Here is a 55,849-nt window from a genome sequence, read left to right as displayed (position 1 = left end):
TGGGCGCCGAGCTCGTCATCGTGTTCGGGGCGTCCGCGATCGCCGACCGTCGTGATGTCATTCCGGCTGCAATCACCGAGATTGGTGGCGCGGTCGAGCATTTTGGCATGCCGGTCGATCCGGGCAATCTGCTGCTGATCGGCAGTGCCGGCGGCGTGCCGGTGCTGGGCGCGCCGGGCTGCGCGCGTTCGCCGGTCGAGAACGGCTTCGATTGGGTGCTGATGCGGCTGCTCGCCGGCATCAAGGTGAAGCGGTCGGATCTCACCGGCATGGGCGTCGGTGGTCTCCTGATGGAGATCGTGACGCGGCCGCAGCCGCGCACCGTGCCGGACACCGAAGGCAACCGCAACGTCGCGGCGATCGTGCTTGCCGCCGGCCGCTCGACCCGGATGGGCGGCCCGAACAAGCTGCTCGCCGAGCTCGACGGCAAGAAGCTCGCGCGCATCGTCGCCGAGCAGGCGCTGGCGTCGAAGGCTTCCGAGGTGATCGTCGTCACCGGGCATCAGGCCGAGCTGGTCGAGCAGGCGCTCGATGGCCTCAAGGTCAAGTTCGTCCGCAACCCGGATTTCGCCGGCGGCCTCGCCAGCTCGGTCAAGGCGGGCATTGCGGCGGTCTCGGACAGCGTCGATGGCGCGATCGTCTGCCTCGGCGACATGCCGCTGATCGATGCGAAGCTGATCGATCGCCTGATCGAGACCTTCGCACCGGACCGCGGCCATCTGATCGCGGTCCCGGTCAGTGAGGGTCGCCGCGGCAATCCGGTGCTGTGGTCAAGGCGCTTCTTCAAGGAGCTGATGACGCTCGACGGCGACATCGGCGCGCGTCATTTGATCACCAAGCATGCCGAGGTGGTCGCCGAGGTCCCGGTCGAAGGCAACAGCGCCTTCCTCGACATCGACACGCCGCAGGCGCTCGAAGCCGCGCGGGGCGGCTAGCTCCATCCGCTGTCGTCCCGGCCAAGCGAAGCGCGAGCCGGGACCCATAACCACAGGATGCAGTTGTTGTGCGACGCTGGGGCTCCAGCGAACTCCATCGCACAAGGCGGTGGTTATGGGTCCCGGCTTTCGCCGGGACGACGGTGGTTAGAGTTGCGCGCCTCAACCCGTCATTCACCATCTGGAAACGACCCCTGCGTACAGTCCGCGCCGGGCTTTGGGGGATTTCCGCTTGATCATTTCGACCGCCGCCGCGCAGCGTCGCGCGCTGACGATTCTCGTCCTGACATTGCTGCTCGGCGCCACGCGTTTCTCCGTGGAAACCTTCGTGCCCAAGGCGCGCGCGGCCGGCGCGTTCGCGGTCGGCAAGTGCGGGGCCTATGGCCAGGCCTACGACTATCCGGCGGAAGGCGCGGCGCGCGCCGCCGCGCTGAAGCAGTGCAAGGGCGATTGCACCACCGTGACCATGAAGCGGGCCTGCGCCGCGCTCTCGATCGACATGAAGAATCCCTGCGGCGCCCATGGCTATGCCGTGGCGCCGAAGATATCGAGCTCGCTCAATGCCGCGACCAAGAAGTGCTACGACTATGGCGGCAAGGAATGCGTGATCCGTGCCTGGGCTTGCGACGCCGAAGGGGTAGGGTAGTCGCCGCAATCCGCCTGGTGGGCAAAGCGCGCTGCCGCGTTCAGACGGCGCCATAGAAGTGTCGGTATTGCCAGGCGGCGTCGCGCTCCAATTGGTCTTCAGACCACGATTGGTCTTTGAACCGCATGACCGACATCGGCGATAGATCGACGGGCGGCTTGCCGTCCACGATCCAGGCCGCGAGCGCCTCGCCGACGGTCGGCGAGATCGACAGACCGGCGACGTTGCACCCGCTTGCAAAATAGAAGCCGGCCACGCCAATGGCTGGGCCGAGAATATGATGGCCGTCGGCAGTCATCGTCGGAATGCCGCCGCGAAACTCCCGCACCTTGGCGGTTTGCAGGAACGGGAGCTGGTCCTTGACCTCATCGGCGGCTGCATGAAGCACGCCGATGTCGAGCGGCATGTCCTTGACGTCGAAGCCGGCCCCAAGCGACTGCATATCGAAGAAGCGCGGCGTTTCCTCGTAGACACCCCACAGGAAACCGCCCTGACACGGACGGGCATACACCGCGGCATCCATGATGCGGATCATCGGCAGGTCGGCCCGCGCGCCATCCAAAGGCTCGGTCACGATCAACTGCTGCCGGGTCGGCACCAGCGGCACGCGGATCCCGCTCGCCTCCGCGACCTGCCGTGTCCACGCGCCGGCCGCATCGACGACAACCGGACTTTCAATGACGCCGTTCGCGGTGGTCAGGCCGATCACGGTGCCGCCGACGATGTTGACGGCGCGCACGTCGGTCTTCGGCAGCAAGATTGCACCGTTGGCCGCCGCGGCTGTGGCGAAACCGACGGCAACCTGCGCCGGGTCGAAATACCGGTCGTCGCCGATCCGCATCGCCGCAACGACGCCCGTCGGCTGCAAGAACGGATTGAGACTGCTCGCCTCTTGCGGAGAGATCAGTTCGACGTCGAGGCCGGTGCGGCGTCCGCGCGCGAAATCGTCCTCGATCACTTCGGCGTCCTGTGGCCGGCGCGCAATCTTGAGGCTGCCCGAATGCACCCAGTCGAGCGGCTGGCCGGTTTCTTCCGTGAACGCCTCGATCTTGCGGCATGCGTCCTTGATGAGGCCAATCATCAAGTCGCTCTTGCGCGCACAACTCACCATGCCTGCCGCGCGGGGCGAGGTTTGCGATCCGATCTCATGCTTGTCGACAAGGGCGACGCTGAGACCTCCACGCTTGCTCAGGTAATAGGCTGTGGCCGCGCCCAATCCGCCCGAACCAATAACAACAACATCGGCCTTGCTGATCATGATGCAATGCCCTGAAATATGCTGATGGTCATCGAACGCCCGAAGCCTACTACGCGGCGCAGGAACTGACTATCGCTTTCCGTCGCTTTCCGTCCCGGCAGGGATCGGGCCCTTGCGACGTGGCACGAACAGCGGTCGACGTGTGGGTTGAGCTTCTTCGCCGCAGCGATATCAGCTTCGCCAGCCGCGACGTCGTCCTTCAGGCGGGCAGGGTCCGCCCGTGGGTTGCTCAAGAAACTAACGTCAGCGCCTGGCGGGCAGATGAGGGATGCGCGGTCAGAACTGGCGTTTGTCGTCAACCTGCGGATAGATTTATCGCCATGCAGTTCGACACCAAGATCGCGGTCGTGATCCGCACCGACCTGGAAGTCTGGCAGAAGCTCAACGTGGCGTCGTTTCTTGCCGGCGGCATCGCGGCTTCCTTCCCCGAATGTATCGGCGAGAATTACCAGGACGGCTCGGGGACCAGATATCTCTCCCTGATAGGCCAGCCGATTCTGATCTACGGCGCCGACGGGCCTGCGCTGTCGCGAGCGCTGGAGCGCGCGCTGGCGCGCAACGTGCAGCCGGCGCTTTACACCGAGGACATGTTCAAGACCACGCATGACGCCGCCAACCGCGAGGTGGTGAAGGCGGTCGTGCGCAGCGAGCTCAACCTGGTCGGCCTCGCCATTCGCGCCGAGCGCAAGGTGGTCGACAAGATCCTCGATGGGCTGAAGTTTCACACGTAGCGGACAGCGCGCGTAGTGCGGTCCGGCGCTTATCGGCTCGCCTCCTTGTCCGGCATGATCTGCAGCAACGGCGTCGGCGCAATCGATATCTGGCCGGTGAATGGTCGATCATGCGCGGCAATCAGCAGAACCGATGTGGCCACGCCGGTCGCGAACAGGCCCATCGCGATGGCGGATCCCAACCGGTTGTCGCAGTGAACAAGGGCAATGACCAATAGCTCGCAGATGGCCTGAAGGTAGAGGCACCACCATTTGATCGAGTTGACTTCGGTCTGGCTGACGATGATCCGTTGTCGTCGCGCATCGAGTGCCGAATTCAGATTGGTGATGATCTCGTGCTGCGTCGTCTGCTGGCCCGGGTTTTGCGCGGGCGTTGATACGACAAGCCGCAACGCCGCGGTCAGCGCGGGAGGAGCTGCCTTGAGCGATGCAGCCTGGCGCGCCATCATCGGCCATTCCACGGCGACCGTTTCCTCGACGTAGTCGCGAACGAGGCCGCGCAGGCGCGCCTCCTGCTCCGGCGGCAGACCGCCGGCGAGCAAGATGACCGCCCGCAACGAGCTGGCTTCGCGGCTCACCGCCGCGGTGGCGCGATCGCTGTCACTCCAGACCTGTGCCGCGGTGAACGCGACAAACAGGCCGAAAAGAATGCCGAGCACAGGCAACATGCCGGGCGAGATCGATTTGAAAGACGGTGCGCGCTCCTTGGTCGACAGGATCCCAACGCCTGCGAAAATGAGAACGGCAACAAGATAGGTGAAGCCGAAGACGATGAAGGCCATCCACGGCACAGAAAGGTTGTGTAGCCAATCGCTCATTGGTGTTTCCCCAGCGGACCGCTTGTATCAAATTCCCCCCAATCTCGCCGGGGAGAGCATGAGGTGAGCCGTAGCCCATCGCGCAGGGAAAGCTGGATTGCTCCGGTTACACCTGTGGTGCCACCCCTGCGCCTTCTTGTTGCACAGGGCCCGCGGGTACGATCGGCAATCGACTTTCCCTGCGCCCACTGTTCCCCGGAGGGGCGGAAATAAGCAGCAAATTCGGGCATTTGCACCGCGAGATCGCGAACCTATGCGCCCCCTGAGGAGCCGGGAAGGCCGACAGGAACGCTTCCGGCCGGCAGGCGTTTTCTCTGAACACGTTGACAATGACTGACTGGTCAGTCATAATATGGCCATGACAAAGCGCATCCAAGAAGCGAACCGCTCCGGCCTGCCAGGCGCCGGACCACCACGATCCGGGCTGCCGCGGCGAGGATCCCGAAGGTGGCCTCGGCAAAGCTGCCCGAGGCCAAGCCTGCCGCGAATCGCGCCGAGAAATCCGCGGAGCGGCGCGCTGCGATCGTCGAGGCGGCGATGGACGAGTTCATCGCGCGCGGCTTTGCCGCGACGCGGCTCGACGATGTCGCCAAGCGGGCGGGCGTCGCCAAGGGCACGCTCTATCTGTACTTCAAGGACAAGGAGTTGATGTTCGAGGAACTGATCCGCACCGCCGTCGTGCCCTTGGTCAATCGCATGGCCGCGCCGCCCACCATCACCGGCCCGGTGCGCGATGCGGTGGAGAGATTTGCCGAGACCTTCATCCGCGAGGTCGTGTCGACCCGGCGCGGCGACATCATCCGCCTGATCGTCTCCGAAGGGCCACGCTTCCCGGCGATCGCCGACTTCTATTTCCGCGAGGTGGTGTCGAAGGGGATGGCCGCGATGCAGGCGCTGATCCAGCTTGCGATCACGCGCGGCGAGATCAGGCAGCGCCAACTCGCGCAGTTTCCGCAACTCGTCGTGGCGCCCGCGATCGTCGCGGTGATCTGGCAGAGCCTGTTTGCCCGGCACGCGCCGCTCGATGCCCTCGCGATGTTCAAGGTTCATCTCGATCTGATCTTCGGCGAACGGAGCAAGCCATGACCGGCTCGCGCATGATGAAGCTCGTGACCGCAGTCGTGCTGGCGGCGGCGCTGGCCGGTTGCCAGGAGAAGCGTGATCCCGGCTTCCAGGGCTGGGTCGAGGCCGACATGATCTTCGTCAGCCCCGATGAATCCGGCCGCGTCATCAAGCTCAATGTGCGCGAAGGCGACGAGGTCAAGCCCGGCGATCTGCTCTATTCGGTCGACGACGATTTGCAGCGCGCCGATCTCAACCAGAACAATGCGACCCTCGCCAATGCGCGGCAGAGCTATGACCGCGCGGCCTCGCTGCGCGGCACCGGCGCCGGCACCCAGGCCAATCTGGATTCCGCGGTCTCGGCGCTGCGCGTCGCGGAGGCGCGGGTCAACACCTCGCAGACCCGGCTCGACCGTCGCAAGGGCTTTGCGCCGATCGCGGGCTCGATCCAGCAGATCTATTTCCGCGAGGGCGAGATGGTGCAGGCGCAGCGCCCGGTGCTGTCGATCATGCCGCCCGGCAACATGAAGCTGCGCTTCTTCGTGCCGGAGGCCGAGCTGCCGAAGCTCGCCCTCGGCGACGAGGTGAGGGTGACCTGCGACAATTGCGCCGCCGACCTCACGGCAAAGATCTACTTCATCGCCACCACCGCGGAATACACGCCGCCGGTCATTTACAGCCTCGATGAGCGCAACAAGCTGGTCTATCTGATCCAGGCGCGGCCGAGCCGGCCCGATGTGCTGCGCGTCGGTCAGCCGATCAGCATCTACCTCAATCCCAAGACGCCGGTGGCGGACCGCAGATGAACGGCGGCTCCACCAGCGCGCGGTCCAACGCACCCTCCATCGCCATCGATGTGAAGGGCCTGACCAAGTCGTTTGGCGGACGCGAGGTCGTCCATGACCTGTCGATGCAGGTCAAGCGCGGCTCGATCTACGGCTTCCTCGGTCCCAACGGCAGCGGCAAGACCACGACAATCCGCATCCTGTGCGGCCTGCTGACACCCGACAGCGGCGAGGGCACCTGCCTCGGCTACGACATCCGGCGCGATGCCGACAAGATCAAGCGCAAGGTCGGCTACATGACGCAGCGCTTCAGCCTCTACCAGGATCTGTCGGTGCGCGAGAATCTCGAATTCGTGGCGCGGCTCTACGGCATGCCGGACGCGCGCGGGGCTGCGGCCGACATGATCGCGCGGATCGGGCTGAAGGGCCGCGAGGAGCAGCTCGCCGCCAACCTTTCCGGCGGCTGGAAGCAGCGGCTGGCGCTCGGCGCCTGCACGCTGCCCAATCCGCAATTGCTGTTGCTGGACGAGCCGACCGCTGGCGTCGATCCCAAGGCGCGGCGCGATTTCTGGAACGAGATCCACGCGCTCGCCGCCGAAGGCCTCACCGTGCTTGTCTCGACCCATTACATGGACGAGGCAGAGCGCTGTCACGAGATCGCCTACATCGCCTACGGCCATCTGTTGGCCCATGGCACGGTGGACGAGGTGATCGCCGCCTCCGCGCTGTCGACCTGGACGGTAACGGGCGAGGATTTCAACGGCCTGATGGCCGAGCTCACGGACAAGCCCGGCGTCGACATGGTGGCGCCGTTCGGCACCAGCCTGCACGTCTCCGGCCGCGACAAGGCGGCGCTCGAGGCCGCGATCGCGCCCTATCGCGACAATTCGAAATGGGATTGGCAGGCCAGCGAGCCGTCGCTCGAAGACGTCTTCATCGATTTGATGGGGCGCTCCAAGGATAATTTCCAAGGATAACTTTCAAGGATAATTTCCAGGGATAATTGCGATGAGCGCAACGGAAACGATCCAGAACAGCGAGGCGAGGGAGCCGGCATTCGGCTTCTGGCGGCGCAGCTACGCGATGCTGGTCAAGGAGTTCATCCAGCTCCGCCGCGACCGCGTCTCGTTCGCCATGATCATCATGCTGCCGGTGATGCAGCTGACGTTGTTCGGCTACGCCATCAACACCACGCCGCGCAATCTTCCGACCGCGGTGCTGACCCAGGAGGACAGCGATCTCGGCCGTTCGATCCTGAAGGCGATGGAGAACACCGCCTATTTCCATTTTGTCCGCGAGGTCCACACCGTCGAGGAGTTCGACGAGCTGCTGCAATCCGGCAAGGTGCTGTTCGGCGTCGAGATCCCGCGCGGCTTCGAGCGCGCGGTGCGGCGCGGCGACAGGCCGGCGCTGCTGGTCGCGGCGGATGCCACCGACCCGGTGGCGTCGGGCTCGGCGCTCGGCGCACTCGGGCCGCTGGTGCAATCGGCGCTGGCGCATGATCTGCACGTCGGCGATCCCCCGGACATGCCGTTCGAGATCCGCGCCCACGCCCGCTACAACCCGGCGGCGGACTTGCGCCTCAATATCGTGCCCGGCCTGGTCGGAACCATCCTGACCATGACCATGCTGATCTTCACCGCGCTCTCGGTGACGCGTGAAATCGAGCGCGGCACCATGGAGAGCCTGCTGTCGATGCCGATCAAGCCGGTCGAGGTGATGTTCGGCAAGATCATTCCCTATGTGCTGGTCGGCTTCATCCAGGCCACGCTAATCATCGCCATCGGCATTTTGCTGTTCGGCGTGCCGGTCCTCGGCAGCCTGACTCTGCTGGCGCTGCTCACCACACTTTTCATCACCACCAATCTGTCGATCGGCTACACCTTCTCGACCATCGTCCAGAACCAGCTGCAGGCGATGCAGCTCTCGATGATGTTCTTCCTGCCGAGCATCCTGCTGTCCGGTTTCATGTTTCCGTTCGCGGGCATGCCGGTCTGGGCGCAATATATCGGCGAGGGGCTGCCGCTGACCCATTTCGTGCGCATCGTCCGGGCCATCATGCTGAAGGGCGCGGCGATGCAGAACCTGCAATACGACACCGCCGCATTGGTCGCCCTGATGCTGTTCGCCATGACGATCGCGGTGACGCGCTTCCGCCGCACGCTCGATTGAGGCTATGATGGATGCCATCAATGATCGTCATTCCGGGGCGATGCGAAGCATCGAACCCGGAATGACGAGATTCCGGGTTCGCTTCGCGCCCCGGAATGACGGGGTGGGAGGCATGGCGGAATCTTCGGACAAAAACGGCGCAGCGGCAGACACAACCGTATCCGCCGACTTCCATCACGCCCTGATGCGCGAGGTGATGACCACCGAGCTGCTCCGCATCAAGGTGCTGATCGCTACCGCCGCTGCCCTAGCGGCAATCAGTCTGCTGGTGTATTTCTTTGCGCCCGAGGCGGTCAGCCGCGTCTGGCACGGCAACCTCAGTCCGGTCTACGTCTTCTACGTCACCATTCCGCTGATCCTGTTCGAGTTCTGGGTGCACGGGGCGATCAGCTGGCACATGCGCAAGGGGCGCGACCTGCCGGTGGTCCGGCGCTACATCGGCGTGCTGGTCGAGACGTCGCTGCCGACCGTCGTGCTGGCGCTGCACATGAACAGCATGGGGCCGCAGGAGGCGCTCGGCTTCGTGGCGCCGCTGATCTATTTCGTCTTCATCATCCTGTCGACGCTTCGGCTCGACTTCTGGCTCTCGACCTTCACCGGCTTCGTCGCGGCGGTCGAGCTGTTCTACATGGCGGTGTTCTTCCATCCCTCGGGCGGCGGCGCGGCCGAGACCAGCATCTACTATCACGCCGCGCGGAGCTCGATCATCCTGATCTGCGGCATGCTGGCCGGCGCGGTCGGCATGCAGCTGCGCCGGCAGTTCGCGGCCAGCATCGCGGCCGCCACCGCGCGCGATCGCATCACCAATCTGTTCGGCCAGCACGTCTCGCCGCAGGTGGTCGAACGTCTGATGACGGAGGGTGCCGGCACCGGCAGCGACATCCGCCGTGTTGCGGTGATGTTCGTGGATTTCCGCAGCTTCACGGCCGGTGCGCGCACCCGCTCGCCGCAGGAGGTGGTGGACAGGCTCGACGGCGCCTTTGCCGTGCTGGTCGATATCCTCGATCGCCATGGCGGCATCGTGAACAAGTTTCTGGGCGACGGCTTTCTCGCGCTGTTCGGTGCCCCGTTTGAGACCGGCGACGCCGCGCATCAGGCGGTCGCCGCCGCGCGTGAAATGCTCGCGGCGAACGAGCGCACCAACGCGGCGACGAGCTGGCCGCTGCGCATCGGCATCGGCATCCACATCGGCGAGGTCGTCGCCGGCAACATCGGCTCGCCCCGGCGCAAGGAATACACCGTGATCGGCGACACCGTGAATTTCGCCGCGCGGCTCGAGGCGCTGAACAAGGAGCTCGACTCGCAGTTTTTGATTTCCTCCGCGGTGCGTGATGCGCTCGGCGACGACTGCAAGGACGCGGTGTCGCGCGGCGAGATCCCGGTGCGGGGCTACGAGCACCCGGTGCACGTCTGGCAGCTGGGGTAGGCGGCAACGCTCACATGATCCGAGGCAATCACGCACGTCTCTTCAAGCCGCGCGAGCTGCCTGCATGTGACTTGCCCGCGATTGTACCGAGTGCTCTGAAGGGCATCGCGCGGGCCGTGCTACGATGACGTCATCGGAATGACCAGAGCACAAGGACAAGCAGGATGCAGCGGCGCTATATCACCGTCGATGTTTTCACCGACCGCGCTTTCGGCGGCAACCCGCTCGGCGTGGTGCTCGACGCCGAAGGGCTGTCGACCGAAGCGATGCAGGCGATCGCGACCGAGTTCAACTATTCCGAGACGACCTTCGTGCTGCCGCCGCAGGACAAGGCCAACGACGCCCAAGTTCGCATCTTCACGGTGCGCTCGGAAATTCCGTTCGCCGGCCATCCCAATGTCGGCACCGCCTTCGTGCTGGCAAGCCGGGCCGCGAAGGCGCCGGCGCGCTTGAGGTTCGAGGAGAAGGCGGGCCTCGTGCCGGTCGAGATCCTGTCCGACGGCGGCAATGTGATCGGGGCCGAGCTGACCGCGCCGCAGGCGTTGCAACGGACCAACGAGGTCAGCACGACCGCCGCCGCCGCGTGCCTGTCGCTGACGGCGGCTGATGTGAAGACCGATCGGCACGCCCCGCAGGTCGTCTCGGTCGGGCTGCCGTTTCTGGTGGTCGAGATCGCCTCGCGCGAGGCGCTGAAGCGCGCCAGGCCCGACGCTGCGGCGTTCGCCAGGACGCTGGCCGAGATCGGCCGCGACGTGGTCTATTTCTACACGCGCGACGTGCCGGCGAGCGAGCAGCCGCTCGACCTGCAGGCGCGCATGTTCCATCCGGGCGCCAGCGGCCTGTCCGAGGATCCCGCCACCGGCAGCGCGACCGCGGCTTGCGCGGCGCTGCTCGCCGATATTGATCCCGCGCGCGATGGCGAATTGCGGCTGCGGATCGGGCAGGGCGTCGACATGGGCCGGCCGAGCCTGTTGCTGACGCGCGTGCGCAAGCAAGGCGGCGCGATCACTTCGGTGCATGTCGGCGGCGGCTGCGTGACGATGATGGAGGGAACGCTGAACGTGCCGGGCGAGGCAGGCTAGAGCTGCGGTGCCGCCAGGTTCTCGATCCTGACGCCGTCGCGCTCCTCGATGATCTCGGCGATCCATCGACGGTGGCAGTGCTGGTGGTCGCGCTCGTAGCAGAGGATGCAGACCGGGCCGGACTGCTTGACCAGCGCCGACAGCTCGTCGAGCTCTTCCTTGGCCTGCGCCGTCTTTAGGTGCCCCGAATAGATCTTGTGCAGCAGCGCATATTGCCCGCTGCGTGCCGCTTCCCGGCCGCTTTTCGGGGTGCCGAGACCGCGCAGATGGACGTAGCCGATGCCGCGCTCGTCGAGACCGGCGGCGAGCTGGGTCTTGGAGAAGCCGGGCCGGCGAGAGGAGGCGATGGCGCGGACGTCGACCAGCAGCTTGACGCCGGCCTGCTCGAGCTCGTCGAGCACCGCCTTCGACGGCGTCTGCTCGTAGCCGATGGTGAACAGCTTCCTGGCCTTCGCCATCGGTTCTCGCTCACTTCACCCGTTCGATCAGCTCCATCGCGCCGGCCGGCGCGCGGACCTTGCCCTCGTGGATCACATAGGCGAACACGTCGCGGGGCGCCTTCTTGGGCGCGGTTTTCTCGACCTTCGGCAGGTCGTCGGGCTCGCTGCCGCCGGCCCAGTCCTGAAACCGCTTGGCCCAGGCGTCGAGCTGCTTCGGCGGATAGCAGGTCTTCAATTCGTCATTGCCCTTCTGCAGCCGGGCATAGACGAAGTCGCTCGCGACGTCGGCGATCGCCGGATATTTGCCGTGCTCGGCGAACACCACCGGCACCTCGTGCTCGCGAATGAGGGCGACGAATTCGGGCACGCAAAAACTGTCGTGGCGGACCTCGACGACGTGGCGCAGCGCGCGGCCGTCGAGCTTGCGCGGCAGCAGCTCGAGGAATTTGCCGAAATCGGCGCCGTCGAACTTCTTGGTCGGCGCGAACTGCCAGAGCACCGGCCCGAGCCGGTCCTTCAGCTCCAGCACGCCCGAATCATAGAACCTCTTCACCGAATCGCCGGCCTCGGCGAGCACGCGGCGGTTGGTGGCGAAGCGTGGTCCCTTCAGCGAGAAGATGAAGCCGTCGGGCACTTCGCTGGCCCATTTGCGAAAGCTCTCCGGCTTCTGCGAGCCGTAATAGGTGCCGTTGATCTCGATCGAGGTCAGCTTGGAGGCGGCGTAGGACAGCTCCTTCGCTTGCGCGAGCTTCTCCGGATAGAACACCCCGCGCCACGGCTCGAAGGTCCAGCCGCCGATGCCGATATAGATGTTGCCTGCGTCGGTCTTGGTTGCCTTGGTGTCTGTCTTGGTCACCTTGGTGGGAGCTTTGGCCACGACTGCACTCATCGTGAGGGAGGGAACAGGAAGCAAGACTAATCAAAATAATCGTGATTGGCCAGTTTGCCAGATCGGCACGGCGGCGCTTATCGTCGCTGTCGCTCTTCGCTACGATGCGCCAAAATGGAGAACAACAATGCGCATGCTGGTTGCGGCCGCCCTCTTGATCATGTCCTCCGCCGCCATATCCTCCGCTGCAATGGCCGATGAGGTCGACGATGCGCACAAGCTCGCGATCACCGGCCGCGACGCCTACTGGAATTGTCTCGCCCGCGAATATCCCCGCGACAGCAACAAGGCGATGTCCGACCAGGAGTTCACCTCGCTGATCGCCAATGTCTGTCCGTCGGAGCGGCAGAACTTCCGGGTGTCGCTGATCGACTTCCTGTCGCTGCAATTTCCGAAGCAGGACGCCGACGCGAATCTGACGACCGCCAACCGTGCGATCGAGCTCGCGCAGAAGGACATCGTGACCGCCTTCACCCGGCGCAGGGCCGCGGCCAAATAGGTTCCCAAATCCTGTTGCGGCCGGCCGATTTTTGATATCAATCCGCGCAGGCGAGGGGATCATCGGCATGAGATCACAATCGACGGCAGGTTTCTTGGGCGCACTGGTCGCAGCCATCGCGCTGGCGGCGGCGTTCATCTATGGGCCGTCGCCGAGCCAGCTCCGTAACCCGACCCGGTCCGCGGCGCAGCCGCAGGCGGCTCCCGCCGCTGAGGCCGCGCCGGCAACCCCGGCGCCACGCGGCCCGGTGATCCGGGAAGTCCCCAACAACTAGCGCCTCCTGCGCCCCTTGCGGACCGCCTGGGGCCTTCCTATCTTGCTTCCAACGGCGACGTTGCAGCTTCAGGGCTCCGGCGCTGGGACGACCACGACATTGATTGGCTGCGCCGGATGTACGCGCTCCCCTTGTTCGTGGTCGTTGGCATTTTCGGGGGCGTTTTGCCCCGTTTTCCCGCTTTCCGAGCGTGCGTTTGGGTCGGCCTGCCTTGGCAGCGGGAGAGGCTGCGGCTATACGCTGGCGCTCATGAACGAAGCCATCAAGCCGAGCCCCGAAACCTCATCGCTGGCAGCAAGCTTGCCGCTGCTTTCGGTGGTCGTCCCGACCTTCAACGAACGCGACAATGTCACGGTGCTGTACCGCCGGCTCGACGCGATCCTGAAGGACGTGTCCTGGGAAGTCATCTTCGTCGACGACAATTCGCCCGACGGAACCTGGGACGTGGTGCGCGCGCTGGCGCGGAAGGATTCCCGCGTGCGCTGCATCCGCCGGATCGGCCGGCGCGGCCTGTCCGGCGCCTGCATCGAGGGCATCCTGGCCTCGAGCGCGCCCTATGCCGCGGTGATGGACGCCGACCTGCAGCATGACGAGACCCAGCTGCCGAAGATGGTGGCGCTGCTGCAGAGCGGCGAGGCCGAGCTTGTGGTCGGCAGCCGCTATATCGAGGGCTACAAGGCCGACGGCTTCAACAAGCAGCGCGCCGGCGCCAGCGCCTTCGCCACCGAGATCGCGCGCCGCGCGCTGAAGGTCGAGATCGCCGACCCCATGAGCGGCTTCTTCATGGTCCGCCGCGACCGTTTCGAGCAGCTCGCGCCGCAGCTGTCCACGCAGGGTTTCGAGATTCTGCTCGACGTCGTAGCGACGGCGGAGGGCAGGCTGCCCGCGGTCGAAATTCCCTACACCTTCGGTGCCCGCCAGCATGGCGAGAGCAAGCTCGACTCCATGGTCGCGCTCGACTTCCTCGGCCTGGTGCTGGCGAAGCTGACCAATGATCTGATCTCGCTGCGCTTCATTCTGTTCGCAGCCGTCGGCGGGCTCGGCCTGGTGGTGCACCTCACCGTGCTGTTCATCGCGCTCGAGCTGTTCAAGGCGCCATTCCCGGAGGCCCAGGCCACTGGTGCGATCGTCGCCATGACCAGCAACTTCATCCTCAACAATTTCCTGACCTATCGCGACCAGCGGCTGAAGGGCTTTGGCATCCTGCGCGGCCTGCTGCTGTTCTATCTGGTCTGCAGCGTCGGCCTGCTCGCCAATGTCGGCGTCGCGTTCTCGGTCTACGACCAGGAGCCGATCTGGTGGCTGGCGGGCGCGGCCGGCGCACTGATGGGCGTGGTGTGGAATTACGCGATGTCCGGGCTGTTCGTCTGGCGCAAGCGATGACGGTGGCATGAACGCGAACGAGGCGCGGCTGGCCCGAAACACCGCGCTTGCGGTGTGCGCGCTGGTCGTGTTGCGGCTGGCCGCCGCGGCATGGACGCCGCTGACTTTCGACGAAGCCTATTACTGGATGTGGTCGAAGTCGCTCGCCGGCGGCTATTACGACCATCCGCCGATGGTGGCGGTGGTGATCCGGCTCGGCACCATGATCGCGGGCGATACGCCGTTCGGCGTGCGGCTGGTGTCGATCCTGCTCGCACTGCCGATGAGCTGGGCGATCTACCGGGCGGCCGGCATCCTGTTCGGCGGCCGGCGCATCGCCGCGAGCGCAACGATCCTGCTCAATGTCACGCTGATGGCCGCCGTCGGCACGTTGATCGTGACGCCGGATGCGCCGCTGCTGGTCGCTGCCAGCCTGCTGCTGTATGCGCTCGCAAAGGTGCTGGAGAGCGGCCGCGGCGCCTGGTGGCTTGCGGTCGGCGCCGGCGCCGGCGCGGCGCTGCTGTCGAAATACTCGGCGCTGTTCTTTGGTCCGGCGATCCTGATCTGGCTTGCAATGGTGCCGAAGCTGCGGCGCTGGTTTCTCTCGCCTTGGCTCTATCTCGGCGGCCTGGTCGCGCTCGGCCTGTTCAGCCCGGTCGTCCGCTGGAATGCCGATCACCACTGGGTGTCCTTCATCAAGCAGATGGGCCGCGCGCGGATCGAGGATTTCCGGCCGACCTACATCGCCGAGCTGATCCCGACCCAGTTTGCGTTCGCAACGCCGTTGGTCTTCATCCTCGGCGTGATGGGCCTCTACGCGCTCTATCGGCGCCGCGCCGGCGCGCTGGAGGCGCGCGTGCTGGTCAACACGATGTTCTGGACCATCGTCGTCTACTTCACCTGGCACGCATTGCATGCCCGGGTCGAGGCCAACTGGTTCGCGCCGGTCTATCCCGCCTTTGCCGTGGCGGCCGCGGTCGCGGCAGTCCAGGTGCAGTGGGCGCCGCGCGAGCAGCGCACGATCGATTTCTGCCGCCGCTGGGCCGCGCCCGTCGGCGTCGTGCTGTTCGCGCTGCTGATCGTGCAGGCCAACACCGGTTTGCTCTCGGGCTACCGCCGCGACGCCACCGTGCGCAGCGTCGGTGTCGGCTGGCAGGAGCTTGCGGACGAGATCGAGGCGACCCGCGCGCGGACCGGCGCGAGCTGCGTGCTGGCGGCAGATTACGGCACCACGGGCTGGCTCGCCTTCTATCTCCCCAAGGGCACCTGCGTCGCCCAGCAGGGCCAGCGCATTCGCTGGGTCAACATGTCAGAGCCGAGCCCTGAGCAGCTGTCCGGCAAGCTGCTCTATGTGCACGAGGTCGAGCAGGCGATGCCGGCCTCGCTGCGCGACAATTTCGGCCGTGTCGAAACGGTGGCCGAGGCCAAACGCATGCGGGGGCCGTTGACCATCGAGACCTACGCGCTCGACCTGCTGGAAGGTGCAAAGGGCGAGATCCTCGACCGTTCCCCGCCGCCGGAACTGCAATAAATCCTCGCCGTTGAGTGTCGGATCGTCCGGGTCCGGGTCGTCTTCCAGACAGCCCGTCAACCACGCGAGGTTCCAACATGACCAGTTCCGTCCTCAAGCCCGCCGCCGAACTCGCCACGACCAATGTCAGGCGCTTTCCCAATGAAAGCGCCGAGTATCGCAGCGCCCGCCAGGAATTGCTCGTCGAAGAGATCGAGCTGCGCCGGCATATCGAGCGCGTCGCCGCGCTGCGCCGCGCATTGCCGCCGGGCGGCGAGGTGACCAAGTCCTATGAGTTCACCGGCGAGTCCGGTGCGGCATCGCTCGCCGATCTGTTCGGCAGCAAGCCGACGCTGATCGTCTACAGCTACATGTACGGCCCGCAGCGCGAGAAGCCGTGTCCGATGTGCACATCGTTCATGGGCACGTGGGAGGAGAAGCTGCCCGATATCGAGCAGCGCGTGTCATTCGTGTTCGTGGCGCGCTCGCCGATCGCACGGCTGATCGAGGCGAAGAAGGCGCGCGGCTGGACGCGTCACAGGATCTACTCGGACGCGTCGGGCGATTACACGCGCGACTTTGTCAGCAAGGATGACAGCGACCTGCCGGGCTACAATGTCTTCACGCGCCACAACGGCACGATCCGTCATTTCTGGGCCGGCGAAATGGGCGCGGGCACGATGGATCCCGGCCAAGACCCGCGCGGCGCGCCGGACATGGATCCGCTGTGGACCTTGCTCGACACCACGCCTGAAGGGCGCGGCAAGGACTGGTATCCGAAGCTCAGCTACTGAGAGATGGTTTTTGCTCGATCCCCGCGCGATTACGGGGCGATCAGCAAGGAAATTCTCCCCTGAATATATTCCGGTATGCCGCGCTGGAGCGGCATGCCGGAATGTCCCATGATGGGACAGAAAAGCCGCTTTGGCGGTCCAATGTCATCTTAAAAAAGCCCTACGCCACAGGCACTTCCCGCGCTGCAGGGGATCGCATCCGGTTAAGTCGCATTTAACTAAAAGTCGCCTTAATGGCCGTCTGTGCCCCCGCGCGACGTTGAGCCGAACATCCGTTCGACCCCGCGTCGAGTGAGGGACAAAGGTGGACCTGTTTTGAGCGCCGGGCGTATGGGTACGAGTGCGAGTGCGAGTGCGTATGTTCTTGGGGCGCCAAGCCGCAAGAAATCCTCCCGAAAAATTCTCCCACAGCATTTCCTCGGCAGCGCCGCGGTGGCGGGGCTGGTGCTTGGCTGCGCCTGGACCGTCTACGCCAACATCTTTGCGGCGAGCGTCTATCCCTCGGTGGGCAATGCGTCGTTCGATGCGCCGGTGGTGAAGCGGCCCGTCGCGGTCGCTGCGCGGCCGACGCCTGCCTTCAACGAGGTGTTCGCGTCCCTGACGCCGGCACCGGCGGCGCCCGCGAAGACCGAGGTCGCGAAGTCGGAAGCCCCGGCATCGTCGCTTATGTTTAACGATCGGTTTGCGGCCGCCTCGCCCGAGGGCGTGGCGTCCGACGTCGTGGCTGACGCCGCATCGCAGATCGACCCGATCAAGCAGGCCGCTGCGCCCAAGGTCGCCGAAGCGGCGAGGGCGGTCGCCTCCGCGGAGCTTGCCGAGACATCGAAGGCGTTGCCGGCGCCGAAGTCGGTCGAGATCGCCAAGAAGCAGGCCGCCGCCAATCTGAAGGTGGCGCTCAACGATCCCGCTGCGGACGTTCAGCCCAAGGGTGCCGATAAGGCGTCCGAGGCGAAGCCTGCCGAGGCCAAGCAGGCTGCGAAATCCGGCGGCGTTCGCGACATGGCCGCGCGCGCCAAGGCCGCGGTGATGTCGATCGCATCGAACGAGCGGCAGACCATGGTCGAAAAACTGTGGGGCAAGCGGGAGTCGAGCGGCGGACTGCTCTCCTTCGCTTCAGCCGATGCGAACGTGACCGGCAGCATCCCCTCGACGTTGGACCAGAACCCGATGCTCGGCGGCTCGCCGCCCTATGACCGTCAGACCGCGGTCTACGACATCTCAGCCAAGACCGTGTACCTGCCCGACGGCACGCGCCTCGAGGCGCATTCGGGCCTCGGCTCCAGGCTCGACGACCCCAGGTCCTCGCATCTGAAGATGGTCGGCGTGACGCCGCCGCACATTTACGAGCTCAAGCCGCGCGAGGCGCTGTTCCACGGCGTGCCGGCACTGCGGCTCAATCCGATCGGCGGCGAGGGCAAGATCTTCAACCGCGACGGCTTGCTCGCGCACACCTTCATGCTCGGTCCGAACGGCGACTCCAACGGTTGCGTCTCGTTCAAGGATTATTACGCGTTCCTCGACGCCTACCGTAACAAGGGCATCCGCCGTCTCGCGGTGCTCGCGCGGATTCAGTAGTCAGAGCGGGCAGCGGCCCACCGCTGCGGCCTGATCGACGTCTGGAACTGGATGCCATAGTCGCTATACTGCACTGATCCAGAGCAAGTCCAAGCTCGGCAACGGATCTGGTGCAACGCGAACATGTCTCCCACACCCTCCATCGAAATCCCGCCGCCGATCACGACCGAAGCGTTCGTCGATGCCGCAGCCGCCGTTGTCCGTCTCGAAGAGATCTACGAGCGCAACACCGGCTTCCTGCGCAATCGTTTCGAGGCCTATGTCAACGGCGCTGTTATCACGACGCGGGTGCGCGCGTATTACCCGTTCGTCCGCATCACGACCTCGTCGCACGCGCGGCTCGAACTCGCGGCTTGCCTATGGCTTCGTCGCAGGACCCGGCATCCACGAGACCAGCATCACGCGGCCCGATATCTTCCGGACCTATCTCACCGAGCAGATCGGGCTCCTGATCAAGAACCATGGCGTGGCGGTCGAGATCGGCGAGTCGAACGAATCTCTCCCGATCCATTTCGCCTATCGCCGCGACATCAATATCGAGGCGGCGCTGACCATCGCCGACAGTTCGGCGTTCACAAGGTCGCTGCGCGACATCTTCGATACGCCCGATCTCGCCGCGATGGACGATGCGATCGCCGACGGCACCTTTGAGCTGACGCCGGACACACCGGAGCCGCTGGCGCTGTTCCGCGCGGCGCGGGTCGATTACTCGCTGCGCCGGCTCTACCACTACACCGGCACCGACCCGGAGCACTTCCAGAATTTCGTGATCTTCACGAACTACCAGTTCTATGTCGATGCCTTCGTGCAGCTCTCCCAGCAGCGGCTTGCGTCGGGCGAGGCCGGTCTCGAGGCCTTCGTCGCGCCCGGCAATGTGATCACGCACAATGCGCGGCTCGGCAGCAGCACCACCGGGACCCCGTCCGAACGCGTCCCGCAGATGCCGGCCTTCCATCTGGTCCGGCCCGGCTATCGCGGCATCACCCTGATCAATATCGGCATCGGCCCGTCCAATGCGCGCAACATCACCGACCACGTCGCGGTGCTGCGGCCGCATGCCTGGCTGATGATCGGGCACTGTGCTGGCTTACGCAACACGCAGCGGCTCGGCGATTATGTGCTCGCCCACGGCTATGTGCGCGAGGACCACGTGCTCGACCACGAGCTGCCGCTCTGGGTGCCGATCCCGGCGCTTGCGGAGATGCAGGTCGCGCTCGAGGAAGCCGTCGGCGAGGTGACCGGGCTCACCGGGTTCGAGCTCAAGCGGCTGATGCGCACCGGCACGGTCGCCAGCGTCGACAACCGCAACTGGGAGATCAGCGGGCCGCAGGTGATCCGGCGCATGTCGCAGTCGCGCGCGGTCGCGCTCGACATGGAATCGGCGGCGATCGCCGCCAACGGCTATCGCTTCCGCGTACCCTACGGCACGCTGCTGTGCGTCTCCGACAAGCCGCTGCACGGCGAGATCAAGCTCGCAGGCATGGCCAGCGAATTCTACCGCCAGCGCGTCGGCCAGCACCTTGAGATCGGTCTCAGGGCGCTGGAGCGGCTCAAGCAGCAGGAATCCGAACGCCTGCATTCGCGCAAGCTGCGCAGCTTTGCCGAGGTCGCGTTTCAGTAGCGAACGCAGAGCGGAGCGGCCCTCAGGCGAGCGCGTTGCCGCGGGCGATGATCGCGAAGCGGTCGGACAGTTCGGCGAGCGCGACGTCGTGAATGAGCCTTGCGGCGATCGTGCCGCCGACGCCGTCGGGCAGATCGCGGGTGGCGCAGCTGTCGGCGTCGATCGTGGTGCGGAAGCCGAGATCGAGCGCGGCGCGGGCCGTCGAGCTCACGCACATATGCGTCATGAAGCCGGCCAGCACCAGCTCCTTGCGGCCGGTCGCGGCAAGCTGCGCGTTGAGGTCGGTGCCGGCGAACGCGTTCGGCAATTGCTTCTCGATCACGATCTCGCCCGGCCGCGGCCCCAGCGGCGCGACGATCGCGCCACGCTCCGCGCTGCGGTCGAACAGGCTGCCCGGCTGGCCCTTGTGCGCGATGTGGATGATCGCGGCGCCGCTTTCACGGGCGCGCGCGAGCAATGCGGTGGCGCGCGCGATCGCCGGGTTGGCGTCGGGCAGCGCCAAGGGACCGGCCAGATATTCGTTCTGGATATCGATCAGCACCAGGCAGCTGTCGCCGAGGCGGGGCGGGGTGAGGTCGATACCGGCAAGCTGCATCAATGTCTTGGCTGACGTCATGGTCTCTCTCCAGCGGATGTGTCGCCGAAAACATAGCCCGGGATCGGCCTGCTGTTATGCAGGGATATTGCAGCCAGTGGCTGCGTTATTGCAGGTGGCCGCCGTGCGATGTAGCCTGCCGCCATGAACTGGGACGATCTTCGCATCATCGCGGCCGTCAGGGACGAGGGCACTTACGCCGGCGCCAGCGCGCGGCTGCGCATCGACGAGACCACGGTCGGGCGCAGGCTGGCGCGGATCGAGCGCGCGCTCGGCCTGCGCCTGTTCGAGGCCGTCGATGGCGTCCGCAAGCCGACCCGGCAGTGCGACATGGTGCTCGCGCATATTGAGGCGATGGCCGCGCATGCCGAGGAGATCGGCCGGATCGGCGAAAGCCTGCCTGGTCTGGTCGGGCGGCTGCGCATCGCCTCCACCAGCGCGATCGCCGAGGAGGTGCTGGCGCCGCGGGCAAGTGAATTCCTGCGCGCCCATCCGGGCCTGACGCTGCAGTTTCTGACGTCGAGCGACAATGTAAAATTCTCGCGCTGGGAGGCCGATCTCGCGATCCGCTTGCGCAAGCCCGACAAGGGCGACTTTGCGATCTCGAAGCTTGCCGAGGTCAGGTCGTATTTCTTCGAGCCGGCCGCGACGACAGCGGGCGAAGCGATGCTGTGCGCCTATCCCGACGAGCTCGGAGGGATTCCGGAAATGCAGTTCCTGCGCACGAAGCGGCTTCGCGCGCGCTGCGTCACCGACAATGTCCGGATCATCCACACGCTGATTCAGTCGCATCACGCGGTCGGCGTGTTGCCGGAGCACAGCTGTGCCGACCTGCTGACCGACCGCCGTCTGCGCGCCACGCTGCTGCCGAAGCGACGCGACGTCTGGCTCCTGGTGCAGAACCATCTCAAGCGCGACGCGGCGACGCGCGTCACCATCGAACTGGCTGCGCGCCTGCTTCCAGGATGCCGCGCAGAGGGGGTGAGGTGCCCTCGCAATGACGGGAGGTGCTGCGACGCGTGGGTCACAGCACCGCCCCGTCATGAAAAAATCACACGCAGCCCTCTTGCAACCTGAACGCGCTTCGTCTATCAGCCCGCTCCTTCGCTTCGGCCATGGGTTCGGGCTCGTTGAGATCCCGACTGGCGCGTGCCGCCCTGCGGTGTCGTGTTCCGCCGAAATGAAGATCGCGAGATGAAGCTCATGGTCGAGCGTCGGGGATGAAATCCCGAAGGCATCGGTTCGAATCCGGTCTCTCACAAAGGATAGCTCAGTTGGTTAGAGCAGGTGAATGATACTCATCGTGTCGCGGGTTCGATTCCCGCTCCAAGCGCTCCGTTCAGCCTGAAAAGCTGATACCTCTGAAGGGGACCGGACGCGCGCTTCAGTCGCAGTCCGGCCGTCCTGCCGCAAGGCATTTCGTCCGAACATCGACACTGTGAGACCGGCTTTGCGCCGCGGTGGATACCGCTTGCGTTGATGCCGGGTGACTTCGCTCGGCCGCGCGACATTCGTCGCGCGAACGCGCACGTGCGCCCGACATCGCGCAAGCCTCAAGCCACGGCCCGCTTGGCGGACAGGAAGCCGCGTTCGCGTCCTCACGTCCTTTGCAAGATGAAACCCGCTCTCAGGCCCACGGGCCTGACGGCAAACGATGGAGGCGTGTCATGACGCTGAATGGGACCTGGCACTTCTTGACGACCAATTTGACGGTGAAGGATGGCGAGCGCGCGTTGCTGATGCGCGACGGCCGGCTCGAGCAGGTGCTCGCGCCCGGACGTCACCGCCTGTTCGATCCCCTGCATCAGCTCAAGGCCGAACTGTTCAGCGTCGTGCGGACCGAATTCCCCGCTGATCGCTTCGCGGTGATCAAGGCTGCGCGCCCTGATCTCGCCGACGAGCTGTTCGAGGCGGTCGAGACCCGCGCGAACGAGATCGCGATCGTCAGCCTCGACGGCCGTCCCGTGCAACTGATGACGCCCTGGCAGACGCGCGTGTACTGGAAGGTCGCGACGTCGGTCGAGGTCGAGCGCATCGACGTCACCAGCGATCCCAGGGTCACGGCACGCCATCTCGCGATGATCCAGCCCAACCGGGCCGGCGTCATCACCGAGGCGGTGGTCGAGAACCACGAGGCCGGTCTGCTCACGGTCGAGGGCAAGCTGATCGAGCGGCTCGCGCCCGGCCGGCACGCGTTCTGGATCGCGGGCCGCAAGATCGAGGTCAAGCGCCTCGATTTGCGTCCCCAGGCGGTCGAGATCACGGCGCAGGAGATGCTGACCAGGGATCGCATCGCGCTGCGCGTGACGCTGACCGCGTTCCGCCGGATCGTCGATCCCGAGCGGGTCGTGGCAACGGTGCCCGACGTGGATGCGTGGCTGTACCGCCTGGTGCAGTTCGCGATCCGCGAGGCGGTGGCCGGCCGCACGCTGGACGAGGTGCTGTCTGCGAAGACGGCGCTCGATACGGAGCTTCGCGACTTCGTCCGCGATCGTGTCGCGGACAGCGGCGTCGAGGTTACCGAGCTCGGCGTGAAGGACGTGATCCTGCCCGGCGAGATCCGCGAGCTGGTCAACAAGGTGGTGGAGGCGGAGCGGGTGGCGAAGGCCAACCTGATCCGCCGCCAGGAGGAGACCGCGGCGACGCGTTCGCTCCTGAACACCGCCAGGCTGATGGAGGAGAACCCTCTGCTGCTGCGGCTCAAGGAGCTGGAGTCGCTCGAGCGTCTGGTCGAGAAGGTCGGCCGCATCGACCTGCATGCGGGCGAGGGCCAGGGCCTCGATGCGCTGCTGACCAAGCTGGTGCGTCTCAAGGCGCCCGAGAGCGCGTAAGACAGGAAGGGCCGCCCACGGGCGGCCCTTCGATTTCTTCGCCGGGACGGACCGCCGGCACTCGTACGAATGTTAGCGTGCAGACGGCTGTAACGGGGCACCGCCACGACACAATTCGCATGTCCTGTTCCACGCCGCAAAACAAAGGTGCCACTCCGGTCAGATTGCGATAACGTTCATGCACCGTGGTCCATTCGGCCAGCCGTCAACCCGTCGGTGAAGCCAGTGCAGCAGATTGCGGAATGGCTCGAGAAGCTGGGACTTGGGCAATACGCGCTGCGTTTTGCCGAGAACGGGATCGACCTCGGCGTTCTTCCCGAGTTGACGGATGAAGACTTCGACAGGCTCGGTGTCCTGCTCGGCCATCGCCGCAAGATGCTGCGCGCGATCGCCGATCTCGATCAAGCCGAACTGATCGCCGCGCCGGTTTCACCGCACGATGCCGAGCGCCGCCACCTCACCGTGATGTTCTGCGACCTGGTCGGCTCGACGGCCTTGTCGGCACGTCTCGATCCCGAGGACATGTGGGAGGTGATCCGCGCCTATCGCGCAGCCTGTGCGCAGGTGATCACGACATATGACGGCGCCGTCGCCAGATTTATCGGCGACGGGATCCTTGCCTATTTCGGCTATCCCCGCGCCCACGAGGATGATGCGGAGCGCGCGGTGCGCGCCGGCCTCGATGTCATCGCTGCAATCGGCAAGCTCGAGACCCGCGCGGAAGGGGGCGTTGCGGTACGGATCGCGATCGCGAGCGGGCTCGTCGTGGTCGGCGACCTCGTCTCCGGCGGCGCGTCGGAGGAGCAGGCGCTGGTCGGCGATGCGCCGAACATCGCCGCGCGGCTGCAGAGCCTGGCGGAGCCGGGCGTGGTCGTCGTGGCGGCCTCGACCCGGCGGCTGCTCGGCAACCTGTTCACGCTGCGCAACCTCGGCCGCCGCGAGGTCAAGGGCATCTCCGAGCCGATCGCGGTGTGGGCCGTCGAAGGCGAGCCGGCATCGGAAAGCCGCTTCGAGGCGGTGCGCACCGCGCGCTCGATCGGCTTCGTCGGCCGCAAGGCGGAGATCGAATTTGTGCTGTCGCGCCAGCAGCTGGCGTGGCAGGGCCAGGGCCAGGCGGTGCTGATATCGGGCGAAGCGGGTATCGGCAAATCGCGGATCGTGGCGATGCTCTCCGACAGCCTGGCGCCCGGAACACACCGCCGTGTGCGGTATCAATGTTCGCCCTATCACACCAACAGCGCGCTGCACCCCTTTGTCGCCCAGCTCGAGCGTGCCGCCGGCATCAGGTCGGAAGATGCGCCGGAGCAGAAGCTGGACAAGCTCGAAGCCATGCTGGCGCTCGGCACGCAGCATGTGCCCACCGTGACACCGCTGATCGCAGCGCTGCTGTCGATCCCGACCGGCGACCGCTATCCGCCGCTCGGCCTCAGCCCGGCGCAGCAGCGGCGGCAGACATTCGCAGCGCTGCTCGACCAGCTCGAGGGCCTCGCCCGGCAGCAGCCGGTGCTTGTCGTCTGCGAAGACGTGCATTGGGCCGATGCCACGTCGCTCGAGCTGCTCGACCTCGCGGTCGACCGGATCAGGGGGCTGCCGATCCTGATGCTCATGACGTTCAGGCCCGAGTTCGAGCCGCCGTGGGCAGGGCTCGCCAATGTCAGCCTGCTGCGGCTCGATCGGCTCGACCGGCAGGATACGCGCGCGCTGATCGAGCAGGTGACCGTCGGTCGCTTGCTGCCCGGCGAGATGATGGCGCAGATCATCGAGCGGACGGACGGTGTCCCGCTGTTCGTCGAGGAGCTGACCAAGATGGTCATGGAGTCGGGGCTGCTGGTCGAGAAGGCCGGGCGCTATCGCCTTGACAATCCGCTGCCGCCGCTGGCGATCCCGGCGACGCTGCAGGAACTCGCTGATGGCACGGCTCGACCGGCTGGCGCCGGTCAAGGAGGTGGCGCAGATCGGCGCCGCGATCGGCCGCGAGTTCTCATATGCGCTGCTGCGCAGCGTGGCCGGGCGCGACGATCTGACGCTTGCCGCGGCGCTTGCCCAGCTCGAAGAGGCCGAGCTGCTGCTGCGCCGGGGCGTGCCGCCGGACGCAAGCTACAGCTTCAAGCACGCGTTGGTCCAGGAAGCGGCTTACGAGAGCTTGCTCAAGAGCCGCCGGCAATTGCTTCACAAGCATATCGGCGATGTGTTGCGCGACAAGTTTGCCGAGATGGCCGAGATCGAGCCGGAAGTCGTCGCCTACCATTTCACCGAGGCAGGGCTCGGCGAGACCGCGCTGGCGTGGTGGCGCAAGGCCGGTCAGCAGGCGCTGAAGCGCTCGGCCTATTGCGAGGCGATCGCGCATCTCGGCAAGGCGGTCGCCATCGCCGATGAACTGCCCGACGAGCCGGATCGGATGATCGGCCGGCTCCATCTGCAAATCGCCTACGGCCGCGCGCTGCGGGGCAGTCTCGGGCACAGCGCCCCCGAGACCGTCGCCGCCTGGACCCGCGCCCGGCAGTTCGCCTCCGATATCGATGATCCGATCGAACTGGCGCCGATCCAGTCGGGCCTCTTCAACGCCTGCTTGACCCACGGCGAGCTCGCGCCGATGCGAGAGTTGGCGGAGGCGATCATGGGTGCAGCGGAGCGGCATCCGCAGTCGCCGGTGGCGACCATCGTCGCGCGCTGGGCCAGCGGGGTGACCTCCTGGTTCGCGGGCGAGTACGTGAACGCGGGCATCCATCTCGAGCAGGCCTTCGCGGCCTATGCGGCCGAGCCGGATCCGGCAACCTTCAAGGCGTCGACGCTCGACTTGCCGTTCGTCATCATGAGATTTCTCGCCCTGGTGCTTTGGCCGCGCGGCGAGGTCGATCGGGCCCGGCAGCTCGCGGGCGCGGCAGTGGACGTCGCGGGGAAGCAGCGCGCGCTCGCGCGCGCCAATGCGCTGGTTCACAAGGCCGTCTTCGACGGGCTGTGCGGCAGCAGGTTGCGCCAGACCGACACGATCCTGGCCCTGGGCCTGGCGCGGGACCACACGATGCCGTTGTATGTCGCAGCCGGCACCTACCTCAATGGTCTGGAGAAGTGGCGTGCCGGCGACCGCGCCGCAGGTCTCGCGGAGATGCAACGTGGCTGGTCGTTGCTTCACGAGAACGACTGCTACCTCTGTGAACCGTTCTGGGGATTGCAGATCGCCGTGGCGAATGCGGAGGCCGGGCATGTCGATGCCGGGCTCGACATCATCAATGAGTTGATCGAGGCGACGGAGCAGTCCGGGCAGCACTGGCTGGATGCCGAGCTGTACCGCGTGCAGGGTGAGCTGCTGTCGCGTCGTCACAGCCCCGACATGTCCGGCGCGGAGGATGCCTTCCACCGTGCCCTCGAGATTGCTCGAAGGCAGCAGACTAGGACGTTCGAGCTGCGCAGCGCGCTGGGACTTGCACGTCTTTACAGCCGCAGCGGCCGGGCAGAGGAGATATCCCAATTGCTGGCGCCGGTGCTCGCCGGTTTCGATCCGGCGCTCGATCTTGCCGAGATCAAGGACGCGCAGGAACTGCTCACGCAGGCGCATCGGTGGCCGGACCGCCACTCGCGCGCGTCTTGACGGGTGCCGCAGCGAGCGGTCACACCGCGTCCGCCACCTTCCTGCGCCCGCGCAGATGGTGAAAGAGCAGGCTCGGATATCGCGCGCGGCGCGAGCGATACGAAACTGGAACTGTTGGGTTCCCGAAGTTCTACGGTGCGACAATGCGCATTTTGCTATTGCGTCCGCTGGCGCATTTGCATCTAACTTTAAGGACGCCGCCGCGGAGAATTCCGCCTAGCGGTCAAGCGTTTGGAATATGTTTTTGATCCCGTGTTCGAGTGAGTATGCTGTGCGACCCTTGACGTTCCCGCAGGTGAGCAATTCCGGTGGAACTTGTAATCGCCTTCTCGCGACATTGTCGCCGGCGGATCTGGACCTCCTGAGACCCGAACTTGAGACCGTTGCGCTCGAACAGGATGCAGTCCTGGCGCGCGCCGGTGACGAGATCGACTACGTCTTCTTTCCTCACAGCGGCGCGATCCTGTTGATGATCGACATGGCGGATGGGCAGGCGGTCGCGACCGGCGTGGTCGGATGCGAAGGGGTCGTGGGCAGTCTTTCGGTTCTCGGGGCCTCGCCGTCAGGCATTACCGCCGTCGTTCGTGCGGCTGGTACCGCCTCGCGGGTCCCGGCGGCGCGCTTTCATGCCGCTTTCGGCCGCAGTCCGGGGATTCGGCAGGCAATCCAGAAGCACGTCAGATCGATGCTGATCCAGTTTCAGCTCGGCTCCGCCTGCAATGCGCTCCACCCGGTCGAGGCGCGGATGGCGCGCTGGCTGCTTCAGCTTCGCGACCGCGTCGACAGCGACGTCCTCCCGCTGACCCAGCAAGCGCTGTCGCAAATTCTCGGCGTACGACGAACAACGGTGACCTTGCTGATGGGCAATCTGCGCAAGCGCGGTGCGATCAGGTCGGATCAACGAGGCCAGATCGAGATCGACCGGGCGCGGCTATTGGCGGCGGCGTGCGAATGCCATCGCGTCATGCGTCTCGAGGCCGAGGAGATTTTCTCGGGTAGCAAGGTTCGCACGCGAGGAATGGCACCGGCTAACGATCCGCGCATCCCGGAAATCGAGGCCGACGACGCCGTGTAAGCGCGTTCCCTGCTGCGATCGGCTTCCTGGCCGCCGATCAAGCTCCCGCGTGGGGGAGGATACCCTTTCGAGCTCCGCAATCTCGCGCAGCACCTTTGCGGTCTCGCGCAACTCATTGCGCTTCGGACCGGGCTTCAGCCGTCGTGCTTCATCGAGAAAGTCCTTGGCCTGCAGCAGCCAGGCAGACGTTTCCGTCGTGATCTGCACCTGCGCCATGGTGTCCCTCCATCGCGGTCGTCAAAAGTGGTGGCCATTTTCAGGCCGGTGAACCGCCGCCGCGGCGCCGCCGCACGCGGATGCTCGGCTCATCGACCCAGGCGTCCCGCGCAAACCAGGCGTGATCTGCGCGGCAAAATGGACAGGGCGTGCGCGAGAAGAACACGGTACTGCGTCGAAAGCTCTCGCGATCGGTTTTGATTCCGGTGGAAATCGCGTGTCCGGTTTGCGGACATCTGACCATCACCATGCCCATGAGCGCCTCCCTCCCATATTGCCTTTTGCTTTTTGCCTTTTGCCTTGCAGGATAGTCCGGCCGGTTGGATTTGCCCCAGATCGGTGCGCGGGGTAGTTGGGGGGCATCGCGCACCTGCGGCGGTTGACGGAGCATCGGGCAGTGGGGGCTGCATGCTCTCGTCACTGGGCTTCTTCCAACCGGCCAGGTCCCTCCTTGAACGAATCCTCGATGTGACTTCAACGCCGCTTCTTCAGGCGGCTCGGCTGAAAACCTTTTCGCTTTCGCTCACCGCACTGCCTCCCTCGCAAGTGAACGCATTCTCCGCAACGCTTGCTCGCGTCACGGGAGCTGACGCTCCGTGCTCAATTCAGATTGTTGGAGTGAACTTCGATCTTGTCCCGAGCCTACTGTGCGGGACGAAGATGACGCTGTCGGTTCGGTTTGCAACTCTCGCACGAAATTTTTTTTGAAATTGTCAATTCAGACCAACGTATATTTACGGAGAGTGTTGTGCATAACGTGCGTGCTGAGCGCAGCGTGAGGCTGCTGCACCAGCGTGAGGTTGTGGACGTATTCGCATTGGCCGCGCTGCGGTAAGTCGCCCGGCGAGCCTGCCCCAAACAAAAACCCCGGCATCGCTGCCGGGGTTTTGCATTTCGTGGATTGCCTTGGGTGGTTGGATCAGAAGTCCATGCCGCCCATGCCGCCGCCCGGAGGCATCGCGGGGCCGCCGGCGTTCTTCTTCGGCAGCTCGGCAACCATCGCTTCCGTAGTGATCAAGAGCGCGGCAACCGAGGCAGCGTTCTGGATCGCGGTGCGCACGACCTTGGTCGGGTCGATGATGCCCTTCTTGACGAGGTCGGCATAGTCGCCGGTCTGGGAGTCGAAGCCGTAGTTGTAGGTCTTGTTCTCCAGGATCTTGCCGACGATGACCGAACCGTCTTCACCGGCGTTGATCGCGATCTGGCGAGCCGGAGCCGACAGCGCCTTACGCACGATCTCGACGCCGGTCTTCTGGTCGTCGTTCTTGGTGCGCAGGCCCTTGAGCTGCTCAGAGGCACGGAGCAGGGCGACGCCGCCGCCCGGGACGATGCCTTCCTCGACAGCCGCGCGGGTCGCGTGCATCGCGTCATCAACGCGATCCTTGCGCTCCTTCACCTCGACCTCGGTCGCGCCGCCGACGCGGATCACCGCGACGCCGCCGGCGAGCTTGGCGAGACGCTCCTGCAGCTTCTCACGGTCGTAGTCCGAGGTGGTCTCCTCGATCTGCGCCTTGATCTGGGCAACGCGGGCGTCGATGTCGGCCTTCTTGCCGGCGCCGTTGACGATCGTGGTGTTCTCCTTGTCGATCATCACCTTCTTGGCGCGACCGAGCATCTGCAGCGTGACGTTCTCGAGCTTGATGCCGAGGTCTTCCGAGATGGCCTGGCCGCCGGTCAGGATCGCGATGTCCTGCAGCATGGCCTTGCGGCGATCGCCGAAGCCCGGAGCCTTGACGGCCGCGACCTTCAGGCCGCCACGCAGGCGGTTGACGACGAGGGTGGCAAGGGCTTCGCCTTCGACGTCCTCGGCGACGATGACCAGCGGCTTGCCGGTCTGCACCACGGCCTCGAGCAGCGGCAGCAGCTCGTTCAGCGAGGAGAGCTTCTTCTCGTTGATCAGGATGTAGGCGTCGTCCATCTCAACGCGCATCTTGTCGGCGTTGGTGACGAAGTAGGGCGAGATGTAGCCGCGGTCGAACTGCATGCCCTCGACGACGTCGAGTTCGGTCTCGAGCGACTTGGCTTCCTCGACCGTGATGACGCCCTCGTTGCCGACCTTCTTCATGGCGTCGGAGAGGAACTTGCCGATCTCGGCATCGCCGTTGGCGGAGATGGTGCCGACCTGGGCGATCTCCTCGTTCGAGGTGACCTTCTTGGAGTTCTTCTGGAGGTCCGCAACGACGGCTTCGACCGCGAGGTCGATACCGCGCTTCAGGTCCATCGGGTTCATGCCGGCGGCGACCGACTTGGCGCCTTCCTTCACGATCGCCGCGGCCAGCACGGTCGCGGTGGTGGTGCCGTCGCCGGCCGCGTCAGCGGACTTGGAGGCGACTTCGCGCACCATCTGGGCGCCCATGTTCTCGAACTTGTCCTCGAGCTCGATCTCCTTGGCGACGGTGACGCCGTCCTTGGTGATGCGGGGAGCGCCGAACGACTTCTCGAGCACGACGTTGCGGCCCTTCGGGCCGAGGGTCACCTTCACCGCATTGGCGAGGATGTCGACGCCGCGCAGCATCTTGTCGCGTGCCTCGACGGAGAATTTGACTTCTTTAGCTGCCATCTGAGTTTTTCCTTGAGAGAATGACTGGAGGGAAAGAGGCGCTTAGGCCGCCTTCTTCTTGGAAGCGGGGACGTCGAGCACGCCCATGATGTCGCTTTCCTTCATGATCAGCAGGTCTTCGCCGTCGATCTTGACCTCGGTGCCCGACCACTTGCCGAACAGGACACGGTCGCCGACCTTGACGTCGATGGGGATCAGCTTGCCGGCTTCATCGCGGCCGCCCGGGCCAACGGCGATGACTTCGCCCTGCGAGGGCTTTTCCTTGGCACTGTCCGGAATGATGATGCCGCCAGCGGTCTTCTCTTCGGCGTCGATACGCTTGACCACGACGCGGTCGTGAAGCGGACGGAATTTCATGCAGTCCTCCTAAACATTTGTAGATGCTGTAGATTTTTGGAGAGTTAGCAGTCCAGTCCAGCGAGTGCCAGACTGGTTGGGCAGGAGATAGGCCAAGCCTTGGCGGCGGGCAAGTGCCTCTAGCAGAAAAATTGGCACTCGTGAGTGCCGCCTGCCAAGAGGATGCCGAGATCATTTCGGCATCCTTAATGCCGCCCGAGAGGGGTCGCCGGGGCTATTAGCAGATGCGGTAAGCTGCTGCCAACGCAAGAAATTTCAACAACCTATTAAACATTTAGGCTTGAGATGGGTTAGTCGCGTGCGTCACATTTCTCTCATGTGAGCGCATCCATTGCCGGTGGTCCGGCGGGGGAGGTCGGCCACCACGTGAATGCGCTCCGTCACAGGAGGTTGGCATGGTCTCGCGAGTTGGTGGGGTTGTTTCCGACGATTTCCGGAAGCAGTTGCTGGGGTACGGGCTGACGACGGCGCAAATCCTCTATCGGATGCCGGATCACCCCTCGTTGCTGCAGACCTATGTCTGGCAGAACTACGACCTGTTTCCGAAATTTCCGGCGCTGCAGGATTTCCTCGCGTTCTGGCAGGCGAAGCTCGAAGGCCCGCTGTTTTCGGTGACGGTGGCGCATTCCAAGCTGGTCAAGCCGGCCGAGCTGCGTGCCGTCGACGGCGTGTTCCGGCTGCATTGATCCGCAAAGCGGCAGGGCGCGGCTCGCGCCTTTGCTCGCCTCGCGGCGCGCGACTTGTGTTAGCCTCTCTCCGTCACAAAAAGACGGGAGGCGAAACAATGGCCAAGAAGACGGCATCAAGATCGGCAGCCAAGACCGCGGTGAAGAAGAAATGGTCGGGGCTTGGCGCAGGCGCCAAGAAGGCGTCCGCGAAATCGTCCGCGCGCAAGACCATCAAGTCGAAAGGCCGCGTCTCGGCGGCCAAGAAGAGCGCGCCGAAAGCTGCGACCAAGGCGCGGCCGAAGCAGCGCGTCGCGATCAGCCACCACCGTGAAGAGGATTTCAAGGCCGACGGGCTGCGCGCCTACGCCAAGTACCGCGACCTCGGCATATCAGCCGCGTCGCATGGCCTCGCGCAGGCGCACGTCATCCGGCTGCAGGGACCGTGCAATCCCGATGAAGTGTCGAAGCTGCACTTCCACGATGTCGACTTCCAGATGGTCTATGTGCTCAAGGGCTGGGTGAAGACCTACATGGAAGGCGAGGGCGAGACGCTGATGCAGCAAGGCAGCGCCTGGACCCAGCCGCCGCGCATCCGGCACATGATCCTGGACTATTCCGACGACGTCGAACTGCTGGAAGTGATCCTGCCGGCCGAGTTCAAGACGGTGGAGCTGAAGGCGTAGTGCTCACGCACTCGTCGTGGCCGGGCTTGACCCGGCCATCCAGCTTGCTTCGCAAGATTCTCCTTGGTCGATGGATGCCCGGGTCAAGCCCGGGCATGCCGATTTCTAGGCCGTGTACCCATAAAACCGTCGGCGTGACTCTACGTCCGCTTTGCCCCGATAGCGACCAAGTTCGTGCGGCAACGCAAGATGTCGCGATGGGCCAGAAGCGGTCTTGCTGTTTCAATCATACTCTTCGTCGAATGGCCTTCCACGTGAGAGAAGCGGCCACCAGAAAGCCACTGAGCAGAAGGCAATCACCCCCAAAATTCGTACGCTGGGACGTGGTTCGTTGAGCCACACTAGTGCTGCCAAGCAGAGGGACGCCGGGATCGCACAAGCCTGCGTCGCAACGTATTGACGCCTCAAGGCCAATGGCGCACGGGCGCTCCAGATAAACTCGTCGACCTCAAATCTACGGGAAATCGTATCCACCGGTTCTTAGGGGACGACTTAGCCAGCTCGGCCATGACTGACCGGAAGCCCCACCCGGCAACTCCGATGAGTGCGATGGCGAGTAGACACAAAAGGAGCGACATCTCACTTCCCTTACCACGGCGAATGTAAGCACGAACTAAGTTGGTCGGCTGTGGGTCATTCACGTCGAATCGCATCGGGCGGAGCCGCCGGTCGATGTCCGCGATGCTCCGTTTGCGTCCACGCCGGCACTGCGCGGCAAACGACGCTAGGGGCCAATAGCTGCCCACAATGTTGAGACGGCGGCGCGCACTTCGAAACTAACACCGGCACGTCCGGTCGAATCTTCCGTGCCAACGCGACCCGCTCGTTCCAACCGCAAGTAAAAAGGCGAAAACCCTCTGAGAAATCTGCTACACTCGGCCTATGAAAACCTTTTCAGATAAGGTCCGCGACATCGTGCGCAAGATCCCAAAGGGGAAGGCCATGACGTACAAGGCTGTCGCCGCTAAAGCCGGCAATCCGAAGGCTGCACGCGCGGTTGGTGCCATAATGCGCACGAATTACGACCCATCGATCCCCTGTCATCGCGTTATTGCAAGCGACGGCTCAATGCGCGGCTACGTGCGTCCGCGCCGTCGGCCGGCCCGACGATGATCCGCTTGACAGGGAGCTTCACCGCGTCAGCACCGCCCCGGATTGCGCGGAGCCTGTCATCGGGCGCGCGTTCGCGCGACCCGTTGGCTCCATCCGGGCTACTGCGACTACGGCTGCGTCAGCATCCCCACGATCGCCCCCATCAGGCAGGTCGTCAGCGTGCCTGAGACGATCGACTTCAGCCCGAGCGCGTTGATCTCGTCGCGCCGCTCGGGCGCCATGATGCCGAGGCCGCCGATCATGATGCCGAGGCTCGCGAAATTGGCAAAGCCGCACATCGCGTAGAGCATGATCAGCCGCGAGCGCGGATCGAGCGCGTCGGGGCCGAGCTTCGACAGGTCGACATAGGCGATCAGCTCGTTCAGCACGGTCTTGGTGCCCATCAGGCTTCCCGCCGTGATCGCCTGCGGCCAGGGCAGGCCCATCAGCCAGCACACCGGCGCCATGACGTAACCAAGCAGGCGCTGCAGCGAAACCTTCGCGCCGCCGATCTCCGGCAGCAGGCCGATGATCGCGTTCACGAGATACACCAGCGCAACCAGCACCAGCAGCATCGCGATGATGTTCATCAAGAGCTCGAGCCCGGCTGCCGTGCCCTTGACGATGGCGTCCATCGTCGACGACACCTGGATATCGGGATTGTCGAGCGATCCGCCGGTGCGCTTGCCGGACGTTTCCGGCACCATGATCAGGCTCACTAAAATTGCGGCCGGCGCGCCGAGCACCGAGGCGATGACGAAATGCGCGGCCGCATCCGGGATCAGCGGCGCCAGCAGCGTCGCGTACAGCACCAGCACCGTGCCGGCGATCCCGGCCATGCCGCCGGTCATCACCAGAAACAACTCGCTGCGGGTGAGCTGCGCCAGATAGGGGCGGATGAAGAGCGGCGCCTCGACCATGCCGAGGAAGATATTGGCCGCGGTCGAGAGCCCGACCGCGCCGCCGACGCCGAGCGTGCGCTCGAGCAGCCAGGCCATGCCGCGCACAACAGGCGGCAGCACGCGCCAGATCGAACAGCAGCGTCGTCAGCACGCTCATGACCAGCACGATCGGCAGCGCCTGGAAGGCGAGGATGAAATCCGAGCCGGGCGCCTTGGGATCGAACGGCGCCGGGCCGCCGCCGACATAGCCGAACACGAAGGCGGTGCCGGCGCGCGTCGCGGCGGCAATGGTGCCGACGGCGTCATTGATCGCGCCGAAGGCCTGCGTCACCAGCGGCACCTTGATCAGCACCAGAGCCGTGACGATCGTGACGACAAGCCCGATCGCCGCCTGGCGCAGCGACACCTTCAGGCGATTCTCGCTCAGCGCCCAGGCAATCAAGAGCAACGCCACCACGCCGAACGCCGATTGCAACTGCAGCATCACGCCCCAAGAACTCTCGCGGGATTATGGGCAGGGGCCTCGCGCAGCGCAATGCTGTTGCGCGTTCATCTCGTATCCATTGACAAGTTGCAGGCGCTCGGCCACGCAATTATCCATGTCCTCCGCCACGCCGGCCGGCGCCCGCGATCTGCTCGGCCACAGACCGTTCCTGTTCTTCTTGTCGTCGCGCAGCCTGTTCGCGCTTCTCCAGCCAGATCGGCGCGGTGGCGATCGGCTGGCAGATCTACGATCTGACCGGCAGTGCGTTCGACCTCGGCATGGTCGGACTGGTACAGTTCCTGCCGACGGCGCTCTTGGTGTTCGTAGCCGGCCATGCCGCCGACCGCTTCGAGCGCAAGCGCGTGGTGCAGGCCTGCCAGATCGCGGAGGCGCTGACCGCATTGTTTCTCGCCGGAAGCACTTTTGCCGGCAGCATCTCCGAGATCCAGATCTTCGTCGCGACCTTCGTGCTCGGGATCGCCGGCGCGTTCGAGAGTCCGGCGACCGCCGCGCTATTGCCGCTGATCGCGCCGCAAGGCTCGCTGCAGCGGGCGACCGCAATATCGAGCGGCGCGGCACAGGTCGCGACCATCACCGGACCCGCGCTCGGCGGCTTCGCCTATGCCCTGATGCCGAGCGCGCCCTACGGCATCATGATGGTGTTCTGGCTGTTCGGCGCGCTGCTGACCAGCGGCATCGGCCGGCTGCAGCAGGCGCCGGTGAAGAACGGCGGGTCGTCGGACGACCTGTTTGCCGGCGTCACCTTCGTTCGCAGCAATCCGGCGATCCTCGGCACCATCTCGCTCGATCTGTTCGCGGTGCTGTTCGGCGGTGTCACCGCGCTGCTGCCGATCTATGCGCGCGATATCCTGCAAGCCGGCCCGCTCGGCCTCGGCATTTTGCGCGCTGCGCCGGCGGTCGGCGCGCTGCTGATGACGATGGTGCTGGCGCGGCACACCATCAACCGCCGCGTCGGCATGCGCATGTTCCAGGCGGTGATCGTGTTCGGCGTCGCGACGGTGGTGTTCGCGCTGTCGCACTGGATGTGGCTGTCGGCGCTGGCGCTCGCGGTGCTCGGCGCCGCGGACACGATCAGCGTCGTGATCCGCTTCTCGCTGGTGCAGCTTGCCACCCCCGACGAGATGCGCGGCCGTGTCGGCGCGGTGAACTTCCTGTTCATCAACGCGTCCAACCAGCTCGGGCAGTTCGAGAGCGGCGTCACCGCGGCGCTGCTCGGCACCGTGCCGTCGGCCGTGCTCGGCGGCGTCGCCACGGTCGCGGTCGCGCTGCTCTGGATGAAGCTGTTCCCGACGCTGCGGGACGTAGAGAAGCTGGAGTAGGGCGCTTCCCTTACCTCGCCCCGCTTGCGGGGAGAGGTCGGATTGCGCAGCAATCCGGGTGAGGGGACTCTCCGCGCGTTTGTCTCTCACCGTCCTTGTGGAGACTCCCCCTCATCCCGACCTTCTCCCCGCGCGCGGGGAGAAGGGGAAGATGAGCCCCGGGGCAAGCTTTTCATGATTTCGGAATAATGGAAAAGTATCGCTGATTTGCCCGACGTGTCAAGTTGCCGTGTCGAACGCCGGCAGCTGCCGGCTCCTTTGCATGGGGTTGTTTTCGATAATTTGGCAGCGTGCCCCGGCGCCGGCCGGCCGGGACAAGCCCGGCCGGCCGTCGTGAGGGTCCTGCCGCAAGCAGGGAGGAGAAGATCAGCCCCGGCCGACGAACGGCATCTTGGTCGCCATGACCGTCATGAACAACACGTTGGCGTCGAGCGGCAGGCCGGCCATGTAGGCCACGGCATCGCCAACCGCCTTGGCGTCCATGCGCGGCTCGTGCTTGGTGGTGCCGTCCGGCTGCAGCACGCCGGGGCCGTTGACCATACGGTCGGTCATCGGGGTCGCGGCGTTGCCGATATCGACCTGGCCGACCGCGATGTCATACATGCGGCCGTCAAGGTTGGACGACTTGGTAAGGCCGGTGATGGCGTGCTTGGTCGAGGTGTAGGCGGCCGAGAACGGCCGCGGCGCATGCGCCGAGATCGAGCCGTTGTTGATGATGCGGCCGCCGCGCGGCGTCTGGTCCTTCATGATGCGGAAGGCGTGCTGGGTGCACAGGAACGGCGCGGTGAGGTTGGTGTTGACGACGGCCTGCCACTGCTCCAGGGCTAAGTCCTCGAAATTCACCGGCGGCGCGCCCATGCCGGCGTTGTTGAACAGAACGTCGAGCCGGCCATAGGTCGCCTTCACCTTGTCGAACAGCGCGGCGATCGCGGCCGGGTTGGCCATGTCGGCCGACACGCACAGGCTCTTGCCGGCGGGGCCGAGCTTGGCGGTCTCTTCCAGCATCTCCATGCGGCGCCCGGCGAGCACCACGGTGTAGCCCTTGTCCATCAAAGCGAGCGACGCGGCGCGTCCGACGCCGGTGCCGGCGCCGGTCACGAGTGCGATCTTGCTGGTTGCCTCAGTCATCCGAGTTTCCTCTTACTTGGTTTTTGCTTCGGTTTCGTTCTTGTAGGGGGGGCGTGGAATGTTCTGGTGCGCCGCGCGCAGCGCCGCCGACCAGCGTGAGCGCAGGTCGTGGAAATAGGGCTCGCCGGCCTCGATGCGGTGGTTGAGGTCGGCCTCGCAGGCGTCCGTGCGCACCACCAGCACGTCGATCGGCAGGCCGACGCCGAGGTTGGAGCGCATCGTCGAATCCATCGAGATCAGCCCGGTCTTCAGCGCCTCGTAGAGCTCGACGTCGTAATGCATGGCGCGGTCGAGCACTGGCTTACCGTATTTGTGCTCGCCGATCTGCAGGTACGGCGTGTCGGTGGTGCACTCGATGAAGTTGCCGGCGGTGTAGACCATGAACAGGCGCATCCGCGAGCCCTTGATCTGGCCGCCGAACAGGAACGAGACGTCGAAGGAGATGTCCTCGGCGCGCAGCGCATCGCCCTCGGTGGCGTGCACCGAGCGGATGGCGCGGCCGATCCGCTGCGCCGCCTGGAACATGGTCGGGGCGTTCATCAGCGTCTCGAGCTCGCCGGTGTCCGGATTTTCCATGCCCTCGGTCAGGGTCGACAGCACCGACTGGCTGATCGCGAGATTCCCGGCGCTGGCGATCGCCATGATGCGGTCGCCAGGCTTTTCGAAGATGTGCAGCTTGCGGAAGGTCGAGACGTTGTCGAGGCCGGCATTGGTGCGGGTATCGGCGATCATGACGAGCCCGTCGCGCACCAGGATTCCGCAGCAATAGGTCATTTAAAGCCCTCAGACGGTCCGAGTTTCTCGGCGGGAAACTAGTAGCCAATTTCGAGGATGCATCCAACCCCAATTCCCCGTGACGGGACGTGCGATGGCCGGTCACGTGGGCCGGGCGCCGGCCCTGGCGATGGTCCGTCCGGGTGCCCCGTTCCGGCCATCCAGGTCGCGAGCATTCCGGTCTCGCTCTGCGTGGCGCGCAGCCGGCAATGATCTTCGCCTCGCGTCGTTGCGAGGGGCCGGGTGTTGTGCTCGACTGCCTGCAACCGACGACAACAAGAAATTTCGGGAGGCGGGAATGTCGTTCAAACTGGCCGCGTGCATTGTGGCATTGGGTATCGCGGTGACGGCCGCGAGCCCTGCATCGGCGCAGAAGCAGGGCGGCACGCTGCGGCTCTATCACAACGACAATCCGCCCTCGACCTCGCTGCTCGAGGAATCCACCATTGCCTCGGTGATGCCGTTCGCGGCCGTCTTCAACAACCTCGTGGTGTTCGATCCGGCCAAGGTGCACGAAAGCATCGACACCGTGATCCCCGATCTCGCCGAGAGCTGGTCGTGGGACCAGACCAACACAAAGCTTACCTTCAAGCTGCGGCACGGCGCGAAGTGGCATGACGGTCAGCCGTTCACGGCCAAGGACGTGCAGTGCACCTGGCGGATGCTGATCGGCAAGAGCGAGACCCAAGACGTCAAAACACCGGACTTCAAGCGCAACCCGCGCAAGGTCTGGTACTCGAAGCTGAAGGATGTCGGCATCAATGGCGACGATGAGGCGACCTTCGAGCTGACCGAGCCGCAGCCCGGTCTCTTGGCGCTGCTCGCCAGCGCCTTCTCCGTGGTTTATCCCTGCCACGTGCCGCAGCAGGTGATGCGCACCAAACCGGTCGGTACCGGGCCGTTCAAGTTCGTCGAGTTCCGGCGCGGCGACTCCATTCGTTTGGTCCGCAACCCCGATTACTTCAAGAAGGATCGGCCGTATCTCGACGAGATCACGGTGCGCTCGATCGACAGCCGCGCCACCCGCATGCTGGCGTTCGCGACCGGCGATTATGACATCACCTTTCCGTCCGACGTCAGCATTCCCCTGATGAAGGACGTCAAGGCGCGGGCGCCGAACGCGATCTGCGAGATGACCTCGACCAATCTGCAGATCAATCTCCTGGTCAACCGCGTCAATCCGCCGTTCGACAATCCGGAGATCCGCAAGGCGATGTCGCTGGCGCTGGATCGCAAGGCCTTCAACAGCATCCTGTTCGAAGGCAGCGGGCGGCTCGGCGGCGCGATGCAGGCCAAGCCCGAAGGCGAGTGGGGCATGCCGCCGGAGATCCTGTCGACGCTGATGGGATACGGCCCCGATACCGAAAAGAGCCTCGCCGAGGCGCAGGCGATCATGCAGAAGCTCGGCTACAGCGACGCCAAGCCGCTCTCGATCAAGATCCAGACCCGCAACCTGCCGACCTATCGCGACCCGGCGGTGATCCTCGCCGACCAGCTCAAGAAGATCTACATCACAGCCGAACTCGATATTCTGGATACGCCGCGCTGGTACTCGCGGCTGCAGCGCAAGGACTACACCATCGGCCTCAATGTCACCGGCGTCAGCGTCGACGATCCCGACGGCAATCTGGTCGAGAACTATTCCTGCAACTCCGAGCGCAACTACACCCAGTATTGCAACGCCGAAGTCGAACAAGCTGCTGGCGGCGCAGTCGCGCGAGGTCGACAAGGACAAGCGCCGCAAGATCGTGTTCGACATCGAGCACCTGCTGGTCGACGACGCCGCGCGGCCGGTCATCCTGCACTCATCGGCCGGCAATTGCTGGCAGCCCTATGTGAGGAATTTCCACCCGCACGACAACAGCCAGTACAACAATCTGCGCTTCGAGGATGTTTGGCTGGATAAGTAACGCGTGGTGCCTCGCCGGCGACGACGTGCGCCGTCGCCTTCGTGTCCTTCGTATCCTCATTTATTCACACGACCAAAGCGGTGGCTGGTCCTGCGCACGCGCGCATTCCCGCGCCGATCGCCGGGGCAAGTTTGCGACGGCGCCCGTCAGTCAGGCCGCGTAGAGATCGATCGGGATATCCGACGTAGCTACGGGAGCTCGGATATCAGCTTGGTCCACTCCGCCTCGGGCCAGGCCCGTGAGGTGCAAGTCCGTATGTTTCCCAGAGAGCTGAGGGCAAGCGCGAGTTTTGTGATGTTGTCGCCGAGCGGTGCTTCGGCGAGGAGAAGGATGTCATGCTCGCCGGAGGTGAGATAGACCTCCTTGATTTCGACACCTAGCGTCTTGGCGAGTTCTTTCGCCGCTCGGCTGCGCTTGGGAGCTTCCTTGACATTACGAATTCCCTGGTCGGTCCAGTCGATCCTCAATATGAATGTCGCCATGTCGTCCTCCAAGGGTTTAGCATTGCCCTTGTCTGCCGCGCGCGCGGCAGGCCAACCTGCTTCATGTTGAAGTTGAGGGAGCGCCACATAAGGCAGGCGCTGCTTTCAGACTGCGATGCCTGCCGACGGCCTGACCGCTGCCCGTTCCTTCAACGGCGACGTCGGCCCGTCCCGTCCAAGGGCAGCTCGCTGCAGATTACGCCATGTCCCTTGCTCGAGAAAGAGGGCTCCCCGCGTTGTGATCGGGACCGCGGTGGCCTCGCGTAAGCGAGCGCGCCGCGTCAAGGTCACACCCTCTGCGCAAGGATGCGGCCGCGGACCTTCGGGCGCCGGACAGCTATCCGATGCAAGTCAGCTGTGGGTGTAGTCACCGGGTTTCAACCCGAGCGCCTTGACAGCTGCTTCGGGAAGCGGCCCCCACGCTTCGACCGTTTCATTCGGGGCCATCATGTCCGCAATAATTGCCGTGGCCTTTGCCGCGTCTCCTTCAGCCACGAAGAAGACCGAGCGAACAGGCGGGCCGCCGTCTAACGGCGCAGTTGTTACGAGGACAACCTGACCATTTGCCATGCTCTCTTATACCGCAGTCGCGGCGCTGTTCCACGGATCCTGTCGATCGATCCGCACGACCCGGCCGCTGACGCGTGCGCCAAGAGCGATGCTGCCATGGTATTGCATCGTCGCGGCCCGAACACCAAATTACTGAACGTGGGAGGCAGAACCGCTCCTGGAGTGAGCGCGTGGCCAGCAAAAGAGCGAACGAAGAGCTCCCAGTCATTGCGCGCTTTGAGGTGCGCCGCCGCAATTACCTCGCGCCCGACGGCTCGATCGAGCGGCCGCTTCCTGCCTTCGCCACCGATGCCAAGCTGCTGGTCGAACTTTACCGGTCGATGGTGCTCTTGCGTCTGTTCGACCGAAAGGCTGTTGCATTGCAGCGCACCGGTCGGCTGGGAACCTATGCCATTTCGCTCGGTCAGGAGGCGGTGTCGGTCGGCATCGCGAGTGCGATGCGGGAGGATGACGTTCTGTTGCCCTCCTATCGCGACAACGGCGCGTTGCTCTGGCGTGGCGTCGCGCTGGAGGAGATCCTGCTGTTCTGGGGCGGCGATGAACGCGGCAATCAATTCTCCGGTCCGGTGCACGATTTCCCGTTCTGCGTTCCCGTCGGATCACAGGCGCCGCATGCCGCCGGCGTTGCCTACGCCCTGAAGTTGCGCAAGGAGCCGCGCGTGGCCGTCTGCATGTTCGGCGACGGCGCCACCTCGAAAGGCGATGTCTACGAGGCCATGAATTTCGCCGGCGTTCACAAATTGCCGCTCGTGTTCGTCGCCACCAACAATCAATGGGCCATATCGGTGCCGTTGCGTCTGCAGACGGGTTCCGAGACGCTGGCGCAGAAGGCCATCGGCGCCGGGTTCAGCGGCGAGCAGGTGGACGGGAGTGACGTGGTGGCGATGCGTGCCGCGGCCGAGGAGGCCATTGCCGCTGCCCGCGACGGCAAGGGCCCTCACTTCATCGAAGCGGTCACCTATCGGCTCGGCGATCACACGACGTCAGATGATGCATTGCGCTATCGTTCGGCCGAAGAAGTCCAGGCGCATTGGAAGGAAGAGCCGATCGCGCGCCTCCGGTCCTATCTTGTGGGTCAGAAGATGTGGACCAAGGCGGATGAGGAGCGGCTTGCCGCCGAGTGCCATGAGCGCATCGAGGCGGCGGTGGAGCGCTATCTGAAGACGCCGCCACGCCGAGCAGAAACCATGTTCGACAACCTCTATGCCGAGCTGCCCGAGGCGTATTCCGCGCAGCGCCGCGAACTCGCGGGAGAGGACGATGCCTGAAGTCACGTTGGTCGAAGCCATCAATCTGGCTCTCGGCCGCGCCATGGCGGATGATCCTGATGTGGTCGTGCTCGGCGAAGATGTCGGCGTCAATGGCGGCGTCTTCCGCGCGACCATTGGCTTGCAGGAGCGCTTCGGTCCGGAGCGCGTCCTTGATACGCCGCTTGCCGAACTCCTGATCAGCGGGCTCTGCGTCGGCATGGCCGCGCAGGGACTGAAGCCGGTCGGCGAAATCCAGTTCATGGGATTTATCTATCCCTGTCTCGATCAGCTGGTGAACCACGCATCACGGATGCGCAACCGTACCCAGGGACGGCTCACTTGTCCGATGGTTCTGCGCACGCCGCATGGTGCCGGCATTCGCGCACCCGAGCATCATTCCGAGAGCACTGAGGCGATGCTGGCCCACATTCCGGGCTTGCGTGTCGTGATGCCTTCGTCGCCGGAGCGCGCCTATGGACTTCTCCTCGCCGCGATCCGCGATCCCGATCCGGTGGTGTTCCTGGAGCCGACGCGGTTGTACCGCGCCGTGAAAGGCGAGGTCGAGGACAACGGCGAAGCCTTGCCGATGGATCGCGCCTTTGTCGAGAGGGAAGGTCGCGACGTCACGCTGATCAGCTGGGGTGCGATGCTGAAGGAAGCGATGGCCGCAGCGGACGCGCTCGCCGACGAGAGCATCGCTGCCGAGGTTATCGACCTCGCCACGCTCAAGCCCTACGATGAAAACACCGTGCTCAGGTCGGTCGCAAAGACCGGGCGCTGCGTCATCGTGCACGAGGCCGCGCACACCGGCGGATTTGGCGCGGAGATCGCAGCCATGATCGCCGAGCGCGGACTATCCTCGCTGCTCGCACCCGTGACCCGCGTCACCGGCTACGACACGATCATCCCGATGGCCCGCCTTGAGCAACGCTACTTGCCGTCGGTCGGACGCATCGTGACCGCCGCCCGAAAGGCGCACCAGTACAACTGAACACCAACGGACCTTGTGCCATGCGCCAGTTCACGTTGCCGGACCTTGGTGAAGGTCTTGAAGAAGCCGAGATCGTCACCTGGTACGTCAACGAGGGCGATCATGTCGTGACCGATCAGCCGCTCGTTTCGGTCGAGACCGACAAGGCGGTGGTCGAGATACCGGCGCCGTCGAGCGGACGCATCGCGCGCCTGTTCGGTGCCAAGGGCGATATCGTGAAGGTCGGCGCGCCGCTCGTCGAGTTTGCCGAGGACGCCGGGCAGGACACCGGCACGATTGTGGGCGAACTCGACACCGGCGAGCAACGGCCGGCGCCAGCAACTGCCTCGCCGCCCAGCGGGCAGGGAGCCCAAGTGTTTCCGGCAGTGCGCGCCCTTGCGCGCAAGCTTGACGTCGCGCTCGATCTCGTCGAGGCGACCGGGCCCGGCGGCACCATCACGCGGGCCGATGTTGAGAGGGCGGCGAAGCGGATGTCTCACAGCGGACCCGCCGAGCCGCTGCGCGGCTTGCGCCGCGCGATGGCCCAACGCATGACGGCAGCGCATGCGGAAATCGTCCCCGCGACGGTCACCGATGAGGCCGACATCGACGATTGGCGGCAGGGCGAGGACGTGACAATCCGCCTGGCGCGGGCGATCGCCGCTGCCTGCAAGGCAGAGCCCGCGCTCAATGCCTGGTATCATTCCGGTACGGGAGAACGGCGCCTGATCGAGCGCATCGATCTCGGCATCGCCGTCGACACCGGCGGCGGCCTGATCGTTCCCGTGCTGCGCAATGTCGCGGAGCGGAGCGTATCGGACCTGCGGGCCGGACTCAACCGTCTGCGAGCCGACGCAATCGCGCGCGCGATACCCCCGGAGGAACTGCGCGGTGCGACGATCACGTTGTCGAACTTCGGCATGATCGGAGGCCGGTTTGCCAATCTCATTATCGTGCCGCCACAGACGGCGATCGTCGGCGCCGGGCGGATTTCGGAGCGCGTGGTCGCGCTTCGGGGGCAGGTTGCGGTCCGACGCACGCTGCCGCTATCGCTGACCTTCGATCATCGGGTGGTGACGGGCGGCGAAGCTGCCCGTTTCCTGGTTGTCCTCAAATCCGACGTTGAGCGCATTTCGTGACATCACTCATCCGCGAGACAGGCAGGAGCGTCACGGCTCCTGGCTTCGTCCCGCAGGTGCATCGACGAGGAAGGCCTCGTCGACCGGCACGCCAAGCGCCGTGACCAGCCGGTTGGTCTCGGCGGCCATGCCGACGATTGCCAGCATTTCCTGATATTCGGCGTCGGTCATGCCCTTGGCGCGGGCGCTCGCGGTGTGCGAGTGAATGCAATAGCTGCAGCCGTGGGCCACCGAGACGGCGACGTAGAGCATCTCCTTGACCTTCGGGTCGAGCGCGCCGGGTGCCATCACCTCCTTGATGCTCTCCCAGGTCCGCCGCAGGGTCTTCGGATCATGCGCCAGCGCGCGCCAGAAATTGTTGACGAAGTCCGAGTTCCGCGTCTTGCGGATGTCGTCGAAGACGGCGCGTGCTTCCGCCGAGAGCTCGTCGTCGGAAAGCAGTTTTACGGTGGCCATGGCTTGTCCCGCTGGTGTGGTTTGATGCAGCGATCATAGCACCCCTGCGGACATTGCGAGGAGCGAAGCGGCGAAGCAATCCATGCCTCCGCAAGCGATCAGATGGATTGCTTCCCGGAGCCTGTCATCGGGCGCGCGTTCGCGCGACCCGTTGGCTCGCAATGACGGACGCGGAGAGGGATCAGCCCTACGACTGCGTCTGGCTCTGCCACTGTCCTGGACGGCCGGCCTGGTCGACCTTGACCGCGACCGTCAGCGTCTCGTTGCCGCCGCCATAGCGGGTGCCGCGGACCGGGGCGGCGCCGAGATAGTCGAGGCCGATCGCGACGCGGGCATGGGCGTCGGTGGTGCAAATGCCATTGGCGGCGTCGAAGCCTATCCAGCCGAGATCGGGCACGAAGGCCTCGGCCCAGGCGTGGCCGGCCTGCTGGTTGACCATGCCGTCGGAGCGCAGGAAGTGGCCGGAGACGAACCGCCCCGGAACGCCGCCGGCGCGCGCGCAGGCGATCAGGATGTGCGCGTAGTCCTGGCAGACGCCGCGCTTCAGCGCGAACGCCTCGGCGGCCGAGGTGGCGCTGTTGGTCGGGTCCTCGTCGAAGGTCATGTGCTCGTAGATCTGCACCATCAGCGCGTGCAGGAAACCGAGCACGTCGGCGCCGGCTTCCGCGCGCAGCTCGCGCACGATGGCCGTCATTGCCGGGTTGAGGTCGGTCAGCGGTGTGGGACGCAGGAACAGGCTCGGCGGAAACCGCTCGTCGCTGCCGCGCAGCACGCCGCCGGTATCCTGGGTCTCGATCAGGCCCTCGCAATGGATCGTGAGGTCGGCGATCGAGCCGTGCGTCAGCACATGGGTGACGTTGCCGAAGGCGTCCTCATGGGTGTCGAGCCGGGAATCGGTCGAGACGTCGATCTGCCAATCCGCGACATACTGGCCGTCATGGCTGCCGGGCGTCATCCGCAGAATCTGGATCACGCCCGAGGCCGCCGGCTCGTAACGATAGGTGGTGGTGTGGGCTATCCGCAGGCGCATGGCTCAACCGGTGTTCAATCGGTTTTTTCAGGGCAGGACTGTCATGCCCGGACCCTTCCCGGGCACCCACGTCTTTCTTCCTAATCGGCCGCGAAAGCAAGATGTCGATGGCCGGGACACCCATGCGAAGACGCGCTTCGCGCTTTTGGCCCCGCCATGACGACAATTTGAGCGTTTTTCGGCCGTATCGGTTAGATCAGGTACTGCTTGGTGATGATCTCACCCAGCCGTGAGTTGTCCGCGATGAACTCCTGGATGAATTCGTGCACGCCGTGCTGGAAGATATCGTCCATGTTGCTGTGCTCGAGCCGGTTCCTGATGCCGCGGGCATGGCGTTGCGAGGCGCCCTGGCGGCCATAGGCGACGCCGATCTGGTCCAGGTTGCGCACGAGGTTGCTGTAGCAGCTCGCAAGCGAGCGCGGCAGCGTATCGTTGAGGATCAGGAGGTCGGCGATCAGCCAGGGCTTCAGGGTTTCCCGGTAGACCCAGTGATAGGCTGTTGTCGCCGACACCGAGCGCAGGATCGAGGTCCACTGGTAGTAATCCAGCGGGCCGCCGACATGCTCCTCCTCGGGCAGGAGCATGTGATACTTCACGTCGAGAATCCGCGCAGTGTTGTCGGCGCGCTCGAGATGGACGCCGAGCCGCGAGAACCAGTAGGCGTCGTTGCGCAGCATGGTGCGGTAGGCCGAGCCGTCGAAGCGCAGCGAGGTCTCCTGCACGAAGCGCAGGAATTTGGCCAGCTCCTCGCGGTTGGCGGGACCCTTGTTCCAGACCGCCTGCAGCTCGATCCAGGCCGAATTGATGGTGTCCCACATCTCCGACGTCAGCGCTGTCCGTACCGAGCGTGAATTGAGCCGCGCCGCCTCGATGCAGTTCTTGATCGAGGACGGATTGTCCGACGAGAAGGAGAGATATTCGATGACGTTCCGCTCGTCGGCTTCCTCATAGTGATCGTAGAAGCTCGCGCCGACGCCGGCGGTGAGCAGTGCGGAATCCCACTCATTGGTCTTGCCGACATAGGCCGCGGGCAGCGCGGTGACGCGCAACGTCGCATCGATGGTGCGCGCCAGATATTCGGCGCGTTCGACATAACGGGCCAGCCAGAACAGGTTTTCGGCGGTGCGCGACAGCATGCGATAGTCCCTACAAGGCGAAACGTGTTTCACCTCCCCCTGAAAGGGGGAGGTCGACGCGCAGCGGCGGGTGGGGGTCTTCTCTCCATTCGGCGTATGCGGCCGACCCCCACCCCGACCCTCCCCCTTGCAGGGGGAGGGAGGGCTCGCGCAGCGCGTTTGGCTTCAAATCACTCACTCAGTATCCAGGTGTCTTTGGTGCCGCCGCCCTGGCTCGAATTGACGACGAGCGAGCCTTCCTTCAGTGCGACGCGGGTCAGCCCGCCGGGCACGATGGTGGTGTGGCTGGAGCCGGTCAGCACGAACGGGCGGAGGTCGACATGACGCGGCGCCAGCCCCTTGTCGGTGCAGGTCGGGCAGGTCGACAGCGCCAGCGTCGGCTGGGCGATGAAGCCCTCCGGCTCGCGCTTGAGCTTGTCGCGGAACGCCTCGATCGTCGCCTTGGTGGCGGCCGGGCCGATCAGCATGCCGTAGCCGCCCGAGCCGTGCACCTCCTTGACGACGAGGTCGGCGAGGTTGTCGAGCACGTAGGACAGATCCTGCGGTTCGCGGCAGCGCCAGGTCTGCACGTTCTTCAGGATCGGCTCCTCGCTGAGATAGAACTTCACGATATCAGGCATGTAGGAATAGATCGCCTTGTCGTCGGCGATGCCGGTGCCGACTGCATTGGCGAGCGTGATGTTGCCGGCGGCGTAGGCCGACATCAGCCCGGGGACGCCGAGCGCGGAGTCCGGCCGGAAGGTGAGGGGATCGAGAAAATCGTCGTCGACGCGGCGGTAGATCACGTCGACCCGCTTCAGCCCCTCGGTGGTGCGCATGAACACCTCGTCGTTCTTGACGATGAGGTCGCGCCCCTCGACCAGTTCGATGCCGAGCTTGTCGGCGAGGAAGGAGTGCTCGTAATAGGCCGAGTTGTAGACGCCGGGCGTCATCAGCGCGACTGTCGGCTCGGCGGAGGCGCTGTGCGGCGCCACCGACCGCAGCGCCGACAGCAGCTCGTCCGGATAACGGTCCACCGGCGCGACGCGGTGCCGCGCGAACAGGTCCGGAAACAACCGCATCATGATCTCGCGGTTTTCCAGCATGTAGGACACGCCGGATGGCGTGCGCGCATTGTCCTCCAGCACAATGAAATTGTCGGGATCGGTGCGGATGATGTCGATGCCGGCGATGTGGACGTAGATGTCGTGCGGCACGTCCTGGCCGTTCATCTCCGGCCGGAACACCGGGTTCTGGAAGATCAGGTCCTCGGGGATGACGTTGGCGCGCAGGATGTTCGCGGCCGTGATAGATGTCTTTCAAGAACATGTTGAGCGCGAGCACGCGCTGCTTGAGGCCCTTCTCCAGCAGCGTCCACTCGGTCGCCGACATGATGCGGGGGATGACGTCGAACGGGATCAGCCGCTCCTGGGCCTCGGCATCGCCATAGACCGCGAAGGTGATGCCGATCCGGCGGAACAGCAGCTCCGCTTCCTGGCGTCGATATTCGAGCGCATCCGGCGGCGTCTCTTTGAGCCAGCGGGAGAGCTCCTGGTAGGCCGGGCGGAGATCCTCGCCGAGGCCATTCATCTCATCGAACGCGACTGCCATATAGCCCGACTGCCCTCCCAAGCCCTGTGACACAGTGCATGACTTGATGGGATGGTAGCAAGGGGCGGGCCAGCGCGATATGCATTGGCTTGCGGCATTTGCTATGGGTGAGGTGGAAGGCCTGCCCGAAAAACCGGCTGAGGTCTGCTTAATTCGGCGGCAAAACCCCGTGACATCAAGGCATTGGATCGGCAATGTCAGGGGATCAAGTTAGGGAATGAGACCATGAGCGAGATCGTCACGGCGGGGATATTGGTGATCGGCGACGAGATCCTGTCCGGCCGGACCAAGGACAAGAACATCGGCTTCATCGCCGAATACCTGACCAACATCGGCATCGACCTGAAGGAAGTCCGCGTCGTCGCCGATGACGAGGCCGACATCGTCTCCGCCCTTGATGCGCTGCGGCATAGGTACGCTTACGTGTTCACCACCGGCGGCATCGGGCCGACCCATGACGACATCACCGCCGACAGCGTGGCGAAGGCGTTCGGGGTCGATATCCATCATCACCCCGAGGTAGTGGCGCGGTTCAGGGAGCGCTGGAGCGAACAGGACCTCAACGAGGCGCGGCTGCGCATGGCCCGGGTGCCCGACGGCGCCGAGCTGATCCAGAGCGCGACCATCCTGGCGCCGGGCTTCAAGCTCGGCAATGTCATCGTGATGGCCGGCATCCCCAGCATCATGCAGGCGATGATGGACATCGTGGCGCCGACCCTGAAGTCCGGCGTGCGGATGTTGTCGGATTCGGTCCGCGCCGACGCGCGGGAAGGCGACATCGGCGGCCCGCTGCGGGCGATCGCGGAAGCCCATCCCGACACCATCATCGGCAGCTATCCGTTCCAGGACGAGAACCAGAAGCCGAACACCAATCTGGTGGTCCGCTCGCGCGATCCGGAGAAACTCGCAGCCGCAATGGCTGCGGTGAAGGAAATGCTGAAGCAAGTGCAGGCCGCGCAGAAGAAGCCGGCGGGTTGAGACGATATGGCTGAACGAAATTCCGAACCGAGTGCACAGGAGCGAGCCGGCAGGCCGTTTCCGGTCTCGTGGGATCAATTCCATCGGGACTGCCGGGCGCTGACCTGGCGGCTCAATGAGGTCGGCCCGTTCCAAGCGGTGATCGCGATCACCCGCGGCGGGCTGGTGCCCGCAGCGATCGTGGCGCGCGAGCTCGGTTTGCGGGTGATCGATACCGTCTGCGTCGCCAGCTACGACCACGACAAGCAGGGCGACCTGAAAGTGCTCAAGGGCATTTCGGAGCAGACTGCCAAGCTCGGCGGCGGCACCGGCAAGGGGCTCTTGATCGTCGACGACCTCGTCGATACCGGCAAGACCGGCAGGCTGGTGCGCCAATTGCTGCCCGATGCGCATTTCGCGACCGTGTACGCCAAGCCGAAGGGCCGGCCGCTGGTCGACACCTACATCACCGAGGTGTCGCAGGACACCTGGATATTCTTCCCCTGGGATACCGCGCTGTCGTTCCAGCCGCCGATCCGCGACGGCGCGGCGTGAGGAGTCACCTCGCCCCGCGGGGAGAGGTCGATCGCGGAGCGATCGGGTGAGGGGGAGTCACCGCGAGTTCATCTCTTACTATCTTTGCGGACAAACCCCTCACCCCAACCCTCTCCCCGCAAGAGCGGGGCGAGGGGGAAGTAAGAAACATGCCCCTGCAAAACCGCGTCACGCCCACCGGCGACATCGTCGCCTCAGACCATCGCGGCACCTTCACCGGCAATCGCGGCATCATCCACGATCCCGCGACGCGGACGCTTTTGAACAAGCGTTGGTCGAGCCCGGCGTGGCTCACCTGCGTCTGCGAGTTCAAGGGACGGCGGCGCAAGGTGATGAGCCGGCAGAGCTGGACCGAGCTGTTCTTCCTCGATGAGGCCACCGCGTTCGCGGCCGGACACCGGCCCTGCTTCTACTGCCGCCGTGACGATGCCAAGCGGTTTCGCGGCTGCTGGGAGCAGGGCAACGGCGTGAGCGATCTCAGCGCCAAGGCGATGGATGCAGTGCTGCATGCCGAGCGGCTCGACCGCGGCAAGAAGCGGCTGCATCCGCTGCCGACGCGATTGCGCGACTTGCCCGACGGGACGATGGTGCAGGCGAGCGGGGACAGCTACCTCGTCGCCGACGGCGCCATGTTGCGCTGGTCGTTCGCCGGTTACAGCCGGGCCGACGTACCGGAGCCGGCCATGCTGCTGACGCCGCCATCGACGGTGCGCGCCTTCCAGGCCGGCTACCGGCCGGTACTGCATCCGAGCGCGATGGCCGTTCTGGGTTGATCTGCCGGCGTCATCCTTACGCCAGTCGCTGCCGCGCCAGCTTGGCACCGGCGCCCAGCGCGATCAACTTGGCTTCCGCGATATCCCGCCGCATCGGCGCCATGCCGCAATTGGTGGTCGCGATGATGTTGCCCTTCGGCACGTGCTTCGCGACCGCCTCGATCACCTTGACGACGTCCTCAGCGGTCTCGATCTCGTCGCTGGCGACGTCTATCACGCCGGCCTGCACGATCTTGCCGGGGAGCGCCGCGAGCAGTTCGATCGGCACCTTCGAGTTGCGGCATTCGATCGCGACCTGCTGGATCGTGCTCTTGTCGATGACGGGGAAGGTCTCCTCGTATTGCCGCCACTCGCCGCCAAGCGTCTGCTTCCAGTCGGTGTTGGCCTTGATTCCGTAGCCGTAGCAGATGTGCACGGCGGTGGCGCAGGTCAGGCCTTCGGCGGCACGCTCCAGCGCCTTGATGCCCCAGTCGCGTACTTGGTCCATGTAGACGTTGAAGGCGGGCTCGTCGAACTGGATCATGTCGACGCCGTCGGCCTGCAACGCCTTCGCCTCCTGATTCAAAAGCTCCGCGAAAGCGAAGGCCATCTTCACGCGGTCGCCGTAATATTTGTCGGCGATGGTATCGATGATCGTCATCGGGCCGGGCATGGTGAATTTCAGCCGGTTCCTGGTGTGCGCGCGGGCCGCACGGGCCTCGCTCTCGTGGACGCGCCCCTTGAGCTGCAGTGGTGCGACCACCTGCGGGACCATCGCCTTATAGCGGTCCTTGCGGATGCCCATCTCGACCTTGTGGGCGAAATCGATGCCCTCGATCCGCTCCAGGAAGCCGTGGACGAAATGCTGGCGGGCCTGCTCGCCCTCGGTGACGATGTCGACGCCGGCATCTTCCTGCAGCTTGACCGCAAGCACCGTGGCATCGCGCTTGGCGCGGGCGAGCTCGGCGCCCTCCGACTTCCAGGGTGCCCACAGCATGTTCGGCTCCGCCAGCCATTCCGGCTTCGGCAGCGAGCCTGCGATCGTGGTTGGAAACAGCATGGGTGCCTCCCGTTGGGTTCTGATTGAGGGCCTGTGTGCCATGTCTTAAGGTCGGCGTACAGAACAACGAAACGCAGCAGCTTTCATATCGAAAGCCAGTGGCCGGTCCCGGATATCATCAGCGCCTCTGGTCCGCGGTAGTCGCACGGATCGAGGGAGATCCGGATCGCCGACTGATCTTCGAACGCAATGATGCAGGCCGCTGACGGCGTGAGGTCAAATTTCTCGACGGCTTTGCCGATCTGCTCGCAAAGGCGATTTCGGAATTGGTCGTCTCCATTACAGCTCGTCATCCCATCCACCCGTACTTCAACCCTTGTCAGGGGTGAAATCGTGGTGCGGCCGAAGTGAAGTTGCCAGTAGTCAGCGACGAACGTGACGCTATCGAGAGTTTCGCCGTCCAGCCAGTAATCGTGGATTTGGTCGCGCATCTGATGAAATGCCGCATGATATACCGTTCGTGCATCGCGGGCCGCGATTGGCCTGAGTACACGCGGTCCGCCGTCCGGAGGATACACAAGCTCCCAGAATTTTCGTGTCTTTGGGTCACGAAACAGTGTGTCCCAACCATGTTGATGATCGCCGACGGATTCGAGCCCCGAAATTACCTTGTCGATTTCGATGTCGGTCATAATATGCGGCTCGGTCTGATCACACGATCAGCCCGCAAGATATCAGAACTTAACCAAGCTGACAGCCGAGTTGTTCATGATCGATCTGCACTACGCGCCGACGCCGAACGGCTGGAAGATCTCGATCATGCTGGAGGAACTGGGGTTGCCTTACAAGGTGATCCCGGTAAACATCCGCGCCGGCGAGCAGTTTCGGCCCGAATTCCTGGCGATCAGCCCGAACAACCGGATCCCCGCCATCGTCGACCATCAACCGGACGACGGCGGCGGGCCGTTCTCGGTGTTCGAGACCGGCGCGATCCTGATCTATCTCGCCGACAAGACCGGCCGTTTCCTGTCGCGGGAGTTGCGTGCGCGGTCGAACGTCATCCAGTGGGTGATGTGGCAGATGAGCGGCCTTGGACCGATGCTCGGCCAGCACGGCCATTTCGCGCTCTATGCGGCCGAGAAGATTCCGTACGCGATCGAGCGCTACCGCGACGAGACCGCGCGGCTCTACGGCGTGCTCGACCGCCAGCTCGGCAGGACCTGCGCCTACATCGCCGGCGACGACTATTCGATCGCCGACATCGCCTGCTTCCCCTGGACCATGACCCACAAGGCGCAGGGCTTCACCCTCGACGATTTCCCGAACATGAAGCGCTGGTACGCCACCGTGCGCGCCCGCCCGCAGGTTCAGGCGGGGCTTGTGATCGGAAAATTCGTCAAGGAGCCGTTTGACGAGGAATCGCGCAAGAACATGTTCGGCCAGCGTGCGAAGGAATTGGTCGAGAAGAAATGATGCCCGTTATTCCGCGGCGCGACACAGTCGCGAGCTCTGCGCCTTGCGGTGCATCCCGGAATGACGAGAATGAACGTGGAAGAGACAAAGGAAACGCCATGATCGAATTCTTCTTCGACTGCTCCAGCCCGTGGACCTATCTCGCCTGGCACAACATCCAGCCGATCGCGAAGGAGTTCGACGCTCAGATCACCTGGCGGCCGATCCTGGTCGGCGGCATCTTCAACACCGTCAACCCGTCGGTCTACGCGCAGCGCGAGAAGCCGGTGCCGCTGAAGGCGCGCTACATGAAGAAGGATCTCGCCGACTGGGCGCGCTCGGCCGGCCTTGCGATCAAGATGCCGCCGACCGTATTCCCGGTGAACAGCGTCAAGGCGATGCGCGGCTGCATCCTTCTCGGCAACGAGAAGATGGTGCCGTTCGCACGCGCGGTGTTCGAGGCCTATTGGGGTGACGACAAGGACATCTCGCAGGATGCGGTGCTGACCGAGATCTGCACCAAGCTCGGGATCGATCCCGCGCAATTCCTTGCCGGCATCGGCGACCAGGCGATCAAGGATCAGCTCAAGGCCAACACCGAGGAGGTGATGGTGCGCGGCGGCTTCGGCTCGCCGACGATCTATCTCGACAAGACCGACATGTATTTCGGCAACGATCGCCTGCCGTTGATCCGCGAGGCGCTGGCACGCCTCAAGGCGCGGGCCGCCTGATGCCGAAAGCCGTCGTTTGCCGCGAGCTCGGGCCGCCCGAGCGCCTGCAGCTCGAGAACTTTGCCTCGGTGCCGTTGCAGCCGGGCCAGGTGCGGGTTGCGATCCGCGCCGCCGGGATCAACTTTCCCGACATCCTGATGGCTGCCGGCGAGTACCAGCTCAAGCCGCCGCTGCCGTTCACGCCGGGCTCGGAAGCCGCCGGCGACGTCGTCGAGGTCAATGACGCTACCGGTGTCGCGGTCGGCGACAAGGTGATCGTCAAGATGCGCTTCGGCGCCTATTGCGACGAGACGGTTGCAACGCCGTCGCAGCTCGTGCCGGTGCCGTCGACCTTCGACTACGCGGAAGGCGCGACCTTCCTGGCCGCGCACGGCACCGCCTATCATGCGCTGATCGACCGCGGGCAGATCAAGCCGGGCGAGGTGCTGCTGGTGCATGGCGCCGGCGGCGGCGTCGGGCTTGCCGCGGTCGAGATCGGCAAGCTGCTCGGCGCCACCGTGATCGCCGCGGCTTCGAGCGAGGAGAAGCTTGCGATCGCCAAGGCGCGCGGCGCGGACCATCTCGTGCTGTATGCGCGCGAGCCGTTCCGCGATGCGGTCAAGCGCCTCACCGACGGTCGCGGCGCGGATGTCGTGTTCGATCCTGTCGGCGGCGAGGTGTTCGAGAATTCGATGCGCTGCATCAACTGGGGCGCGCGGATTCTCGTCGTCGGCTTTACCGGCGGCATCGGTCTTGCCCGCACCAATCTGTTGATGATCAAGGGTGCGAGCGTGCTCGGCGTTCGCGCCGGCGAGGCAGTGCGCAAGGATCCCGCACTCGGCGAGGTCAGGTTCAAGGCGCTGAGCGAATGGGCCGAGGCCGGCCGGGTGCGGCCGAGTATCTCGCACCGGCTGCCGCTGGAAGACTATGCGAAGGCGATGCGGCTGTTGATCGAGCGCAAGGCGATCGGGCGTGTGGCGCTGCTGACGAGGCCGTGAACCACAGATCCGTCGGGCGGACGGCATGCCAGAGTCCGCCACACACCGATAGCGACCAAATTCTGCAGTGCAGCCAAATGACGCGATGGGCCCGGCGTTCAAGGAATCGAACCCGGGTCCGTCGCGTGATATCCTCTGCCGGCTGAGTGTCGTTGCAGGGGGGAGGATATGACATGCGTATCGCTGTGATGGCGGCCGGTGCCCTCGGCGGTTATTTCGGAGCACGTATGGCCGCGGCAGGGCACGACGTGTTCTTTATCGCACGCGGCTCCAACCTCGAGGCGATCAGAAAAAACGGTCTCAGGGTCGAGAGTGTGCTCGGCAATCTTCATTTGCCTGAACCCAACGTGACCGATGATCCAGCCACGGTCGGCCCGGTCGATATCGTGCTGTTCGCGGTCAAGCTTTGGGACAGCGAGACGGCAGCCAGGTTGTCTCTCCCGCTGGTCGGACCGCGCACCCGGGTGATCCCGCTGCAAAACGGGGTCGATAGCGCGGAGAGGATCGCCCCGCTTCTCGGCGCCGACAACGTGGTCGCCGGAAGTGCCTATATTGCTACGGTGCTGTCCGCGCCTGGTATCGTCACCCACACGAGCCAGTTCGCGCGCATGGTCTGCGGCAGAACCGACGGTAAGCCCGATGAGGGCCTCAAGGCCTTTGCCGACGCCGCTCATGCGGCGGGCATCGACATCTCGGTGTCCGACGGGATTGACCGCGAG

49 protein-coding genes, 2 tRNA genes and 5 pseudogenes (2 of these 56 only partly in view) are annotated in these 55,849 nt (G+C 64.9%); 37 read left to right on the top strand and 19 right to left on the bottom strand.

Annotated elements, in window-relative coordinates; genetic code table 11:
- Together ACSKB9_RS08525 and ACSKB9_RS08520 are read left to right on the top strand one after the other, a co-directional pair.
- A protein-coding gene (locus ACSKB9_RS08525) for an NTP transferase domain-containing protein (RefSeq protein ID WP_438072529.1) crosses the window boundary here: on the top strand, nucleotides 1-935 show its 3' portion. The gene continues 670 nt to the left of window position 1, outside the view; the window shows 935 of its 1,605 coding nt (coding positions 671-1,605); its start codon lies beyond the left edge, outside the window; its stop codon occupies nucleotides 933-935.
- Nucleotides 936-1,218: 283 nt separating this feature from the next.
- Nucleotides 1,219-1,581 carry a DUF4189 domain-containing protein gene (locus ACSKB9_RS08520; RefSeq protein ID WP_438080114.1) on the top strand — a complete coding sequence of 121 codons (363 nt, stop codon included), beginning with the start codon at nucleotides 1,219-1,221 and terminating at the stop codon, nucleotides 1,579-1,581.
- A 40-nt stretch (nucleotides 1,582-1,621) separates the two neighbouring features.
- Here the strand turns inward: ACSKB9_RS08520 and ACSKB9_RS08515 are convergent, their stop codons facing one another.
- Nucleotides 1,622-2,839: an NAD(P)/FAD-dependent oxidoreductase gene (locus tag ACSKB9_RS08515; RefSeq protein ID WP_438072527.1), complete on the bottom strand. Its 1,218-nt coding sequence runs from the start codon at nucleotides 2,837-2,839 to the stop codon at nucleotides 1,622-1,624.
- A gap of 320 nt (nucleotides 2,840-3,159) precedes the next feature.
- Between ACSKB9_RS08515 and ACSKB9_RS08510 the strand changes: the two genes are divergently transcribed.
- Nucleotides 3,160-3,570: a DUF2000 family protein gene (locus tag ACSKB9_RS08510; RefSeq protein ID WP_438072525.1), complete on the top strand. Its 411-nt coding sequence runs from the start codon at nucleotides 3,160-3,162 to the stop codon at nucleotides 3,568-3,570.
- 29 nt (nucleotides 3,571-3,599) lie between these two features.
- Here ACSKB9_RS08510 and ACSKB9_RS08505 read toward each other — a convergent pair whose 3' ends face one another.
- Entirely contained in the window at nucleotides 3,600-4,388 is a 789-nt protein-coding gene (locus ACSKB9_RS08505; protein WP_438072523.1) for a DUF4239 domain-containing protein, read from the bottom strand.
- A 438-nt stretch (nucleotides 4,389-4,826) separates the two neighbouring features.
- On the opposite strand from ACSKB9_RS08505, the gene ACSKB9_RS08500 reads away from it, so the two are divergent.
- The 6 genes from ACSKB9_RS08500 to ACSKB9_RS08475 all read left to right on the top strand — a co-directional run bounded on the left by ACSKB9_RS08500 (nucleotide 4,827) and on the right by ACSKB9_RS08475 (nucleotide 10,915).
- On the top strand, nucleotides 4,827-5,474 hold the full coding sequence (locus tag ACSKB9_RS08500; RefSeq protein WP_438080112.1) for a TetR/AcrR family transcriptional regulator: 648 nt from the start codon (nucleotides 4,827-4,829) through the stop codon (nucleotides 5,472-5,474).
- Nucleotides 5,471-6,256, top strand: a complete 786-nt coding sequence (locus tag ACSKB9_RS08495; protein WP_168858033.1) for an HlyD family secretion protein — start codon at nucleotides 5,471-5,473, stop codon at nucleotides 6,254-6,256. The genes ACSKB9_RS08500 and ACSKB9_RS08495 overlap by 4 nt, the downstream gene beginning before the upstream one ends.
- Complete coding sequence (locus ACSKB9_RS08490; RefSeq protein ID WP_438072521.1) at nucleotides 6,253-7,212, top strand: ABC transporter ATP-binding protein; 960 nt, start codon at nucleotides 6,253-6,255, stop codon at nucleotides 7,210-7,212. The genes ACSKB9_RS08495 and ACSKB9_RS08490 overlap by 4 nt, the downstream gene beginning before the upstream one ends.
- Nucleotides 7,213-7,243: 31 nt before the next feature.
- Nucleotides 7,244-8,407 (top strand): ABC transporter permease, encoded by a 1,164-nt coding sequence (locus ACSKB9_RS08485; protein ID WP_438072519.1) that lies wholly within the window; start codon nucleotides 7,244-7,246, stop codon nucleotides 8,405-8,407.
- A gap of 112 nt (nucleotides 8,408-8,519) precedes the next feature.
- On the top strand, nucleotides 8,520-9,833 hold the full coding sequence (locus tag ACSKB9_RS08480) for an adenylate/guanylate cyclase domain-containing protein (RefSeq protein ID WP_438072517.1): 1,314 nt from the start codon (nucleotides 8,520-8,522) through the stop codon (nucleotides 9,831-9,833).
- Between the two features lie 164 nt (nucleotides 9,834-9,997).
- Complete coding sequence (locus ACSKB9_RS08475; RefSeq protein WP_438072515.1) at nucleotides 9,998-10,915, top strand: PhzF family phenazine biosynthesis protein; 918 nt, start codon at nucleotides 9,998-10,000, stop codon at nucleotides 10,913-10,915.
- Here the strand turns inward: ACSKB9_RS08475 and ACSKB9_RS08470 are convergent.
- Nucleotides 10,912-11,373 carry a DUF488 domain-containing protein gene (locus tag ACSKB9_RS08470; RefSeq protein WP_438072513.1) on the bottom strand — a complete coding sequence of 154 codons (462 nt, stop codon included), beginning with the start codon at nucleotides 11,371-11,373 and terminating at the stop codon, nucleotides 10,912-10,914. The two genes, ACSKB9_RS08475 and ACSKB9_RS08470, sit on opposite strands and share 4 nt — an antisense overlap.
- A 10-nt stretch (nucleotides 11,374-11,383) precedes the next feature.
- The gene (locus tag ACSKB9_RS08465) at nucleotides 11,384-12,244 is read right to left on the bottom strand and encodes a DUF72 domain-containing protein (protein ID WP_438072511.1); all 861 of its coding nucleotides are present in this window, start codon (nucleotides 12,242-12,244) and stop codon (nucleotides 11,384-11,386) included.
- Between the two features lie 127 nt (nucleotides 12,245-12,371).
- Between ACSKB9_RS08465 and ACSKB9_RS08460 the strand changes: the two genes are divergently transcribed.
- The 7 genes and pseudogenes from ACSKB9_RS08460 (at nucleotide 12,372) to ACSKB9_RS08430 (ending at nucleotide 19,879) form a co-directional block, all read left to right on the top strand.
- Entirely contained in the window at nucleotides 12,372-12,743 is a 372-nt protein-coding gene (locus tag ACSKB9_RS08460; RefSeq protein WP_028339943.1) for a hypothetical protein, read from the top strand.
- A 67-nt stretch (nucleotides 12,744-12,810) separates the two neighbouring features.
- Nucleotides 12,811-13,017 (top strand): hypothetical protein, encoded by a 207-nt coding sequence (locus ACSKB9_RS08455; protein ID WP_438072509.1) that lies wholly within the window; start codon nucleotides 12,811-12,813, stop codon nucleotides 13,015-13,017.
- A 249-nt stretch (nucleotides 13,018-13,266) separates the two neighbouring features.
- On the top strand, nucleotides 13,267-14,400 hold the full coding sequence (locus ACSKB9_RS08450; RefSeq protein ID WP_438072508.1) for a glycosyltransferase: 1,134 nt from the start codon (nucleotides 13,267-13,269) through the stop codon (nucleotides 14,398-14,400).
- Nucleotides 14,401-14,407: 7 nt separating this feature from the next.
- Nucleotides 14,408-15,910 (top strand): glycosyltransferase family 39 protein, encoded by a 1,503-nt coding sequence (locus ACSKB9_RS08445; RefSeq protein ID WP_438072506.1) that lies wholly within the window; start codon nucleotides 14,408-14,410, stop codon nucleotides 15,908-15,910.
- Nucleotides 15,911-15,987: 77 nt separating this feature from the next.
- Complete coding sequence (locus ACSKB9_RS08440; protein ID WP_438072505.1) at nucleotides 15,988-16,683, top strand: DUF899 family protein; 696 nt, start codon at nucleotides 15,988-15,990, stop codon at nucleotides 16,681-16,683.
- Nucleotides 16,684-17,013: 330 nt separating this feature from the next.
- Entirely contained in the window at nucleotides 17,014-18,258 is a 1,245-nt protein-coding gene (locus ACSKB9_RS08435) for a tlde1 domain-containing protein (protein WP_438072503.1), read from the top strand.
- A 123-nt stretch (nucleotides 18,259-18,381) separates the two neighbouring features.
- Nucleotides 18,382-19,879: pseudogene (locus ACSKB9_RS08430) on the top strand (AMP nucleosidase).
- A gap of 22 nt (nucleotides 19,880-19,901) precedes the next feature.
- Here the strand turns inward: ACSKB9_RS08430 and ACSKB9_RS08425 are convergent.
- A complete protein-coding gene (locus ACSKB9_RS08425; RefSeq protein WP_438072502.1) occupies nucleotides 19,902-20,495 on the bottom strand; it encodes a cysteine hydrolase family protein in 594 nt (197 codons plus the stop codon).
- Nucleotides 20,496-20,618: 123 nt separating this feature from the next.
- Between ACSKB9_RS08425 and ACSKB9_RS08420 the strand changes: the two are divergent.
- From ACSKB9_RS08420 to ACSKB9_RS08395, 6 genes and pseudogenes are all read left to right on the top strand, one after another.
- Nucleotides 20,619-21,459 (top strand): annotated as a pseudogene (locus ACSKB9_RS08420) (LysR family transcriptional regulator).
- 204 nt (nucleotides 21,460-21,663) lie between these two features.
- A tRNA-Phe gene (locus tag ACSKB9_RS08415) sits at nucleotides 21,664-21,735 on the top strand.
- A gap of 2 nt (nucleotides 21,736-21,737) precedes the next feature.
- Nucleotides 21,738-21,804 (top strand) — tRNA-Ile (locus ACSKB9_RS08410).
- 337 nt (nucleotides 21,805-22,141) lie between these two features.
- Nucleotides 22,142-23,305: an SPFH domain-containing protein gene (locus ACSKB9_RS08405; protein WP_438072500.1), complete on the top strand. Its 1,164-nt coding sequence runs from the start codon at nucleotides 22,142-22,144 to the stop codon at nucleotides 23,303-23,305.
- Nucleotides 23,306-23,530: 225 nt separating this feature from the next.
- Nucleotides 23,531-25,681, top strand: a complete 2,151-nt coding sequence (locus ACSKB9_RS08400) for an adenylate/guanylate cyclase domain-containing protein (RefSeq protein WP_438072498.1) — start codon at nucleotides 23,531-23,533, stop codon at nucleotides 25,679-25,681.
- Nucleotides 25,682-27,189: 1,508 nt separating this feature from the next.
- The gene (locus ACSKB9_RS08395; RefSeq protein WP_438080111.1) at nucleotides 27,190-27,969 is read left to right on the top strand and encodes a Crp/Fnr family transcriptional regulator; all 780 of its coding nucleotides are present in this window, start codon (nucleotides 27,190-27,192) and stop codon (nucleotides 27,967-27,969) included.
- 256 nt (nucleotides 27,970-28,225) lie between these two features.
- Here the strand turns inward: ACSKB9_RS08395 and ACSKB9_RS08390 are convergent, their stop codons facing one another.
- The 3 genes from ACSKB9_RS08390 to groES all read right to left on the bottom strand — a co-directional run bounded on the left by ACSKB9_RS08390 (nucleotide 28,226) and on the right by groES (nucleotide 31,102).
- Nucleotides 28,226-28,441, bottom strand: a complete 216-nt coding sequence (locus ACSKB9_RS08390) for a hypothetical protein (protein ID WP_028352345.1) — start codon at nucleotides 28,439-28,441, stop codon at nucleotides 28,226-28,228.
- Nucleotides 28,442-29,104: 663 nt separating this feature from the next.
- A complete protein-coding gene (gene groL, locus ACSKB9_RS08385) occupies nucleotides 29,105-30,745 on the bottom strand; it encodes a chaperonin GroEL (RefSeq protein ID WP_157343304.1) in 1,641 nt (546 codons plus the stop codon).
- 42 nt (nucleotides 30,746-30,787) lie between these two features.
- The gene (gene groES, locus ACSKB9_RS08380) at nucleotides 30,788-31,102 is read right to left on the bottom strand and encodes a co-chaperone GroES (RefSeq protein ID WP_021077770.1); all 315 of its coding nucleotides are present in this window, start codon (nucleotides 31,100-31,102) and stop codon (nucleotides 30,788-30,790) included.
- Between the two features lie 395 nt (nucleotides 31,103-31,497).
- Between groES and ACSKB9_RS08375 the strand changes: the two genes are divergently transcribed.
- The 3 genes from ACSKB9_RS08375 (at nucleotide 31,498) to ACSKB9_RS08365 (ending at nucleotide 33,566) form a co-directional block, all read left to right on the top strand.
- A complete protein-coding gene (locus ACSKB9_RS08375) occupies nucleotides 31,498-31,788 on the top strand; it encodes an usg protein (protein WP_026192965.1) in 291 nt (96 codons plus the stop codon).
- A 98-nt stretch (nucleotides 31,789-31,886) separates the two neighbouring features.
- Entirely contained in the window at nucleotides 31,887-32,453 is a 567-nt protein-coding gene (locus tag ACSKB9_RS08370) for a cupin domain-containing protein (RefSeq protein WP_438072495.1), read from the top strand.
- 882 nt (nucleotides 32,454-33,335) lie between these two features.
- On the top strand, nucleotides 33,336-33,566 hold the full coding sequence (locus ACSKB9_RS08365) for an MGMT family protein (RefSeq protein ID WP_438072493.1): 231 nt from the start codon (nucleotides 33,336-33,338) through the stop codon (nucleotides 33,564-33,566).
- A 107-nt stretch (nucleotides 33,567-33,673) separates the two neighbouring features.
- On the opposite strand, the pseudogene ACSKB9_RS08360 reads toward ACSKB9_RS08365, so the two are convergent.
- A pseudogene (locus ACSKB9_RS08360) lies at nucleotides 33,674-34,931 on the bottom strand (NupC/NupG family nucleoside CNT transporter).
- A 115-nt stretch (nucleotides 34,932-35,046) separates the two neighbouring features.
- Here ACSKB9_RS08360 and ACSKB9_RS08355 point away from each other — a divergent pair.
- Nucleotides 35,047-36,271, top strand: a pseudogene (locus ACSKB9_RS08355) (MFS transporter).
- A 366-nt stretch (nucleotides 36,272-36,637) separates the two neighbouring features.
- Here ACSKB9_RS08355 and ACSKB9_RS08350 read toward each other — a convergent pair.
- Both ACSKB9_RS08350 and ACSKB9_RS08345 read right to left on the bottom strand, forming a co-directional pair.
- Nucleotides 36,638-37,399, bottom strand: coding sequence for an SDR family oxidoreductase (locus ACSKB9_RS08350; protein WP_092089683.1), 762 nt, complete (start codon nucleotides 37,397-37,399; stop codon nucleotides 36,638-36,640).
- Nucleotides 37,400-37,411: 12 nt separating this feature from the next.
- The gene (locus ACSKB9_RS08345; protein WP_057019101.1) at nucleotides 37,412-38,173 is read right to left on the bottom strand and encodes a hypothetical protein; all 762 of its coding nucleotides are present in this window, start codon (nucleotides 38,171-38,173) and stop codon (nucleotides 37,412-37,414) included.
- Between the two features lie 298 nt (nucleotides 38,174-38,471).
- On the opposite strand from ACSKB9_RS08345, the gene ACSKB9_RS08340 reads away from it, so the two are divergent.
- On the top strand, nucleotides 38,472-40,079 hold the full coding sequence (locus ACSKB9_RS08340; protein WP_438072491.1) for an ABC transporter substrate-binding protein: 1,608 nt from the start codon (nucleotides 38,472-38,474) through the stop codon (nucleotides 40,077-40,079).
- A 192-nt stretch (nucleotides 40,080-40,271) separates the two neighbouring features.
- Here ACSKB9_RS08340 and ACSKB9_RS08335 read toward each other — a convergent pair whose 3' ends face one another.
- A complete protein-coding gene (locus tag ACSKB9_RS08335) occupies nucleotides 40,272-40,565 on the bottom strand; it encodes a GYD domain-containing protein (RefSeq protein WP_026192964.1) in 294 nt (97 codons plus the stop codon).
- Nucleotides 40,566-40,916: 351 nt separating this feature from the next.
- Nucleotides 40,917-41,135: a hypothetical protein gene (locus ACSKB9_RS08330; protein WP_057019099.1), complete on the bottom strand. Its 219-nt coding sequence runs from the start codon at nucleotides 41,133-41,135 to the stop codon at nucleotides 40,917-40,919.
- Between the two features lie 170 nt (nucleotides 41,136-41,305).
- Here ACSKB9_RS08330 and pdhA point away from each other — a divergent pair, with 170 nt between their 5' ends.
- The 3 genes from pdhA to ACSKB9_RS08315 are packed head-to-tail and all read left to right on the top strand — an operon-like array spanning nucleotide 41,306 to nucleotide 44,494.
- Nucleotides 41,306-42,403, top strand: a complete 1,098-nt coding sequence (pdhA, locus tag ACSKB9_RS08325; protein WP_438072488.1) for a pyruvate dehydrogenase (acetyl-transferring) E1 component subunit alpha — start codon at nucleotides 41,306-41,308, stop codon at nucleotides 42,401-42,403.
- Nucleotides 42,396-43,376 (top strand): alpha-ketoacid dehydrogenase subunit beta, encoded by a 981-nt coding sequence (locus ACSKB9_RS08320; protein WP_438072486.1) that lies wholly within the window; start codon nucleotides 42,396-42,398, stop codon nucleotides 43,374-43,376. The genes pdhA and ACSKB9_RS08320 overlap by 8 nt, the downstream gene beginning before the upstream one ends.
- 20 nt (nucleotides 43,377-43,396) lie before the next feature.
- Nucleotides 43,397-44,494 (top strand): dihydrolipoamide acetyltransferase family protein, encoded by a 1,098-nt coding sequence (locus tag ACSKB9_RS08315; protein WP_438072484.1) that lies wholly within the window; start codon nucleotides 43,397-43,399, stop codon nucleotides 44,492-44,494.
- A gap of 30 nt (nucleotides 44,495-44,524) precedes the next feature.
- On the opposite strand, the gene ACSKB9_RS08310 is transcribed toward ACSKB9_RS08315, so the two are convergent.
- From ACSKB9_RS08310 to ACSKB9_RS08295, 4 genes and pseudogenes are all read right to left on the bottom strand, one after another.
- Entirely contained in the window at nucleotides 44,525-44,950 is a 426-nt protein-coding gene (locus ACSKB9_RS08310; protein ID WP_076830207.1) for a carboxymuconolactone decarboxylase family protein, read from the bottom strand.
- Nucleotides 44,951-45,137: 187 nt separating this feature from the next.
- Nucleotides 45,138-45,980, bottom strand: a complete 843-nt coding sequence (locus ACSKB9_RS08305; RefSeq protein WP_438072482.1) for a transglutaminase family protein — start codon at nucleotides 45,978-45,980, stop codon at nucleotides 45,138-45,140.
- A 191-nt stretch (nucleotides 45,981-46,171) separates the two neighbouring features.
- The gene (locus tag ACSKB9_RS08300) at nucleotides 46,172-47,116 is read right to left on the bottom strand and encodes an alpha-E domain-containing protein (RefSeq protein WP_057019095.1); all 945 of its coding nucleotides are present in this window, start codon (nucleotides 47,114-47,116) and stop codon (nucleotides 46,172-46,174) included.
- Between the two features lie 170 nt (nucleotides 47,117-47,286).
- Nucleotides 47,287-48,706: pseudogene (locus tag ACSKB9_RS08295) on the bottom strand (circularly permuted type 2 ATP-grasp protein).
- Between the two features lie 225 nt (nucleotides 48,707-48,931).
- Here ACSKB9_RS08295 and ACSKB9_RS08290 point away from each other — a divergent pair.
- From ACSKB9_RS08290 to ACSKB9_RS08280, 3 genes are all read left to right on the top strand, one after another.
- Nucleotides 48,932-49,684: a competence/damage-inducible protein A gene (locus tag ACSKB9_RS08290; protein ID WP_438072480.1), complete on the top strand. Its 753-nt coding sequence runs from the start codon at nucleotides 48,932-48,934 to the stop codon at nucleotides 49,682-49,684.
- A 6-nt stretch (nucleotides 49,685-49,690) separates the two neighbouring features.
- A complete protein-coding gene (gpt, locus tag ACSKB9_RS08285) occupies nucleotides 49,691-50,218 on the top strand; it encodes a xanthine phosphoribosyltransferase (protein ID WP_438072478.1) in 528 nt (175 codons plus the stop codon).
- A 149-nt stretch (nucleotides 50,219-50,367) separates the two neighbouring features.
- A complete protein-coding gene (locus ACSKB9_RS08280; protein ID WP_438072476.1) occupies nucleotides 50,368-50,991 on the top strand; it encodes a hypothetical protein in 624 nt (207 codons plus the stop codon).
- Between the two features lie 16 nt (nucleotides 50,992-51,007).
- Here the strand turns inward: ACSKB9_RS08280 and ACSKB9_RS08275 are convergent, their stop codons facing one another.
- Nucleotides 51,008-52,030, bottom strand: a complete 1,023-nt coding sequence (locus ACSKB9_RS08275; RefSeq protein WP_038383315.1) for a methionine synthase — start codon at nucleotides 52,028-52,030, stop codon at nucleotides 51,008-51,010.
- 83 nt (nucleotides 52,031-52,113) lie between these two features.
- Entirely contained in the window at nucleotides 52,114-52,662 is a 549-nt protein-coding gene (locus ACSKB9_RS08270) for a hypothetical protein (protein ID WP_438072474.1), read from the bottom strand.
- Between the two features lie 76 nt (nucleotides 52,663-52,738).
- On the opposite strand from ACSKB9_RS08270, the gene ACSKB9_RS08265 reads away from it, so the two are divergent.
- The 4 genes from ACSKB9_RS08265 to ACSKB9_RS08250 all read left to right on the top strand — a co-directional run.
- Nucleotides 52,739-53,443, top strand: coding sequence for a glutathione binding-like protein (locus ACSKB9_RS08265; protein WP_438072472.1), 705 nt, complete (start codon nucleotides 52,739-52,741; stop codon nucleotides 53,441-53,443).
- Nucleotides 53,444-53,541: 98 nt separating this feature from the next.
- Nucleotides 53,542-54,153: a 2-hydroxychromene-2-carboxylate isomerase gene (locus ACSKB9_RS08260; protein ID WP_438072471.1), complete on the top strand. Its 612-nt coding sequence runs from the start codon at nucleotides 53,542-53,544 to the stop codon at nucleotides 54,151-54,153.
- Entirely contained in the window at nucleotides 54,153-55,130 is a 978-nt protein-coding gene (locus tag ACSKB9_RS08255; protein WP_438072469.1) for an NADPH:quinone oxidoreductase family protein, read from the top strand. Before ACSKB9_RS08260 ends, ACSKB9_RS08255 begins: the two co-directional genes overlap by 1 nt.
- Nucleotides 55,131-55,303: 173 nt before the next feature.
- A protein-coding gene (locus ACSKB9_RS08250; protein WP_438072468.1) for a ketopantoate reductase family protein crosses the window boundary here: on the top strand, nucleotides 55,304-55,849 show its 5' portion. The gene runs 381 nt beyond the window's last position; 546 of the gene's 927 nt are visible here — the first part of the coding sequence; the start codon lies at nucleotides 55,304-55,306; its stop codon lies beyond the right edge, outside the window.

The organism is Bradyrhizobium sp. BR 1433, assembly GCF_051547665.1.
GTDB classification, from domain to species: Bacteria; Pseudomonadota; Alphaproteobacteria; order Rhizobiales; family Xanthobacteraceae; genus Bradyrhizobium; species Bradyrhizobium australafricanum.
The sequence above is the reverse complement of the archived record's forward strand: the minus strand, read 5'-3'. Positions and strand labels throughout refer to the sequence as shown.

Excerpts from the sequence above, each read along its gene's own strand:
- ACSKB9_RS08515 (WP_438072527.1), bottom strand. The coding sequence starts at position 2,839 with ATGATCAGCAAGGCCGATGTTGTTGTTATTGGTTCGGGCGGATTGGGC.
- ACSKB9_RS08510 (WP_438072525.1), top strand. The coding sequence starts at position 3,160 with ATGCAGTTCGACACCAAGATCGCGGTCGTGATCCGCACCGACCTGGAA.
- ACSKB9_RS08505 (WP_438072523.1), bottom strand. The coding sequence starts at position 4,388 with ATGAGCGATTGGCTACACAACCTTTCTGTGCCGTGGATGGCCTTCATC.
- ACSKB9_RS08495 (WP_168858033.1), top strand. The coding sequence starts at position 5,471 with ATGACCGGCTCGCGCATGATGAAGCTCGTGACCGCAGTCGTGCTGGCG.
- ACSKB9_RS08490 (WP_438072521.1), top strand. The coding sequence starts at position 6,253 with ATGAACGGCGGCTCCACCAGCGCGCGGTCCAACGCACCCTCCATCGCC.
- ACSKB9_RS08485 (WP_438072519.1), top strand. The coding sequence starts at position 7,244 with ATGAGCGCAACGGAAACGATCCAGAACAGCGAGGCGAGGGAGCCGGCA.
- ACSKB9_RS08480 (WP_438072517.1), top strand. The coding sequence starts at position 8,520 with ATGGCGGAATCTTCGGACAAAAACGGCGCAGCGGCAGACACAACCGTA.
- ACSKB9_RS08475 (WP_438072515.1), top strand. The coding sequence starts at position 9,998 with ATGCAGCGGCGCTATATCACCGTCGATGTTTTCACCGACCGCGCTTTC.
- ACSKB9_RS08470 (WP_438072513.1), bottom strand. The coding sequence starts at position 11,373 with ATGGCGAAGGCCAGGAAGCTGTTCACCATCGGCTACGAGCAGACGCCG.
- ACSKB9_RS08465 (WP_438072511.1), bottom strand. The coding sequence starts at position 12,244 with ATGAGTGCAGTCGTGGCCAAAGCTCCCACCAAGGTGACCAAGACAGAC.
- ACSKB9_RS08460 (WP_028339943.1), top strand. The coding sequence starts at position 12,372 with ATGCGCATGCTGGTTGCGGCCGCCCTCTTGATCATGTCCTCCGCCGCC.
- ACSKB9_RS08455 (WP_438072509.1), top strand. The coding sequence starts at position 12,811 with ATGAGATCACAATCGACGGCAGGTTTCTTGGGCGCACTGGTCGCAGCC.
- ACSKB9_RS08450 (WP_438072508.1), top strand. The coding sequence starts at position 13,267 with ATGAACGAAGCCATCAAGCCGAGCCCCGAAACCTCATCGCTGGCAGCA.
- ACSKB9_RS08445 (WP_438072506.1), top strand. The coding sequence starts at position 14,408 with ATGAACGCGAACGAGGCGCGGCTGGCCCGAAACACCGCGCTTGCGGTG.
- ACSKB9_RS08440 (WP_438072505.1), top strand. The coding sequence starts at position 15,988 with ATGACCAGTTCCGTCCTCAAGCCCGCCGCCGAACTCGCCACGACCAAT.
- ACSKB9_RS08435 (WP_438072503.1), top strand. The coding sequence starts at position 17,014 with ATGGGTACGAGTGCGAGTGCGAGTGCGTATGTTCTTGGGGCGCCAAGC.
- ACSKB9_RS08425 (WP_438072502.1), bottom strand. The coding sequence starts at position 20,495 with ATGACGTCAGCCAAGACATTGATGCAGCTTGCCGGTATCGACCTCACC.
- ACSKB9_RS08405 (WP_438072500.1), top strand. The coding sequence starts at position 22,142 with ATGACGCTGAATGGGACCTGGCACTTCTTGACGACCAATTTGACGGTG.
- ACSKB9_RS08390 (WP_028352345.1), bottom strand. The coding sequence starts at position 28,441 with ATGGGCATGGTGATGGTCAGATGTCCGCAAACCGGACACGCGATTTCC.
- groL (WP_157343304.1), bottom strand. The coding sequence starts at position 30,745 with ATGGCAGCTAAAGAAGTCAAATTCTCCGTCGAGGCACGCGACAAGATG.
- groES (WP_021077770.1), bottom strand. The coding sequence starts at position 31,102 with ATGAAATTCCGTCCGCTTCACGACCGCGTCGTGGTCAAGCGTATCGAC.
- ACSKB9_RS08375 (WP_026192965.1), top strand. The coding sequence starts at position 31,498 with ATGGTCTCGCGAGTTGGTGGGGTTGTTTCCGACGATTTCCGGAAGCAG.
- ACSKB9_RS08370 (WP_438072495.1), top strand. The coding sequence starts at position 31,887 with ATGGCCAAGAAGACGGCATCAAGATCGGCAGCCAAGACCGCGGTGAAG.
- ACSKB9_RS08365 (WP_438072493.1), top strand. The coding sequence starts at position 33,336 with ATGAAAACCTTTTCAGATAAGGTCCGCGACATCGTGCGCAAGATCCCA.
- ACSKB9_RS08350 (WP_092089683.1), bottom strand. The coding sequence starts at position 37,399 with ATGACTGAGGCAACCAGCAAGATCGCACTCGTGACCGGCGCCGGCACC.
- ACSKB9_RS08345 (WP_057019101.1), bottom strand. The coding sequence starts at position 38,173 with ATGACCTATTGCTGCGGAATCCTGGTGCGCGACGGGCTCGTCATGATC.
- ACSKB9_RS08340 (WP_438072491.1), top strand. The coding sequence starts at position 38,472 with ATGTCGTTCAAACTGGCCGCGTGCATTGTGGCATTGGGTATCGCGGTG.
- ACSKB9_RS08335 (WP_026192964.1), bottom strand. The coding sequence starts at position 40,565 with ATGGCGACATTCATATTGAGGATCGACTGGACCGACCAGGGAATTCGT.
- ACSKB9_RS08330 (WP_057019099.1), bottom strand. The coding sequence starts at position 41,135 with ATGGCAAATGGTCAGGTTGTCCTCGTAACAACTGCGCCGTTAGACGGC.
- ACSKB9_RS08320 (WP_438072486.1), top strand. The coding sequence starts at position 42,396 with ATGCCTGAAGTCACGTTGGTCGAAGCCATCAATCTGGCTCTCGGCCGC.
- ACSKB9_RS08315 (WP_438072484.1), top strand. The coding sequence starts at position 43,397 with ATGCGCCAGTTCACGTTGCCGGACCTTGGTGAAGGTCTTGAAGAAGCC.
- ACSKB9_RS08310 (WP_076830207.1), bottom strand. The coding sequence starts at position 44,950 with ATGGCCACCGTAAAACTGCTTTCCGACGACGAGCTCTCGGCGGAAGCA.
- ACSKB9_RS08305 (WP_438072482.1), bottom strand. The coding sequence starts at position 45,980 with ATGCGCCTGCGGATAGCCCACACCACCACCTATCGTTACGAGCCGGCG.
- ACSKB9_RS08300 (WP_057019095.1), bottom strand. The coding sequence starts at position 47,116 with ATGCTGTCGCGCACCGCCGAAAACCTGTTCTGGCTGGCCCGTTATGTC.
- ACSKB9_RS08290 (WP_438072480.1), top strand. The coding sequence starts at position 48,932 with ATGAGCGAGATCGTCACGGCGGGGATATTGGTGATCGGCGACGAGATC.
- gpt (WP_438072478.1), top strand. The coding sequence starts at position 49,691 with ATGGCTGAACGAAATTCCGAACCGAGTGCACAGGAGCGAGCCGGCAGG.
- ACSKB9_RS08280 (WP_438072476.1), top strand. The coding sequence starts at position 50,368 with ATGCCCCTGCAAAACCGCGTCACGCCCACCGGCGACATCGTCGCCTCA.
- ACSKB9_RS08275 (WP_038383315.1), bottom strand. The coding sequence starts at position 52,030 with ATGCTGTTTCCAACCACGATCGCAGGCTCGCTGCCGAAGCCGGAATGG.
- ACSKB9_RS08270 (WP_438072474.1), bottom strand. The coding sequence starts at position 52,662 with ATGACCGACATCGAAATCGACAAGGTAATTTCGGGGCTCGAATCCGTC.
- ACSKB9_RS08265 (WP_438072472.1), top strand. The coding sequence starts at position 52,739 with ATGATCGATCTGCACTACGCGCCGACGCCGAACGGCTGGAAGATCTCG.
- ACSKB9_RS08260 (WP_438072471.1), top strand. The coding sequence starts at position 53,542 with ATGATCGAATTCTTCTTCGACTGCTCCAGCCCGTGGACCTATCTCGCC.
- ACSKB9_RS08255 (WP_438072469.1), top strand. The coding sequence starts at position 54,153 with ATGCCGAAAGCCGTCGTTTGCCGCGAGCTCGGGCCGCCCGAGCGCCTG.